The following is a 43,431-nucleotide window of genomic DNA, read 5'->3' on the forward strand; positions in this document are numbered from 1 at the left end:
GCAATGTATCTTGATGGTGAGGCAGTCGCCGACCAGTTCGACAAAGTCGGTATTCTCCCGTGAGCGATACGGAAAGTGGCTGTCATCGACAACGAGCGCCAGCCGATTCTCGCCATATCTGACCGAATTGTAGGTGTCGCCATGCATCATATTCATATGCTCGGCGAGGATCTCGATCGTCGCCATAAGCGAAGTCGCATTCTGCATCTGAGCAATTAGGAATTGCCCCGTCTTGAAAGTCAGCTTCCGGCTGGAGATGACGGCTGTGAGGTCATCGGACGCCAGAGCCAGCGATCTCTGCACACGGAAATAGTCAGCAATGGCGATGGATGGGGTGCCCACCTCCTCGACCTCAACAGGCGTGCTCAGGAAAGGCGCCAGGTCAACGCCGTGCTCCACCGCTGCATCAACAAGCGGCTGAATGTCCCTGATTTTTACGAATGCCCTGGCCATACGCCTGAAATTCTTTGCTCAACTCAGTGGATTGCCCGTCGAAGCGCGCCCGAAAACGTATAGCATAGTTTGCGCCAACCCACGCCATACCGGTAGAGGTTCAACTCGCTGGCTGAAAATCTGAAGCGCAGCGCGTAGCCCATTCCGGCGAAGAAGCGCTTGACCCTCCCATGCGTCAGCCCGCTAGCGCTAAAGCCTGAACGCCGCCGCAAGAGCTGGCGTCTGCCATATTTTAGGGAGAAACCAACATGTCAGAAGCAGAGACCAGCGCTAGCATCCTCTATGAAGTCGAGCGTCATATTGCGACCATCACTCTGAACCGGCCAGATCGGCGAAATGCACTGAATTTTGACGCCTATGACAGGCTGGAGCGCGCCCTGCGCCGCGCGGTGATTGATGACGATGTTCGGTGTGTCATCGTTACAGGTACCGATCCGGCTTTTTGCTCTGGCGACGATGTCCGCGAGATCATGGCGGCGCCGAAGCCAAAAGAGACTGCGCCGAAGTCGCCAACGGTTCGTCACCAGCCGACCCCTGCTGCAATGGCTGCGCTCGAATGTGACAAGCCACTCATCGCGGCGATCAATGGTGCGGCTATTGGCTGGGGCATGGAGCTTGCGCTGTATGCCGACATCCGCCTCGCGTCGGACAAGGCAAAGTTCTCAGAGATGTTCATCAAGCGCGGTCTCGTCTGCGATGTGGGCGGGTTTTACCGCCTGCCTTCGATTGTCGGTCCCGCCAAGGCGGCCGAACTACTATTTACCGGAGATGTCATTGATGCCGGCGAAGCCGAACGCATTGGTTTGGTGTCTCGTACTGTTCCTCATGCGAAGCTGATGGATGAGGCCAGAGACTTAGCCAGCCGCATTGCAGAAAATCCGCCGCTGGCCCTTCGCTACATGAAGGAAGGCATCCGCAAGGGGACCTATGGCGACCCGCGCGAGCTTGGCAGCTGGGCCATCGAGACAATCCGCGCGCTGATGAAAACCGAGGACCACAAGGAAGGCGTGGCGAGCTTTCTCGAGAAACGCCCGCCCGATTTCAGAGGCCGCTAGGCAGGCTTCGCTGCGCGCCGGTCGACCAGTTCGAAGGCTAGCATGCCCACCGCCATCGCAGCCAGGAAACCAAGCGCAGGTCCGCCGCCAATCGTAAGCGCTGCAATAGCTGGCCCCGGGCAAAGACCGACAAGTCCCCAGCCGATGCCGAACAGGACCGCACCGGTTGCGAGCTTTGCGTCCACCTTGCGGTTTCCCGGCACCTGAAAGCTGTCTGCCAGCACTGGGCGTTGGCGCAGCCAGACCAGCCTATAACCAATTGCTGTCACGATCAGCGCTGCGCCCATAACGAAGGCGAGCGAAGGATCCCAGTTTCCGAATAGGTCGAGGAAAGCAATCACCTTTGCCGGATTGACCATCTGCGAGATGACGAGGCCGAGGCCAAAGGTAAGGCCCGCCAGTAGGGCCATGAGATTACGTGCCATGAGCATCAGGCTCCAATCAGGGGTTTGATGAGGGCGACGGTCACCATGCCGGCAGCCATGAAAAGCAGGACCGACACCATGGAACGCGGCGACAGGCGTGAGAGGCCGCAGACGCCATGCCCGCTCGTACAGCCCGAACCGAGCCGCGTGCCGAAGCCGACCAGCAAGCCGCCAGCGATGATGAGCGGCCAGCCTGCCTGTAACTCAAACGCAGGCTTCTCAGCAGCCGCGAGCCAGTAAACGAGCGGCGCCGCCACTAACCCAAGCACAAAGAAGACCCGCCAACTCCGGTCGCCTTTCGCCGCGAAGACTGTGCCGGAGAACAAGCCGCTAATCCCGGCAATCCGACCATGAAATGCCATGAGCAAAACAGCGGAGAGGCCAATGAGGGCTCCACCGATGCTGGCGCTGACAGGTGTAAAGTTTTCCATTCGACCCATTCCTGAGCTATATCAATTGACGTTTTTGTAAATCGTATAATATGTATGGGCAAGTGAATTTGGAAGGACTGATTATGCTGGACACCGCCTCAACCAATCAGGTCGCGCAGATCGGCTCAGCCGCACCGGATTTTGATGCCCGCACGACCGAAGGTCTTGTCCGCCTGTCTGATTATAGAGGCCGGTGGCTCATCTTCTTTTCCCACCCGGCAGATTTCACGCCGGTCTGCACATCAGAATTTATCGCCTTCGAAAAACAGATTGAGGCCTTCAATCGTCGCGAATGCGACCTGCTGGGCCTGTCGGTCGACAGCCTCTATTCGCATCTCGCCTGGGTGAAGGACATCGAGACCAGATTTGACGTGCGGATTTCCTTTCCAATCGTTGAAGACATCTCCATGGCGATTGCTCGCGCCTACGGCATGATCCACGCCGCCTCCGACTCAACGGCATCGGTACGGTCGGTCTATTTCATTGATCCTGAAGGCATTATCCGGGCGCTCATTCATTATCCGCTTGCCGTCGGCCGGTCAGTTGATGAAATTTTCCGGGTCCTGGCGGCCCTGCAAACATCTGAGACCGCTGGCGTTTCGACACCGGAAGGCTGGCGCCCGGGCGAAGATACTGTGCTTCCCGCTCCAACAGATATGCGTCAGGTCGACGAGCGCGCCGCAAGGTCGGGCCAGGCCTGGTACCTGACGTCGAAAGGCGGCCGACAATGACCCAGCCCTTTGAGACCATGGAGCCGCTGGCCGACGAAGCCGCCAGCCTGCTGAAAGCGTTGTCCCATCCGGCGCGGTTGATGATCTGCTGCCAGTTGCGTGACCGCGAAATGTCCGTCAGCGAAATTGAAAACGCGCTGGACATACGCCAGCCGAGACTGTCGCGCGAACTGGCAAAGCTTCGAGAAGAAGGCCTGGTCGAAACCCGACGAGAAGCAAAGTCCATCTTCTATAGCCTCGCTGACAATTCACGGGTTGGCGCGATGGTAGACGCGCTTTGCGTCGTCATGCTGGACAAGGTGGTGCCGGGCTCACGTCCGCTCTCACGCGTCGCGCGCAACGCCTTCCTGCAGAAGAACCTGACCGAGGGTGCCGGACAATTTGCCCGCATTCTCGATTGATTGAACGGAGACGAGACTATGCAAAAGCCAGAAGTGAAAGCCTTCTTTGACGAAGCCACCAATACGATCAGCTATGTCGTCTGGGATAGCACCACGAACCAGGCAGCAATCGTCGACTCGTTGCTGGACTTCGATCAGGCATCGGGCCGTACAATGACGAAATCAGCCGACCTCATGATCGCTTTCGTCAAGGAGGCCGGGCTCAAAATTGACTGGATCATCGACACCCACGTCCATGCCGATCACCTGACGGCTGCCCCCTACATCAAGAGCCAGCTTGGCGGACGCACTGGCATCGGGGAGCATATCGCCACCGTCCAAAAGGTCTTCGGCGAAATCTTCAATGAGGGTCAGGAGTTCCACACGGATGGCAGCCAGTTCGACCACCTCTTCAAGGATGGCGAAACCTACAAGGTCGGCAACATTGATGCCCGTGCTATCCACACCCCCGGACACACGCCGGCCTGTATGAGCCACCTGATCGGTGATGCACTTTTCGTGGGTGACACGATTTTCATGCCTGACTTTGGCACCGCGCGTTGCGACTTCCCGGGCGGTGATGCCGGCACGCTCTACGATTCCATACAGAAGCTATTCGCCCTGCCGGACGACACGCGCGCCTTTCTCTGCCATGACTACAAGGCGCCCGGGCGTGACGAATATGTGTGGGAGACGACCATCGCTGAGGAAAAGGCGCACAACAAGCACGTTCATACCGGCATCTCGAAGGAAGAGTTCGTCAAAATGCGGACGGAGCGCGATGCGACCCTCGACATGCCGAAGCTGATCCTGCCCTCCGTCCAGATCAATATGCGCGCTGGCCAGATGCCACCTGCCGAAGAAAACGGCAAACGCTACATGAAGATCCCGATCAACGCGCTTTAACCCGCAAGGACGCCGAACATGGCATTCCGGCCCGCCCGATACTTTCCCATCCTCGAATGGGGCCGCGAATATCGCCGCGATACACTGGTCAACGACTTGATCGCGGCGGTCATCGTGACGATCATGCTGATCCCTCAATCGCTCGCCTATGCAATGCTGGCGGGCCTGCCGCCTCAGATCGGGCTATATGCGTCCATTCTGCCGCTGATTGCCTACGCTATTTTCGGCACCAGCCGCACACTGGCCGTTGGGCCAGTTGCAATCCTCTCCCTGATGACGGCAGCGGCCGCCAGCAAGATCGCGCCGCAGGGTAGCGAAGCCTACATACAGGCCGCACTGATCCTTGCTTTCCTCTCAGGCGCAATTCTCCTGGTGATGGGCCTTCTGCGCGCAGGGTTCCTTGCCAACTTTCTCAGCCACCCTGTTGTTTCCGGCTTTATCACAGCATCGGGCATCATAATCGCAGCCTCCCAGCTCAAACACATTCTGGGTGTAGATGCGGGCGGCGGTAACTTGCTGGAGATCGCCGTGTCGCTCATCGCCAGCGTTGGCGAAACCAACTGGCCGACCTTTATTATTGGCGCTGCGTCGCTCATCTTCCTGTTTGGGTCGCGCAAATTCCTGAAGCCTACCCTCGTGCAACTCGGCCTTCCCGAAAAGGCCGCGGCGATCCTGACACGCACCGGCCCGGTCTTTGCGGTGGTCGCAAGTATTCTCGCTGTGGCGTTTCTGGCGCTCGACGATGCCGGCGTTCGCATATTGGGAGAGGTGCCGCGCAACTTGCCAGACATTGGCCTGCCGGCATTCGATCGTGAGATCTGGATGCAGCTTCTTGGCTCGGCCGCCCTGATCAGCCTCATCGGCTTCGTTGAATCGGTCTCCGTAGCCCAGACGCTAGCTGCCAAGCGGCGCCAGCGGGTGGACCCGGATCAGGAGCTGGTCGGCCTTGGTGTCTCAAGCCTCGCAGCAGGTATATCGAGCGGCTACCCCGTCACGGGCGGCCTCGCCCGGTCAGCGGTAAACTTTGATGCTGGCGCGGAGACCCCGGCCGCAGGCGCCTTCACGGCTGTCGGAATCGGGCTCGCGACACTGTTTCTGACGCCTTACCTATTCTTCCTGCCACAGGCGGTGCTGGCGGCGACCATCATCGTTGCGGTTCTGTCGCTTGTTGATCTTAAGGCGCTCCGTCAGGTCTGGTCTTATTCCAAGTCAGATTTCAGCGCGATGGCGGCCACCATCCTCGTCACGCTGTTCGCCGGCGTCGAACTGGGAGTAACAACGGGGGTCGGCCTTTCGCTCTTCCTCCACCTCTACAACACCAGCCGCCCGCACTTTGCGCTCGTCGGCCAAGTGCCGGGCACGCATCACTTCCGGAATGTGAATCGCCACCGCGTCGTAATTTCCGATACCGTCCTCACCATCAGGATCGACGAGAGCCTCTACTTTGCCAACGCGCGTTTTCTCGAAGACACGGTCTACTGCGTCGTTAGCAACAGGCCTGACCTCAAACATCTTGTCCTGATGTGCTCAGCGGTAAACCGGATCGATGCGAGCGGGCTGGAAAGCCTTGAGGCAATCAACCTCCGTCTCCGGGATGCCGGCATCAGCCTTCACCTGTCAGAGGTTAAAGGGCCCGTCATGGACAGGCTGAAACGCTCACATTTCCTCGATGAGCTGACCGGGAACGTCTATTTGAACACATACGACGCGATGGAAGACCTCGATCTCGATTGCGTCCAGAACGCCTTCAGCAAGGATGTAAAAACAACAACCCCAGATGCCATCCCCTGCCCTTCTCTAACCCTCGCAGGCCTGGAGCGGGTGTGAGCCAAAATCTAGGAGCGCCAGTTTCAATCATGCGAACCCGACAAACGGCTATTCAGGTGGGTGCCCCAAAAGCGAAGTGTCGCGGAAGCTAAGCCTGTGCAATTTGGACGGAGGGACTAGATCCTCCCAGCCTTCTCGTATCGCAACTTCGGCTACTGGTTCCAGCGTCTTCAGAACGAGTTCGAATGCATCTCCCGGCGCGACTGCAAAAGCATATAGAGCCGCAGTGCTATTTTCTGTCTGCGGTACTAATTCGCCATCCTGCATTGCTTCCGATCCGGTCAGGTTTGCCGATATATGTGGCCAAGGAATACGGATCGTCGCACGTGTTTCGGTGGACGAATAATTTTGCGCCAGAACTCTGATCTCGTTTTTCGTACGGGCCACTGTTTCGACGACAATCGTATCTGAAACTTCAATACCGCGCCTCAAGCGGCCTGTTTCCATAAGCGGATAGACCCCTTCTTTCGCGGCCCGCGCGGACCGGGCAACATCCTCTCCGGTGGACGCAATGATGGCATAGTTGAAAGTACGCTCTGGCATCCCCGAATAGAGTTCGTTTTCTTTTCCGCGATAATGCGGTTGGGCGTTCATGAGGAAGTGATCAACGAAGGTTTCGCCCCATTCGCGGCCAGAAAGCCCTTGGTCGAGAAGCACAATACCGCGGTCGTTTTCGAGGTGATGACTGGACCAAAGCGACGCTGGCGCAATTGTCTCGTTGAGCCCCAGGTAAAGGTGGTCGTGCGAGGCTCGGACATCTTCCATACCGCGGCCAGTTCTCGGGCGATCGCGGTCGTAACCGAAAGGTGTTCCGCGAATCGATTTTTCTATCGGCTCTTCCAGGTCGTGCCTTGCGACCAGCATGCGACCGTACGGGACATTTTTTGAAACTGTCTGAAAGCGTAACTGGTCACCCGTATGCGGTATGAACACAAATCGCTCGAAGTGGCTTCCGTCATCAGCAACGCTGGTAACTTGCACCATCGTGTAGACGTTGCCCCGGTACTGCTTGAATTCGGCTTCGATTTCTGAGGTGCGCCCGATCACTTCACGCCCCGTCCGGGGCGCCAGAAGGTCTGTTGGACTAAAATTCTGCTCCGGCGTCTGATGATCGGCATACCAGACCAGTTCATTCAGGCGCCCTTCTATCAGCTTTACCATTCCATCACTCTGAAGTGAGACAATATCGCCAGAGCGTAGATCGAACTCGACTTTCAGGCTGTCTGTTTCAACGGTACCGTCGAAGGGCTCTTCCATTGGCAGCTCATGCGCCGCGCTTTCCAGTTCGACAGTTCCCATTGCTTCGAGCTTGCCTTGACACCAGACGCCGTCTTCCAGCATCGACGCTTCGCACACCGAATTGGCAGGCCGAGTCTGCGTCGCTGCCCAGAAAAACGGATATTCGCGCCGCCATGCTACAGGATCGAATGCGTAGCCATGTCCAAAATAATCATGCATCTCGTCAAGACGCTCGTTCGCCGATCTGTCTCGGTCCGTATAATTCCAGTCGCCGTCGCCCTGGAAGGCGTCACCGGCGCCCGCGCCCCACTGCAAAGCCCGGTCGGCATTAAGGAGCAGCAGCCACCAAATGTCGTCCAGACGCTGAGCCGGATAGTTATCGGCCCTCTCCAGCGACTGAAGCGAGGCCGCTATTTCAGTCGCCACAAGCCGGGACTCCGTTGCACGGAATCCCTGTTTGACTTGCGGCAGGTTTCCCCAGAACGCATTGTAGGCAAACAGACTTGGGGTCGTGATAGTCTCCAGCTCATCCTGATCGAGATCGCTAGAGAAAACGCTGTCCCAATAGTCATTCAGCGTGCCGAGGCAGGAGGCCCTGCTGGTCTGATCAGTTACCTCTCGGGTCATTTCCTGTAGGCGCTGGGGGTCTTCAGGTTTTGCTGAATAGTCGCCGGCACCAATCGGCCAAACAAACGGTATCTCAGGCTGGTACGGGATCTCGGGATAGAGTTCCCGCATCATGTGTTCTCGCCAATGCTGCGGCAACGGACCCGTTTCGCGATAGCTGATCCGCCATTGCGCATAATTGTTCATCGACGCGACAGTGATCCTCGCACCGCTGATAGCCTGCAGATAATAGAGCTGATCTCTGGTCTCTGCATTTCGCACGTGCATCATCGTGCGGATGTCCAGAAGATCGAGATATTCTGCCATATTGGGCGTGACGCCTAGAACGTCGATAAACCAGGCATTGTCGGGCCTTATGCCGAGCACGTCCTCAAACCACCCGGCCCCGCTACGCCCCATTCTCATGATTGTTGCCGCCTGAACCAAAGACGGCTCAAACTCAAGCATGAAAGCGTTGGCAATAGAGACCTTGCCGGTGCCAAGTGCGGCTCGGAAGCGTTTAAAGTCGGCTGGCGCCAGCTCTTTCATGGCGATGGCCGTTGGAACTTCGGAGAAGCTGAAAGGGTATCCAACATTCTCCTGCGCTTCCAGAAGCGAGCCATAGTTATTGACCATGTAGTTTCGCTCGTGAGCAAACCCCGTCAGCCAGCCGGTCGCAGTGCCGTGCGAGTTTGGAACGATCCAGACAGGGTTTGCCGCCGCCTCGCACGACTGCGTCTCGAACAAATCGATCGCCTGGTCGCTATTGGCCGCTTGTGGCTGAACTTCCGCAGAAACGGCGGCGCTCAAAACACTGATGAATGCGCCTAACCAGCCAATGCAACGTGCGAGCCGTCTATGTTGCATCATACCGAAAAACCTTCAAAGACGGGCAATATACGCACTGTGATTGCGGCAAGTACCCGCGCCGAGGCGTAATATCAACGAACCGCAAGGTTGTGCAAAACCTCATAACAGCGCAAAACTTTTAGAGGCTTATCGCGGTTGTCGGGCAGACGTCGCCGAAATGTGCGTTGGGGGGGGGGCATGCGGATGCCAGAGCAGAAAGACGCACTACGCATTCAGTTTGAACAGGCCCGCCTCTTGCGCGACAATGTCGTGCGGTCCTGTTTGTTCGTCGAGGCAGTGATTATCTATCTGACGATCATGATCGTCGCTTTCGGCAAACCCGAATTTGCGGCGCTCTGGTTCGGCGTTGCCTCAGCCATGGTGGGCGTCACCTATGCGCATGCCAAGCTCAATCCGCGCGGCGCGCTCACGGCGGCGAACTACAAGCAGTATCTTCGTGGTCACATTGTCATTTGCAGTCTGACCGGGCTGATATGGGCGTTCTTTGCCTGCCTGCAGGTCGACGGGAATGACCTTCTGTCCCTGTTCGTCGCCAGCAATATAGTTTTCGCTATTACTGTGGGTGGCATGCTGCCGGGTTCAGAATACCGCCCAGGCTTTATTGCCCTTTCGTCCTGCACAATCCTGCCATTCGCCGCTTACTGGATCTACGCGCTTGATGGCGGCACGCAAATGGCGGCGATCGGCATCATTCTATACTACCTGTTCGGTATAATGGTGAGCGGCCAGACAGACCGGGATACGCGCGACGGCATCATCGCACGCAGGAACCAGGCGCTGACCGACCAGCTTGTCGAACGCAACCGGCAGATTGAAAAGGTCAGCGAGGAACGTACGCGTTTTCTCGCTGCGACTAGCCACGACCTTTCACAACCGCTGCACGCGCAAGGCTTCTTCATCGAAACGCTGCGCAAAGAATTGACGAGCGAACGGCAGAAAGAGCTGCTCGATCAGATTGATTCAACCCGGCAGGGATTGAGCGACCTGCTGCGCGGCATCGTGGACATCACAAGGATCGATAGCGGCGCCGTCGTTCCCGACGTTCAGACGGTGGATCTTGCAACTGTGCTGGCACCGCTGATTCAACAGATTTCAACGCAGGCTGAGATAGGGGGATTAACATTCGAGACCGTGACCGAGTCCGTTTTCGCCAAAACGGACCCTGTGTTGCTCTGCCGGATTATCAGCAATCTTCTCTCGAATGCGCTTCGCTACACGCCGCCCCCAGGGCAGGTTAGCTTGAGGCTGGGATCGTCCGACGGCACGCCAATGATCGAGATCACAGACACCGGACCCGGTATCCCCGAAGATCAGCAGGACAGCGTTTTCGAGGAATATGTTCGGCTCAGCCCTTCCGGACAAGCGGCGAAGCCCGGCCTCGGCCTCGGGCTCTCCATTGTTCGGCGGTTGGCCGATTTACTCGATATTGAACTGACGATGGACTCTGCTCCGGGGCGCGGGACGCGCTGGGCGCTCACTTTGCCTGCCGGACATGAGACGGCTGCCAATACTGTTGACCGGCCTCGGGACACCGCATCTTTCGACGCGGCCCCTTTCTGCATCATTGTCGATGATATGAAACCCGTGCGCGATGGGATGAATGCACTCCTGACCAGTTGGGGCTGCAGAACCTACACCGCCGCCAATGGTATGCAGGCAACCCGTCTATTGAGCGCAAGTGCGCAAACGCCCGATATCCTTCTGATCGACAGGCGCCTCGGTCCAGGCCTGGACGATGGCGTTGAGGTCATTCGACAGTTGCGCGACCTGGCAGGACGGCAGACACCGGCCATTCTGATGACGGGCGACATTGCAAACATCGAGGAGGAGGTAACGGGTCTTGGCATTCAGGTCATGCTCAAGCCTGTCTCACCCGATGATTTGCGGAACACGCTGCACAAACTGCTCGCCGACACAGAAAAACAATTCGCCTGAATGCGGCGCATTTTTCGTCGCTAGATAAGCCCGAGCTGTTGGGCCCGTTGCACACATTCAGTACGCCGGCTTACGCCAAGCTCTACGAAGATGTATTTCAGATGCGTCTTGACCGTGTTCTCGCTGATCGAGAGAGCCCGCGCGATTTCACTGTTCTGGCCGCCAACACACAACAGTTTCAGTACTTCGATCTGGCGGTCACCAAGCTTTGGGAGATCAGGAATTCTGTCGGCATCAGCAACCAGCGTCCCCATGCCGGAGGCTTCCTCGCTGAAATCCTTAAAACCGAACGGGTTATCGCGAACCGCATCGACTGCATTGCTAAGCGCGCGGCTGCCTTGAGATTTGTGAATATATCCATTCGCGCCGACGGCCTGCATTTCGACGATTGGCGGCACGGAATTAATGCCGGACAGCATGAGTACTGGAACACGATGCCCCTGCTTCCGGATGGTATCGACGAAGGCGAGGCCATTCATCTCGCTCATGATGAGATCGCAGATAATCAGATCAAATCGCGTGCCGTTCGCCAGCTTGTCCAGTATGCCGGAGGCCTCGGTTACCGTCACGACCTCGAAGGCCGGAAAATCGCGCTTCACGATGAGCGCGAGCCCCTGCAAAAACAGGTCATGATCATCGATGATCGCAATTGAACCTGCACGCTCTGGCAAAACCTGTTTCCCCTAGCCTTAAAGCGACAGCGCCGCTCAATAACTGTAATCAGTATTACAGGATCTAGTATATTCTATTGGACCGGTCAGCAAGAATTGAGCCAGGTGCGGCAAAACGATCAAACAGGCGTCACTGACACAGCGTTGCGTTCTTTCAGGTTGCGAGTATTCGATCAATACACGCGAAACATTCAACCTATACGCTATCCATAGTCTTGCTGAAGCACTTCAGCAGATGGCACCCGACAGGTCGCAAGGCACCGCATTCCATCGAATTGTTCCGCGCTCGGAACGCTCCGCCCACTACCGGGTTCCTTGCTTGAAATCATGCCAGGAGCCTTGAATGACGCAGCAACCTTTGTGCTTTTTTGTCCACCACCAAGGCCGCGGCCACGCCAAGCGTTGCGAGAGCATCATCAGCCATATCGGCGATCGCCCGATCATTATCATGTCGGCAAGTAGAGATATCTTTGGCGACTTTGACGAAAGGGTTGAGTTCGTCGAACTGCCCGACATGATCGGCGATCCGTCTGCCACGCCTGCCCTGCATAATCAGATCACACCGCGTTCATTTCATTGCGTTCCGCTTGGATCGCCGCGGCTGCGTCAGAATGCTGGAATTATCGCCAATTGTCTGACGAGCAGAAATCCGGGTCTTTTCTTCGTGGACGTATCTGCAGAGTGGGCCCTGCTTTCGAGACTTTGTTCGGTACCAGCGGTCAAAGTCCGTATGCATGGGGATCGCAATGATGTCGGGCATCTGTCAGCCTACGAGGCTTGCGCCGGACTGGTAGCGCCCTTCAGTGAAAGTATCGAGCAGGACGACTTTCCAGATTGGGCCCGCAAAAAAACTTTCTACAGCGGCGGGCTGTGTACGACCAAATCGCCAGTGCCGTCGAAGGAAGAAGCGCGCCGCAAACTTGGTATACCCGACGAACAAAAAGTGGCGCTTGTCCTATCAGGTGGCGGAGGCGCAGGAGCGCCATACGCGCCGCTCACTATGGCAGCACGCGCCCTGCCGGATTGGCACTGGATCACAATCGGGCCGCTCCACAGAGAAGGACATGAAACCGACTTCGGCAACCTGATCACACGCGGCTGGGTCGATGACCCGCTCAGTTTCATTGCAGCTGCCGACCTGGTGGTGGCGTCTGCAGGGGACAACACAGTTCACGAGATCGCTCGAGTACAAAGGCCGTTCCTATGCGTCCCTGAATGGCGATATTTCAACGAGCAGGTCAGAAAGGCCGAGCAGCTTGGCAGGGTCGGCGCCGCACACGTTCTGCCTTTATGGCCTGCCTGCAACGCCAGCTGGCAGGACGCCGTGCAGAAGGCAATGAGTTGCGATCTGTCTGCGCAGGCCGCCCTGTTCTCGCCAGATGCAGCGCAGAACATTGCGGCTTATCTGACCGACCTCGATGAGACCCTCTGGTCAGGAATAGAGGACAGTTCCCGGCTGCCGCGTCTGGCTCAGGTCGCTGGCTGAGGGGCGACGAAGACATTCTAGACGGTCGCCTTCGGGCGACCAGTTGATGAAGCCGGCCGCGGAAAGCTGGTTCAACCAGTAATCCATACACCATTTTCCATGTAATCGTCTGAAGAGCTCGGCATTGCGCAGAATATCATCGAAGTGCTGAAGCGGCGGTATGTGAACAGGGTGCCACTGGTGAACAGCTCTGGCGTCCGGAGAAAAAAAGAGTTCGGCGCCTGCGGCACCTAAGCGGGCTGCGAAGTCGGTATCTTCGCCGCCATAGCCTTCAAACCGCTCATCAAAGCCGGAAATGCGTTCGAATGTTCTTCTGGGTAGCGCGAAGCACAGGCTCCACAATTCTTGCATGTCAAACTTCTGCAAGCCATTGGCCGCCTCTGGATCAGGTCTGGCCGGATGACGTTGTGAATGACGCCATACCTCATCGAACGGACCGGTCTGGTCCACGCCTTCGGGCAGGTAGCGGACGTCCCCCATGACAACGGCGTCCGTCTTTTGAACAGCAACGTCAATTGCAGCTACGAGCCCTGGGTGGGCGACGCAATCGACATCAAGAAAGAGAAGCGTCTCGCCTGTGGCCAGCGCCGCAGCGCGATTGCGGGCTGCCGCCAGGGGCAAAGCGTTGTCGGTAACCTGAACGCTTTTTACTTCCGGGTACATATCCAGCACGTCAGGGCGTTCGGCCTGCATATACGCAACGATCACCTCCTTCGGCGCGCTCGTCTGCGTCGCAAGGGCTGCCAACATATTCTGCAAATGCGTCTCTCGCCCGCGCACGAGCGTGCAGACCGAGACGCTCATTGCATCTGCCCCCGTCGCAGAAGGACATCGCATAGCGCCCCCGCGTAACCCCGATGCGAGAACGTGACATTAGAGGCCGTGCGCAGGTGCTCGAGCTCATGGCTGTGGTTTCCGACAACAATGCCATTGCCGGCCTGCAGCAGAAGATCGACATCATTCCCCGAGTCTCCCGCAGCTATTGTATCGGCAATATCGACACCAAGTCTGTCGCAAAGCCAGCGAAGGGCTTTGCCCTTGGACGCACGATGCGGAAGGACATCCAGAAACCGGTCGTGGGAATGGATGACTGTCGCCGCGAGCCCGTCTTCTTTGAGGCGCGATTTGATCTCACCCACAATCGCCGGATTTTTTGTAAAGAAGCTCAGCTTGAAGGGCCTCTGTTCGGTCGCTTTCTGAGGTATGAGGCCCGGAAGGCCACCGAGCGCAGCCTCAACAGCCTGTCTGTCCCATCCTTCCGAGATGTGGTCCTTCCAGCCAATGTCGGCCTCCAGGTGACGAAGATCCAGATCGTGACTGTAGTAGATTTCTGCTCCCACACTGGTCACGAGAATTTCAGGGAGAGGCGCATTCCATGCCCTCAGTGTCAGCATCGCATCCTGAAGGCTTCGTCCGGTAGCGACGGCGAAATGAAAATCGCGTGGTCCGCTGCAGAGTTGGGAAAACTCCGAAAGGCTACGCGCCTCCCCGACAAGCGTATTGTCGATATCGCTGGCCAGGATGAAATCTCTTGAGACGGTTCTGGCGAGCGCCGGCATGGGTTGGCGAAGTAGTCCCTCGATGTCCAGCACGTACTCTCTACAATGGCGTTCCCAGCTATAGAATGAGATATTTTCCAGGCCGGACGTCGCGCACTGCTCGTAAAACTCATCATCGCGCAGCAGCGTGAGAACAGCATCGGCCACCTCGTCTGGGCGGTTGGGATCAGCAAGTACCCCATTACCGAGTTTGTTCACGATATCGTTCGGACCGCCATTCGAGGTCGCGACGACTGGAAGGCCGCTGGCCGCAGCTTCCAGAAAGGTCAGGCCGAAAGGCTCATTGTAGGCCACATTGACGAAGACACCCTGCAAATCTGCGGCGAGCGCATAAATCCCGGCCACCTGATGGGGTTCGTGCGATTTCGGCAGAGCGACCTTGCCATACAGGTTGTACCTGTCGATCAGGTAAAAGAGCTCCTGAAGCACTTTTCGGTTCTCGCTATCGGCCTCTTCGATGTCGTCGCGGATCCCTGCGAAGATGATAAGGTTTGATAGCTCTTGCAGCGCCGGGCTTTCACCATAGGCGCGTACAATCCCTGCCAGATTCTTCTTCTTGACCGGCCTTGAAAGAGCCAGCAATGGGCGCTTCCCGGGCTCCGTGAGAAACCGTGAAATCTCTGTGATGAGAGATGCATCTGGAAGCGCATCGTTATCGGATTGAAAGCCAGTAAAATCACAGCCTGGCGGGTTAAGAAGAACCTTTTCAGGCCGCGTCGAACGGTAAAGGCTATACTGATACTCGGCCTCGTCGCGTGAGCTGGTGATGATCCGGTCCGCTCCTGCGATGGCATCTTCCTCGATTGCGATACGTGTTCTGAGCGCGGCAGCTGCATCTGCATCCAGACCCGCCAGGGCTTTTACCCTGCCAAGCGAATGTGCCGTGAACATGTATGGAATGCCCAAAGCTTCCTTCACGCGATGGGCGACCCACCCAGCATCCGCATAGTGCGCATGTATGATGTCGGGTCTGCGATCGAGCCGCCTGATATAATCTATGAGATTGGCGGCGAAGACATCGTTTTCGCGATACAGGTCTTCCTTGGCGAGGTAATCGAGGCTCGCGCCTTCGACGCGAACAATGCTGGACCTGGAAGACAGCTTCTCTCTTGGCTGCATGCAATCTGCGAGCGGATTTGGCGACTTGCAGCGGCGCGTAATGATCTCTTGCCGGACCGCGCCAGCACGCTCGGCGCCATCAACAAGTTCGAGAAGATATTTTATATGCCCACCCGTATCTGGGGTGCAGCCATAGTGTACGGGCGGAGCGGTGAGGCAGCCCTGCAGGGCAATGTGCATAATAAACATCATGTCGGAACTTCGCCCGATGAGTCCGGTTCCCACATCAGGAAGTTGCAGCGTCCCAATTCTAGCGTTCAGATAACATCGGTTAAATTGCCATGAAAATCGCCCAGGTTTGCCCCCTCATCTATGCCTGCCCCCCGGCAAATGTTGGAGGGACGGAATGGATGGTGCACACGCTAACGGAAGGCCTTTGCGCACACGGTCACGATGTCACCCTTTTCGCAGCGACCGGGTCCAAGACCTCAGCCCATCTCGTTGAGTTTGGCCCACCTGTCGCGGATATCGATGGCGCACCGCCGGGCTACGCAGCGGCGAGAGAAGCCGTCCTGCTGAGCCAGGTTCGCGCTGCAGCGGCTGAGTTCGACATCATTCACTTCCATACCGAATTTATGCATTCGGTATTCCTGGATGGCCCCGTCCCGACGCTGACCACGGTTCACTGGCGCGTTGATGAGCTGGATCGTCAGACCTATTTTGAGCATTTCGACAAGCTCCCCGTTGCGGCAATTTCCAGATCGCAGGCTGAGCAGTTTCCCGCGACGGCAAATGTAAGATCTATCATTCATCACGGCATCGACCGCGACACCTACAGACCCGGGCCCGGGGCCGGCGGCGTCGCATTCCTGGGCAGGCTGACCGATCAGAAGGGACCGGACAGAGCGATCACGGCTGCAAGAGAGGCAGGAATGAAAATCAAGCTTGCCGGGAATGTGGATATCGGCAATCCGGCCTATTTCGACAGAGAGGTCCGGCCACTACTCGGCGCGGATGCGGAATATGTCGGCAAGGTCAACTTGCAGGAAAAACAGGACTTTCTGGGCTCGGCATCTGTATTTGCGATGCCGATAAACTGGCCGGAGCCTTTCGGGCTAGTCATGATCGAAGCCATGGCGTGTGGCACGCCCGTCGTGGCCACGCCATACGGGGCAGCTCCTGAAATCGTGGAAGACGGGGTAACCGGCTTCATTGCCGAAGACGGACCGGAATTTGCTGCAGCGCTTAAAGCGGCTCAGAACCTCGATCGCGCAGCCATCCGCAAACGGTTTGAAGAACGGTTCACGAGCGACCGCATGGTTGCCGACTATGAGAAAACCTATGCGGCGCTTCTTGCTTGATCGAAAAGCGGACCGAAGCGGGAGCGCGCCTGACAGCGATCAGAATGCCGGGCCGGTCACGAAGGACCGGTTGATCTTTGCTACGGCGTCCTGAAGTTTGAGTGCGCGCATTTCCCCGACAGAGCGGCGTACCGATGGACAGCATGCATTGAGAGCCGCATTTGCGCGGTTGTTCACAACCCAACTCCGAATAGCTTTTGACTTCCCTAAGGATAATCGTCCGTATTGGGGCATACGGTTGCTCGGGAGGAATACATGAAACTGATCAGTGACGACATCGTGGTTGATACCGGCGCAGCGACACCGGTCTATCCTGCCATTTATCCCGAGCTTGAGACGGACTTCGAACTCTCGAATCCCAACTCGTGGAGACGAGGCCACCCCTATGAGCTTTACGCAAGCATGCGCACGCAGGCGCCCGTCATGTGGTCGAAGATGCGCAGCGGCGGGTCGCGCTACTGGTCGGTCTCACGATATGAAGACATCAAGTCCGTAGAACTCCAACCCGAGATCTTTTCCTCCGCGCGTGGTGGCATTAATCTGGCTGTCCCTGAACGCAAGCACTGGAAACCTGAAATCCTGATACGTGCGTCTATGGACAATCTCATCAGCATGGATGAGCCGCAGCATATGCAGATGCGCATCCAGCAGAAAGACTTCTTCATCCCTGCCTATGTGGCAGAGCTGAGAGAGAAGGTCCGCGCGAAGGTCGATCAGCTTTGTGATGATCTTGAGGCCAATGGCCCGACCGTTGATTTTGTAAAAGCGTTCTCGAACGAACTTCCGCTCTACACGCTTTGCGAAATGCTCGGCGTGGATGAGGCTGATCGGCCGAAAATCGTGCACTGGATGCACTATCTGGAAATGGCCAGCCAGTTCATGTCCAATCCACTGAGAACGTTCGTAGGCGAGCCACTCTTTCCGTTCCGCTTCCGGAAAGTCGTTGAAGAGATGTTCGAGTATGGCGCACGCGTCATGGCAGACCGGCGCGTTAACCCGAGAAACGATCTTCTTACGGTGATCGCACACTCAAAGCTCGAGAACGAAGAGCTCCCGCAAGAATACCTAGATGGGTCCTGGCTGCTGATCATCTTCGCTGGCAACGACACCACCCGCAATTCACTCTCCGGCACCATCAAGCTGATGACCGAGTTTCCTGACCAGCGAGCTATGGTGTTGAGCGATCCTTCAATGATCCCACAAATGTCCGAAGAAGCACTTCGCATGGTTTCACCGGTCAAGCACATGCGTCGTACCGCGATGGAAGACACCGAGCTCAACGGTCAGCGGATCGCCAAGGACGAAAAAGTGGTCATGTGGTACGGGGCCGGCAATCGAGACCCGGAAGTGTTCCCGAATCCAGACGTCTTCGACATGACACGCGATAATGTCGGCAAGCATATCGCCTTCGGTCACGGGGTTCATAAGTGCCTCGGCTCACGCGTGGCGCAGATGCAGCTACGTGTCGCCTATGAGCAGCTGTTTGCGCGCTTTCCCAAGATCGAGTTCACCGGTCAGATCAAATACGGACCGAATGCACTGGTGCACGCAATCTCGAAACTCGAGGTCAATCTATACGGCCGGGGGAATTCGAAGCCGACCCAGGTTCAGGTGAAGACACCAGCCACGGCCAGTTGATCGGGCCAAGTGTTAAATTTACTGAGGTCAGACAGGGCTAAACGTTCAAGGCGATATCGAGTTCTGACCTCAAAGAACTCAATCTACTATCTTGGATCGTCTGACAGCGCTGTCAGACTGAAGATAACCTGCCAGCCGAGCCGACGCCGACCGACAACGATACCCGCTCGCTTGCACGCAAAAACTTATGACAGTATACATGCCATAAGTTTTTGCGTGGGTTGGAGGGCGCAGTTTGATTATACGTTGTGCGATCATAATTCTGTTTTCGGCCTGTCTTCTCTGCAGCTATTCAGCTGAGGCCGAGCCTTTTCCGGCATCTGAAAATCGCGATCCGGCGCAACCGCCCAATTTCGTGATCCTGTTGATCGACGACGCTGCCTTCATGGATCTCGGCATCTATGGCGGCGAGGCCTCGACACCAAACATCGATACGCTGGCCCGCAGCGGGGTCATGTTCACGCGCTACTATACCTCACCGCTCTGCGCGCCGTCGCGCGCCATGCTGCTGACCGGGGTCGACAATCATCGCACAGGGGTGGCCACAATCCCGGAAGTGCTACCGCGTGAACATGTCGGTCAGCCCGGCTATACGATGTCACTTGAACCGGGCGTGATGACGGTAGCGGCCCGGCTTCAGTCGCAGGGCTATCGCACGCTGATGACCGGTAAATGGCATCTTGGCAGCGACGAAGGTGAGCTGCCTTCCGATCATGGGTTCGACCGGTCTTTCGCGCTCGACGCCTCTGGCGCGGATAATTGGGGCGACAAGTCCTACATGCCCTATTACCGCGACGCCCCGTGGTATGAAGACGGCCAGCCTGCCGCGCTTCCGGAGGATTTCTATTCCTCGGAATTCATTGTCGACCAGATGATCGACTATCTCTCAGAAGCGCAGGCCTCGAAGCCATTTTTCGCCTTTCTGGGCTTCCAGGCTGTCCACATTCCGGTTCAGGCACCGGCGGAGATCACAGCACACTATCGCGAAACCTATGCGGGCGGCTGGCAGGAACTGCGGCAGTCGCGCTGGCAAAAGGCAAAAGCGCTTGAGCTCATCCCCGCCGCTGCCCCGCTTGCCCCACTGCCTGAAGGCATGCGGCGCTGGGAGGACCTCAGCGACGAAGACAAGGAGGTTTATGCTGCCCGAATGGCGGTCAACGCCGCCATGCTCGAAGCGATGGACCTACATGTTGGCCGGCTGGTCGAACACCTCAAAGCGACTGGCGATTACGACAATACGGTCTTCCTCGTTACCTCGGACAATGGACCGGAGCCGACCCGCGGCGACAATGACTGGCGTCTGAAGCTCTGGATGAGACTCCATGGCTACCATCTTGGTGTCGATGGCATCGGCGAAGAGGGAAGCTGGGGTTTCATCGGGCCGGAATTCGCCATGGCGGCGGCTTCGCCCGGCAATCTGTTCAAGTTCCACGGCGCAGAAGGCGGCATACATGTCCCAATGATCATGTCGGGGCCGAACCTGCCGGAAAACATTCGCCAGGACGCTCTCGTTCAAGTCACGGACATCGCGCCCACCTTTCTCGAAATGGCGGGCGTGGAAAGTGAACCTGCAGACGCTGTTGCCATGACTGGCCGCAGTCTGATGCCGCTCCTCACCGGGGAAACCGAGGCCGTTTATGGGCCCGATGATCCGGTTGCGATCGAAGTGTCCGGCAATTCGGCGCTTATCCGGGGTCGCTACAAGATCACCCGCAATCAGCGCCCATGGGGCGACGCCGAATGGCGGCTTTACGACCTCGAAAAAGATCCGGGCGAGGTAAACGACTTGGCCGCGGAGCGGCCGGAGCTGATGGCAAGCATGTTGGCCGCCTATGACGCCTATAGCTCAGAAGTTGGCGTTCTCGACGTGCCCGAAGGGTACGACAGTCACGCCATTATTACCCGCAAGACGCAAATGCGGCAGCTGCGTACCTACTGGTGGGTGCCTGCCCTGCTCCTCTTTTTCCTGATTGCCGCTTGCTGGGGCGGGGTGCGCTTCATCAAGCGCGCGCGCCGACCCGGCCCCTGACAGACCTGCTCATAGAAAGCCCCAGCCCATGTGGAAGAAGATCGTTCTAGGTGTCGTAATTGTGGTTCTGGGTGGACTTGGACTGGCATGGCTCAATCGTGAAGCCGTCGTCCTGTTCATCGCAGCTCACACTGGAAAGCAGGCGGTCGCTGAGCACCGGCAGATAGATTGGCAGCAAGGCCCCCTCGAAGAGACGACCAGCCCGCTGACGCGCGCGCCCAATGTCATATTCATTCTCGCCGATGATCTTGGCTATAACGACATTTCGACGTTTGGCGGAGGTGTCGCAGACGGCGCAATCCAGACACCCAATATAGACCGGCTGGCCCGTGAAGGCGTTATTTTCACCAACGCCTATTCAGGCACGGCAAGCTGCGCGCCTTCGCGGGCGATGCTAATGACGGGACGCTATCCGACCCGAACCGGTTTCGAGTTCACTCCAACACCGAACGGAATGGGACGTGTCATTTCGCTCGTATCCGGTTCCCATGAAAGCGTCATTCCGCCAATCGAATGGAGTGAAGCCGCAGCCGCTACTTCACCCCCATTCGAGGAACAGGGGCTTCCCGGCTCTGAAGTTACGCTTGCCGAGGTGCTGGGTGATGCCGGTTATCACACAGTTCATATCGGCAAATGGCATCTGGGACGCGGGCCGGAATTCGGACCGAACGCGCAGGGCTTTGATGAAAGCCTTCTCATGGCAAGTGGCCTCTACCTGCCGGAGGACGACCCAGGCGTGGTCAATGCCAGGCTCGATTTCGATCCGGTAGACAAATTCCTTTGGGCCAAAATGCAGTATGCCGTCAGTTATAACGAAAGCGACTGGTTTGAACCGGGCGGCTATCTCACCGACTATTGGACGCAGGAAGCGCAGTCTGTCATCCGTGCCAATCGCGACAGGCCATTCTTTCTCTATCTTGCCCATTGGGGAGTTCACACCCCGCTCCAAGCGACCCGGGAAGATTATGAGGCGGTCGGCGATATCCAGCCACATCGTCTTCGCGTCTATGCCGCCATGATCCGCGCCCTTGATCGCAGTGTCGGAAACATACTCGACACGCTCGACGAAGAAGGGCTCGCCGAAAACACGATCGTGATCTTCTCAAGCGACAATGGTGGCCCCGGCTATATCGGCCTGCCCGATATCAATGAGCCCTATCGCGGCTGGAAACTCACCCTGTTTGAAGGCGGTATACGCGTACCGCTTTTCATGAGGTGGCCTGCCCGGATAGACGCCGGCCAAGAGGTTTCAGCGCCTGCGGCCCATATCGACCTCTTGCCGACGCTTGCATCAGCGTGCGGCGCGCCACTTCCAGAAGGTGTTGAGATTGATGGCAGAGACTTGTTGGGCGTGGCGACAGGCGAAGCAGAGCCAGGCACAGACAAACCCATATTCTGGCAAAGCGCATATTATCAGAGCGTGCGGCGCGGTGACTGGAAACTTCAGATAAGTCAGCGCCCGGACAAGGTCTGGCTATACGACCTATCAGGTGATCCGACAGAGCAAATTAATATCGCCAGTGAACGCCCGGATATTGTAGCGGAACTGACGGCTCTGCTTGACGCCCACCAGCAAGGTGCGCGCGAGTCCCTCTATCCATTTACACTCGAAGGACCTGTCGCGGTAGATCAGACCCTGGCGGAAGACCTGCAACCCGGCGCGGAAGTCATCTATTGGCCCAACTAGTCCTGGTCTTCGATAGCATTCAGCAGCTTGCTCGCTGAATGAATGAGCACGGCCTTCGCCTGAGGCGCTGAAAGCCCCTGGTCCTGACGCAGTCGGCGCCAGGCATGAAAGCCTGTCAGCAATTCCAGCGAGCCAAGCAGAATTTCATCTTCAGCGACGCTCGATGGCAATATCCCTTTCAGGCCTGCTCGCTCCATCACCAGAAAACGGCGATAGGCAGAACCAAGCTGTGGCGAAGCAAATCGCCGAAGGCTTGAAGCGACCTTGAGCGGCATGATCCGTTCGTAAATCTTCGCGCGCCGTTCGATCAGCTCGATAACACGCTCGCGCCATGTTTCAGTTGCCCAGGGCGTCATCACGACAGGGAGAATTTCTGCCTCCAACCGTTCCGCCATTTCACGGTAGAGCCCGTCCATGTCTTCGAAGTGGCGAAAGACAGTCCGAAGACCAACGCCGGCTTCTTCTGCGACCCTGGCCGCACTCGGGTCCATATCTCCGCTTTCGACAAGGGCGAACAGGGCATCGACGATCTGTGCCCGGCTACGTTGACTGCGGGCCTTGCGGCCATCATCGGGTTCAGCTGCCTGCACTACTTTCAAGTCAGGTTTGTTTTGCTCAGCCATTCTCGCAGCTCCGAAGGTCTCAATTGAGCAGATTGCGCCGGACGAACCGGTCACTTTCGGCCGGCAGGCTGATCATCAGCCCATCCTCGCCAATCTCCAACTTTCCATCGAACTTGGCGCCCGCGCCGTCAAGAAATGCTGGATAGAGCATCGGCGTTGGAAGCGGCGGCACAATATGTGTGAGGACAAGCGCTTCGACGTCCGCCGCCTGCGCGGTCTCAGCCGCTTCAGACGGGCTCGCATGATAGTCGAGTATGTCGCTGAAAATCGTGGAAAGTTCAGCATCGCCATTTCTCGCTGCGGCTTCTGACATGACTGCGACCATCTCCCGGTTCAGGGCTTCGTGAATAAGAAGGTCGCTTCCCCTGGCCGCCTGGGTCACGGCGTCGCTCCTGACCGTATCTCCACTGATCGTGACGGCCCTACTCTTATAGTCGATCCGGTAGCCAAAGGCCGGCTCAACAGGCTCATGATTGACGAGGAATGCCTGCACGCGCACGCCACCTTCTGAAAACACCGTCACTGCACCGTCCAATGGTGACGAAATCTCGGTCACTTCAGCGCCGAATCCCGAGGGGTTTGCGACAGCTTCCCCATGATGCGCCGTCCTGTATCCCGCATCGGCCCGATAGGCTGAAATAAATCCATCCGCCACAAGGCCTGTCCCCTCAGGCCCGGAGATCTGGACCGGCGTCGTACGGGACCCGGCGATCCAGGCTTGCAGCATCATCTCGCCAAGACCGTCGATATGGTCCGAATGCAGGTGGGTGAGAAAGACCATATCGGTCTCGCCAACCGGAAAGCCCATACGCATGAGATTGCGCATGCTGCCGGAGCCGGTATCGAAAACGAGCGTTTTATCGCCTGCCAGAACACCGAGACACGGCCCGGCGCGCTCAGGGTCCGGGAGCGGCGAACCCGTACCGCAGAAATAGATATGAAGGCCGTCTTCCAATGTGGCTGTCTGATCAAGACCAACCAGCCTGCCTGCCATTCGCTCAAACACTGAAGCGCCAATTTTCGCCTGAAAAAGCTTGAAGACCGCACCCATGAGAACCAGCAATAAAATCAGGCCAACGACGCTGCGTAGAATCCATTTCATCAGCTTCCCCCCACCTTGGAAATCACGATCGGACCGCAGAAAGCGAGGCCTTCATGGCGTCCTCGATCACCCACAACCGGTCCTGCCCCCATGCGGAAACCTCGCCGAAACGGAAGCTCGGCACACCCCACAGGCCGAGCGACATCATCTCGCGTCGGTTATCTTCCGCCTCCGCTTTCCAATGGTCTTTTCCGATCAGCGTTCTGGCCTCGCCCCAGTCCAGACCTGCGCGCTCAGTTATGGTGCGCAGCCCCTTATCGGTGCCTGCATCAATGCCCTCGGCCCAGACACCGCTCAAAAAGCTTTTGGTGAACGCAAAGCCTTGGCCCTGTTCAATGGCCCAAGGCAAAATTGAATACCCGCGCTCGACCGGCTCTCCAACGGGATCGCAGATTTTTCCGAAAGGCACTGTAAGTCGGCGCGCTTCCCGTGCTGTGTCCTGAATGATGTAACGTCCCTTCGCGCGCGGCACCTGCATGCCCCGCATGACCATGGGCAGGACGAACCGAAGCTTCAAATTCGCCCCATAGGCATCGGCAAGCGCTTTCACTCGGTTCACGGAAATTGCCGTGTAGGGGCTGCGAAAGGACAGATAGAAGTGAAGATCTGGTGCGTTTTTGAAACCTCCGCCAATGGGTTCGTCAACGACTGCCGGCGGCGGAAAAATAAAGCTATCTGGCGCCTGTTCTGACACAGCGCCTTCATCTCTCAGACGCGCCTCCAGATAGTGAAGTCGGTCTATGCCCCAATACCATTCACCCCCATAGTGGAACGTCCCTCCAAGATAGTGACCAAGCTCATCGCGAAGCCGGTCACCTTGCTCAAACAATAAATCGGGGTTCAGCGACGCGTCAGGTTCACGGCCAGATCCAGTCCAGAGCCATTTGCCAATCGGCGCCGCAGCGGCTGCAAACTGGCCATCATTGATGGCAGCGGCAAGCGCGCCGCTGGCTGTTTCGATTGCCTCTTTTGAGGGCTGGTGGCCGGGGTCGGTAAAGGACAGTCCCGCTTTCGACGCGAGACGAGCCGCGTCGATACGGGAATAATCAATCAGCCTCTGGCGGTCCGGCGCGGCCCAGTCTGGCGGGGGCGAAACGAGGTGAGGCTTGACGACAATGTTGTAGCGCTCACACAAGACTTTGAGAATTTGCGACGTCAGATCGGAGTAAGGGTCTGCAGTATCGTGGAAATAGTCGACCGTCCTCATAATACCCTTTCTCTTGCGCCGACTTTCAACGACTACGCGTCGACGGTCGAGCCTGCCCTTGCTGGTCAGATAACCCGTCACGATAGGTGAAATAATACTCTTCAAAGACACGTGACGATTGATCTCCTCTTCGCTCCCAATTATTATTTGGCACGCATAGTGTCAATTTTAATTCAGGATGTCATCAACCGGTATGGACAGGAAAATTGACGCCGCTCCTTTCCTGTCCGGACTTGTCTGCCTCGGACTTACAGCTTGCACTCCGGCGGAAAATGTACCCGCCACATCAGACGGTCGGTGCCCTCATCCTCCAGTCGGCAATTTTGTATCGATTGAAGGCGGCTCCTTTCTCATGGGATCAGACACCGGCTACCGCGAGGAAGCGCCGCAACGCGCTCAAACTGTCAGCAGCTTCGCGATGGGGGTAACCGAGGTCACGAATGCGCAATTCGCAGATTTCGTTGCTGAAACCGGATATGTGACCAGTGCGGAACGCGCACCTGACCCAGCCCTCTTGCCCGCCAACGCGCCTGCCCGTTTCAGAAAACCCGGGGCAGCCGTATTTACTCTGCCGAAGGGGGCGGGGCCCGGCCATTGGAGTTATGTGCCGGGCGCAAGTTGGCGGCGACCTGAGGGGCTGGATAGCACAATCGAGGGCAAGCCGAACGAACCGGTTGTTCAGGTCTCCTATGAAGATGCCGAAGCCTTTGCCAGCTGGAAAGGTGCCCGCCTACCCTCAGAGGCCGAGTGGGAATACGCCGCACGCGCTGGCCGCTCGCCAACGACCTATGAATGGGGCGATGATCCGCCGTCTGCAGAAACGCCGCACGCGAACACCTGGCAGGGTATTTTCCCTATCTCTGATACAGGCGCTGACGGGTTCCGGGGACGCGCGGCGGTGGGGTGCTATGCACCCAACCCCTGGGGGCTTCACGATATGTCGGGCAATGTCTGGGAATGGACCACCAGCCCGTATAGCCAGATCGCGCAAGGCCCGGACTCGGTGATGACCATCAAGGGCGGATCATATCTCTGCGCAGACAATTTCTGCCGCCGCTATCGCCCGCCTGCCCGCCAGGGCCAGGAAGCCAGCCTTCCCTCAAACCATATCGGCTTTCGCATCGTCATGGGTGAGGCGCCCTGAGCGCTTGAGAAGGCTCAGCAAGGAACGCGGGTCCCGGGACGCGCGAGGACTATTCGTCGACGTCCGTACCGTTCGAATTTCCAGGAAACTGGCTGGCGGTGCTGTCAGTCTAATGCGAACCCGTCTCCAGCATCGCTAGCCGCACGCTGCCCTATCCAACCACAAGTTGGCGCCATTCGAGAAGGGCAGCGTCGCGTCGTAATTTGAAAGTCTGGCGGTGGTTGATGTGGCGCTCGAGGTTAAAGTGATTATGGAACGAGGCGTGCGTCGAAGCGAATTTCTGCAGGTTCGACATTCGCCTGAATCTCAACATTGCTCGCTCTCGTCGCCGCAATGGCAAGTGGCTCTTCTCGGCGCGGTTGTTCAAATGGCGACCAACCTCCTGGCGATCGATATTTCCGATTTCCTTCACCGCTGCACCATAGGGTCTCAGCCGGTCTGTCACGACTGTCCGCGGCGCACCGTATCGCTTCATCGTTTTCTTGAAAAACCTCAAAGCCGCTGATTTATCTCTAGTTTTGGTGACGTAGCTTTCTAGAACTTCGCCCTCATGGTCGATGGCTCGCCAGAGGTAATGCGTCTCTCCGTTGTTCTTCACGAACACCTCGTCCAGGTGCCACTGCCATTGCGTGATTTGGCGCAAGTAGCTGGCGCGGCGAATGCGGATCTTGCCGGCAAACATCGGACCGAACCTATCGACCCAGAGCCGCACGCTCTCATGGCAGACGTCAATTCCACGCTCATGAAGGAGGTCTTCTACATTGCGCAGAGAAAGCGGAAATCGGACGTACATCATGACCGCAAGTTGGATGATCTCGGGCGACGTTTTGAAATAGCGAAATGGATTTCGGGGCATGAAGCAATCCTAGCCGCGTCGCCCTACCCACTCAATCGCCCGGTTCTCCTGACAATGCCCGTAATTCAGGAGCGGTAGCAGCAGGCCAGCCGTCCGAATCACGGGCTGGGTCAGATTGAACGTCAGCTAGCCAGGTTTTGTCTAATGACCTGGATCACTGATGACGCTGCCTCAATTTGCTCTTGAGACAGACCGCCAAAGGCATTGTTAGCAACACTTTCGGCGAGGCGCGCGATCTCTTCTGATCTCGCCAACGCAAACTCTGTCGGCACCACTCGCCAAATACGACGATCCTGCGTGTCAGCCTCACGCGTTACGTAGCCCGATTTCTCCAACTGATCGATCAGTGTGCCAACAGATGGACGGGCAACTTCTAATGCCTCGGCAAGTTGGGTTTGAGAAGCTGCCTTCAGCCTGAGTACGTAAATCAAGGCGTGCCACTGTGACCGCGTTAAGTCCAGCCGCTTCATTTCCTGATCAAAGGCCGCTCGCAACAAGCGAGTAACTTCTGCCAGCAAAAAGCTGAGATTCACTCGCTCATCATCCCCCATACGTCCGACAAAGCTATTTTCGGCAGTTGGAATTTTCAAAATATCATTCCGATTTACTTTATTTGTGAGTTACCTTACATTTAGGAGCATAACAATAATATTTTAGGGGATTTATTATGGCTATGAATGACGGTTGCGAGCGAGAAATCCAAGCAAGTGGTCTGACACTGACCTGTTCCGCTTACGGTCAGAACTCTGCGCCAACTGTAATATTTGCTCACGGAGGTGGTCAGACTCGCCATGCGTGGAAAGGCGCAGCCAGATCGCTTGGTCAGCAAGGATTTTATTCTATTGCCCTAGATCTTCGAGGGCACGGCGATAGCGAATGGGCTGAGGATGGCGACTATTCTCTGGAGGCCTTCGGGCGTGATCTGGTCGCTGTCGCGGAGCAGCTAAGCGACGAAGGGCGTGCACCTCACATTGTCGGCGCCTCGCTCGGCGGGCTCGGTGCCATGGTCGGTGCTGGCATGCTGCAACCAAAAGCTTTTGCTTCAATCACTTTGGTGGACATTACGCCAAACATGGAAGCTAGCGGCGTCGCAAAGATAATCGGCTTTATGGCCGAGCATAGCGTGGATGGATTTGCGACGCTGGAGGAGGCCGCAGATGTTATCGCGCAATATTTACCTCACAGGCCCCGACCGACAGATCTTGACGGCTTGCGCAAAAACCTTCGGCAAGGTCAGGACAAACGCTGGCGTTGGCATTGGGACCCGGCCTTCATTCAAGGGGTTATGAAGCGATCAGCCGTTGAGAGAGCTGGGGACCTTGAGCAATCGGTACGCAACATCACTGTTCCTGTTCATTTGGTGCGTGGACGCATGAGTGAGCTTGTCTCGGAGGCCTCAGTGCAAAAATTCCAAGCTTTATTGCCTCAAGCCCACTTCACAGATGTTGCTGGTGCGCGACACATGGTGGCTGGCGACAACAACGATGTATTCACCACGGCTGTCAGTAACTTTCTGCGGCAGCATTCGGAAGTTGTTGAAGCATGAGTGCAACTCTGCCTGATCTCGCTTTCGTTCAGCAGGCATTAGAAGCGGCTCCGTTTCATCGCTGGCTCGGACTCACCGTGACCGAAACAGGCGCGGATGAAATCAAACTGTCTATGCCTTGGCGCGACGAACTCGTATCAAACCCGAAGGTAGAGTCCGCGCATGGCGGTGTGCTCGCCGCGCTGATCGACCTGACGGGGTTTTACGCTTTGATTGCGACTGGAAATATGCCTCTGGCAACGGCAGATTTACGTGTTGACTATCATCAACTTGCAACGCCTGGCCCGCTTACAATTGTCGGAAAGGTGGTTCGCCTCGGAGCTACCCTATCCGTGGCGGAGGCCAGTGTTTACAGCAGTGACGGCGATTTGCTTTCGAGTGGCAGAGGGGCTTATCGGATGCTTAGGCCGTCAGCATGAACCGGCATTTGTCTTTCCGCGCGCTTATCCTAGTTTTTCTTTTTGCGTCTTGCTCAAATGAGCGACCTCCGGAGCAAACGGCTGTTGCGGTAGATGAGAGGCCAAAAACTATTGCCCCGATTAAAGTGAGCACAACTAGCGCTGAACGCATTGACCTTGCTCAGCCTCTAGTCGCGTCAGGAACAATTGCGGCAAAGCAAACGAGCAACATTGGCGTGCTATCGCAAGGCGTAGTCGAAAAAATTCATGTCGGAGTTGGTGACCGTGTGAAAAAAGGCCAGGCATTGTTTCAGACGCGACGTATCGACTATCAACAACGACTTTCTGAAGCTGAAGCCCAACTTGATATTGCAATTGCGGGGTCGGCAAATGCCGAACGTGCGTTTAAAAGATATTCTGTTCTCGTCAATGATGGCTCAGTCTCACGAGCTGCTTACGAAGATGTTCAAACGGCATTTCAGGTTGCGGCATCGCAGGTCACGCTTCGCCGCACTCAAGTAGCTACCGCGCGGCAGGCGCTAGATGATACGATTGTTCGCGCGCCCTTCGATGGTGCGGTGACAGCCCGCTACGTCGACGAAGGCGTTTTCATGGCAAATAGTTTCTCTGGAATGGGCAATTCGGCGGTCCTTCAAATACAAGAGTGCGAGATCGCAGCAGGGATCCTATTTGCGCCGGAATCTGAAGTTGGTCGGTTGCGTCTTGGCTTGCAGGGCAACCTCTATGTCGATGGCCGGAGTGCACCTATCCCATCAGATATCATTATTTTAAATGATCGAGTTGATCCGCAAGCAAGAACCGTCGAATTCAGAATGGCATTTTTGAATGAGGGATGCGCAGTGCGAGCGGGGCAATCAGTGCGGGCGGAAGTGAACGTTGACCCGCGTCCAGCGCTTGTTTTGCCTAGGGCAGTGCTTCAGGGTTCGAGCACTTCTCCCTATGTCTTTAAAGTTGATGGTGATCGAGCCCGACGAGCATCGATTACGTTTCGAGATATTGATCCAGTTCGAATTGAAATTCTATCGGGCGTGAGTGAATCCGACTTAATTGTTGTCGACCCTCTAGATGCGATGCGTGACGGCACGGTAGTGGAGACCGACGTTTCATGATGGGGATCGTCAAGACCTCTATTCGACACCCGGTTTTCGCTGTCATGATCATTGCCGCGCTCGTTGGGCTCGGGTGGATTTCCATTGGTCGACTGGGTGTCGATCTGTTTCCAAATGTCGAATTCCCGTACGTTTCTGTCACGACAACACTTGAGGGTGCTTCGCCTGAAACGATAGAATCTGAAGTGACGGATATTATCGAAGAAAACGTCAACACGATTGATGGGATCGAAAGCCTGCAATCGTTCAGTAACGAAGGCGTTTCGAGTATCTTAGTCGAGTTTGCGTTGACAACCGATATCAACGTAAAGGTACAAGACGTACGCGATAAGGTTCAACTCGCATTGGCTGACCTGCCAAGCGACGTTGACCCACCGGTTGTCGATAAAGTTGATCCCGATGCCGCACCCATAATATCGGTTATGATTGCTGGTGATATCCCGATCCGGGAGATAACTGCTTTCGCCGATGATATCGCCAAAGACGAGATTCAACGCATCAAGGGTGTGGGATCGGTGTCGATTGTTGGTGGACGAGACCGAGCTATCCGCGTTTGGCTTGACAACAACCGGATGCGATCATTCGGAGTGACTGCGGATGATGTTCGCATGGCTGTCCAGAGTGAGCATGCTGAGCTTCCAGGTGGGAGGCTAGAAGTTGCTGGTGGCACTCGCGAGTTCGGCGTCAAAACGTTGGCTGAAGCAACGACGCCAGCAGATTTCGCAGATCTACCCGTGGCGTATCGAGAAAACGGCGTTGTAATTCATGTTGGCGATGTCGCAAGAGTGGAAGATGGTTTGGAAGACGAACGCTCTGCGGCCTTCCTCAACGGTCGGCGCGGTGTTTCGCTTGATGTCCGCAAGCAAGCCGGACGAAACACAGTTGAGGTTTCGCGTGCTGTAAAGTCTGTAGCTGAGCGTTTGCGGACACTCGCCCCGGACGGTGTGGAGATTGTCGTCACACGCGATATTTCGAAATTTGTAGAAAGTTCGATCAAGGACGTCGGACATGACTTGCAGATCGCCATGGGGCTGGTGGTCGGCGTAACATTTATCTTCCTTTTGAATGTTCGCGCGACCCTTATCGTTGCTATTGCGATCCCGACCTCTTTGGTGGCAACCTTTTTCGGCTTCTATCTGATGGGCTTCACGATCAACGTGCTGACCTTACTAGCGCTGACCGTTGCGATTGGACTTCTGGTTGATGATGCCATAGTCGTTGTTGAATCCGTCACCACGGAGATTGAGAACGGCAAGCCACCTATGCAGGCGGCTTATGACGGTACGAAAAAGGTAGGATTAGCGGTCTTGGCCGGTACGGCGGCCACGCTCGCAGTTTTCGTTCCCATCGCTTTTATGGGTGGTATCGTTGGACGATTTTTCTTCCAGTACGGCTTGGCCATCGTCTTCTCTGTAACCGTTTCTCTAATTGTAGCTTTGACTTTGACACCCATGCTGGCGTCGCGAATGCTTAAGCATCGAAAAACTACATTCTGGCTCCGCCCGATAGAATTGCTATGGGACCGTGTTGACGGTGTTTATGGGCACATCGTGTCATGGGCGGTGACCTTTCGATATCCTGTGCTGCTTTTGGCCGCCGGGTCGGTAATTGTCGGCGGATGGTATGCCGCGCGCGTGCCGTCTGGCTTCACCTCAAAAGCAGATAGAAGCGAGTTTCAAGGTACAATAGAGCTTCCATTAGGAATTGGAATTACTGCTTCTAGTGAAGTGGCAAGCAATGTTGCGAGAGCACTGCTAGACGTTGAGCATATTGAAAGTATCTTCATCACGATTGGCGCGGGCGCACAAAGCGATACGAATGTGTTGTCCCTTTATGCCTCTCTCACACCAAAGTCTGACCGCGCGAAATCTCAATTTTTGATTATGGACGAAGCTCGCGCTGTTATTGCCACGGTCGCGCCGGACGCAGTCAAAACATCGGTGCTTGAAGTGCCTTGGGTGAGTGGAACAGGTTCCGGTGGAACGGACATCGATCTAATTCTAAAAGGCCAAAATCTTGAAGAAATATCAGATTACGCAGACGAACTGGTACAGCGAATGCGGGCGCACGGTGCGTTTTCCGACCCACGAACCAGTTATCAATCAGGACGACCCGAAGCACAGATCCTATTCAACCGACAGCGCGCCGGAGATCAAGGTGTTTCAGCGCGCACGCTTGCGTCTACATCCCGCATTGCTCTGGGTGGTCTCAACGTCGCGAGCTTTGAAGATGGCGGGAAGCGTTATGATGTGCGCTTGAGATTGGACGACCTTCAGCGCGAAACCATTAGCGATCTATCGCGTGTTCAAGTGCGCGGAGTCGACGGTCGTCTTGTAGATGTTGCATCAGTTGCAAAGATACAGTTTGCGTCCGGACCTGCGCAGATCGACAGAAAAGATCGCTCTCGGAAAGTGTCCGTATTGGCGATCACGGCAACAGGATCATCCTTGGGTGAAGCTTCTGGAGCACTGCTCCAGATGATTGACGATGTGCCTCCACCGCCGGGCATAACATTCGAAATGGGGGGCATGGCTAAGAACATGGCTGAGACTGCAGATGCAATCGGATTTGCGCTGTTATTTGCCTGTATTGTTCTCTACATGGTTCTGGCAAGCCAATTCAATTCTTTCGTACAGCCTTTAATCATTATGCTGACAGCACCGCTTAGTTTTTCCGGCGCGTTCGCAGGTCTTTACTACTTTGGATTGGAATCGTCTCTGTTTGCCCAGATCGGCCTAATTGGGCTGATGGGTATCGTGATGAAAAATGGCATTCTTCTTGTCGACCGCGCCAATCAGCTCATGGAAGAGGGCGTGCCTAGCGGCGATGCAATCAGACGAGCCTGTCCTGAACGCCTTCGCCCAGTATTAATGACAGCTCTTTCAGCGATCTTCGGGATGGTTCCTGTCGCCTTGGCGACATCGGATGGTGCCGAATGGAGAAACGCCTTGGGAGCATTGCTGATTGGCGGCTTGTCGACTTCAACGATATTGACGTTACTCGTTGTTCCGGCAGCGTACGTGATACCAAGAGATATCGCTAATGTTGCAAAGTGGATTTGGCGACTGTTTTCCCGGACCGTGCTTGGCAAGCGGGGAGCGGGTGTTTCTCCAACTCAGGCGCAGCGCATCGATCAGTGACATGGAGCGATCTGGATTGTGTGTCAGACAAATGTAAACTCGTCTCTGCTAGTCGACGAAAATGCCGGTTTAGGCAGCGAGAGGTGCTGTCAGTCTAATGCAATCCCGTCTCCAGCAACTCTAGCCGCACTCTGCCCTATCCAGCCAGAAGCTGACGCCATTCAAGGAGAGCGGCATCTCGTTTCGTTTTGAAGGTCTGGCGGTGGTTGATGTGGCGATCAAGGTTGAAATGATTGTGAAACGAAGCGTAGGTTGAGGCGAATTTCTGCAGGTTGGACATTCGCCTGAACCTCAGCATCGCTCGCTCTCGTCGGCGGAATGGTAAGTGCGAATTTTCCGCTCGATTATTGAGGTGACGACCGACCTCCTGGCGATCGATGTTCCCGATGTCTTTCATTGCCGCACCATAAGATCTCAGCCTATCGGTCACGACGGTCCTTGGCGCGCCGAATCGCTTCATTGCTTTCTTCAGGAACAGCAAAGCCGCTGATTTATCGCGTGTTTTCGTAACGTAGCTCTCGAGGACTTCGCCCTCATGGTCGACAGCTCGCCAGAGATAGTGGGTCTCGCCATTGATCTTCACGAAGACCTCATCGAGATGCCATTGCCACTGGGTGATCTGTCTCATGTAGCTGGCTCGACGCACCCGGATCTTGCCCGCGAACATGGGCCCGAAACGATCAACCCAGAGCCGTACGCTTTCGTAGCAAACATCGACTCCGCGCTCATGCAGAAGATCTTCGACATTCCGAAGCGAGAGCGGGAAACGCACATACATCATCACCGCAAGCTGGATGATCTCGGGCGATGTTTTGAAATATCGGAACGGATCTCGGGACATCCCGAAACGCTAACCGACCTGCCCTACCCGCTCAATCGCTCGGTTGCGCTGACAATGCCTCGGAATGGATTGCGGGGCATCCGGCGATGCTAGCCAAGACGGCCGACGGGCTCAATCGGCCAGTTCCCCTGACAATACCCTCTCATGGCAGACGTCAATTCCACGCTCGTGAAGGAGGTCTTCGACGTTGCGAAGGGACAGCGGAAAACGAACGTACATCATGACCGCGAGCTGGATAATTTCGCGAGATGTCTTGAAGTAAAGAAACGGGTTTTGGGACATGCAGGCAACGCTAGTCGGGTCGGCTTGCCTGTTCAATTGGCCTGTTCTCCTGACAACACCAGCCGAGGGGCTCAGGTCACTGACAATGCCGGGCCAAGCCGAAATAACACCGGCTTGGCCCCACTTGGTATGCCTGAATGTAATCTACACTACCACGACTTTGAAATCGTCACCCCGTAAAGGGCTGGCTCAGTCAAGAATGCATTGCTGTAGAGTCCGGGACTGTCATCTTGCAGATAGGCCCCTGTAATGACCTCCTCATCAAACAGGTTCTTCGCAAATGCCTCAATTTGCAGACCAGATTCTGTATTCGCTAACACAAGAGAAAGGTTGAAGTTTTCCCAGCTATCGATCTGATCGCGTCCAACGTTCCAGATGCGTGAAAAGCTGTCTGCCTGATAGTAGTAATCTCCTCGCACCGTCAATTTCCAGTCGCTGTTTCCTAGTGCGGACCAAGTATATTCTGCGGCCAAGTTTAATGTGGTATCAGGTGCGCCAGGAAGATTGTTACCACGCAAATCTTTGTTGACGCCGTCAAAGGGCGTGAGAGCACCGACCGCACGGGTCGCCCCATCCCCGTCCATGTAGGATACATTACCTAGACCAAACGCGGCTTCCTGGCCTGCAAAGTTCCCAAGACAAAGACCTGCAGTACTGCCGGGTGCGAGTTGACCGGCCGCGATCGCGCCTAGCACGGTCGCATAACCTTGGGCTGATACAACACAGTTTGAGTAGTTGGCTGCGTTTTTGATAACAACGAAGTCTGGGTTGCTCGCTGTGCGGTCCAGAACGTCAATCGCGAATACATCTACAAGCTCTGTCTCCAGCAAGCCTAAGTTGGCGGTCAGAAGCCAGTTGTCTGCAGGGCTCCAGAGATATTCAACCTCCAAGCCATACAGTTCAGCATCCACGTTAAAGTTGACGGACGCCCGGTTGATTACCTGAGTAATCTGATAGTCGGTATAGTCATAGTAAAAGCCGGTTAGATTGAGTTGCTGCGTGCCTTCGGCGAACAGATTCTTGGTTCCCACCTCGTAAGCATTGATAAATTCAGGTTCGAAGGTGTTCGGAAACGCATTGGCGTTTTCCGCGGGCTGTGGCGGATTAATCCCACCGCCCTTATACCCCCTGGAATAAAACCCATAAAGCAGAGTATCATCTGTAAATGAGAAATTTGGCGACCAATCAACGCCGGCGCGACCAGTCACTTCCTCAAATTCTACTTCGAAGATTCCATCGACGGTTCCATCGAGTTCCGCTTCTGTTGCCGGGCTCGGAACGGGTGCCGTCGGATCCGGCCGCACCGCATCTGGTGTAAACAGATAAGTCGGAATGTTCTTTTGTGATTTCTCGTCTTTGGTATAACGCAATCCCAGTGTGAACGTTAGATCATCGGTGAGGTCGTAATACGTTTCGCCAAACAGAGCCGTAGACTGCAACTCATACGGAGAGACTGTTCTGAAATAATTCCGGCCTAGCCCGTTAAGCGAGTTCAGAATGTTCGTATCACCATCCACGTTCGACGTATCCAAACTTGCTGGAAAGGGTACGCCAGGGATCGCAGGAGGACCACCTTGGGCCAAGGATGCGTTGTGCAGTTGCAAAAGTCCGGTCAGCGCGTTGCTTACGAAGTAGTAACCGTCGATTACATCGCTGTTTCCTGCTTCGTAATCCATATAAATTGCCCCAACATTAAAGTTGAAGGGGCCGTCGAAATCAGATTGCAAGCGCAGTTCTTGCGTAAACGCTTCGCTTGTCGCGCCGGACGGGTCAGCCACAGTATATAGATTGCTTGGACCAATTTGTGGATCATTGACTACGCCGCCAGGGAAAAGTGCATTGTAAAGATCGATAGAGGGGTTGATGCCTGGTGGGATGCTGGAAAAGTCATTGAATGTAATTGTGGGCTCGACTTTGGAAACATCTTCGACGGAAATCACAGATGTTTCGTTCCGACTCGTTAGCGATGTAAACTCAAGTGTGTCGGTGACGTCCCAGCTGAGATTGAGTGTCCAGAGATCCTGTTCGGCCTGGTAGAATGGATCGAACCCAGCCGCGATGGTCCTAAGGTCCCGGATAGCAGGTGCGGTGAACGCATCACCATTTAGCAGTCCAGCCCTTACAGCCAAGCCACCTGCAAGTGTTGCTACCGAATTCACTGTATCGCGAGACTCCGAGAAAGGAGCGCTGAGGCAGCCCTGGGAGGTATATATCTGATCCTCAAATGCGATTGGTATGCCCGCAAAATTAGTGTCTAGCGGGTCTTTCTTGCACAGTTGCTTACCGGACCGCAGGCGAGCATCTTCCTCTTCAAAATGCTCGTAAAGGAGCCAACCCCTAAATGATTCGGTCGGTTCGAATCCTAGTGTCGCGCGCACTGACCAAAGATCCCGGTCATCCACATCATTCCCCGTGACCAAATTTTCAACATATCCATCACGCTGTGTGAGCGATCCGGCAACACGTAGCGCAACCCGGTCGCCAAATGGGATGTTTGCCATGCCTTTGGCTTTGATGGTGTTGTAATTGCCGTAGGTAAGGGCGGCGTCCGCCTGGTATTCGCCAAAGACTGGTTTTGCAGTTATGAGGTTGAAAACCCCACCGGTTGCGTTGCGGCCATACAATGTACCCTGCGGCCCACGCAGAACTTCCACACGTTCTGTGTCAAAGAACTCTGACTCAAAGAGCCGATTGGACTGAAGCGGCACGTCGTTCTGGTGAATACCGACACCAGCGTCGCCAGACGTGGCTACCACATCTACGCCAATGCCTCGAATTTTTAAGTTGAAACCGGTGAATTGACCCTTGGTGAAGGATACGTTGGGGACCGCTTTAGTTAAATCGGGGCCTCCAGTGAGCTGAAGTCTCTCGATCGCCTCGTCATCGAACGCTGAAACTGCAATTGGAACGTCCTGAACGGATTCCTGAGCCTTCTGTGTGGTCACAACCACCGATTGCAGCGTTCTGACGCTGTCGCTGTCTTGGGCTTGGGCAGAAAGTCCAGCCCCCAAGCTTGAAATTGAGACGCTACCAAGCAGGCAAACTGTCAACACTTTTCTGGATAAATTCAAAATGTCCTCCCTCGTTTCGTCCGTCTTATGCGGACTTTATCAGACAAGAACACTTTCCTATTTTATGCAAGCATAACGTTATTATTAGGTAGAGAATGGGCTAATAGCCCCGTCCTCTCTAAGCCAAAGCGCACGCTTTTTGTATTGACACCGATTGTATGCCGCCATACTGTATCTAGATCAATGATTGAGTGCGTTGCTTGATCCTTGATTTGTAAAGAGCGATAGTTAGCCTTGTCCGCTAGACGTTAATTGAAACGGCAAATGGACAGACAGGCCTCTTCTGCACTTTGCGTTTCCCAATACACCTGCTGGCTAAAGTCATTTAGCCAGCCCTTTTTGGTGCGCATGCGATTTAGCGATTGAACCGGAACAACCACTCAGCCATTCTCTGAAAACAAGAAAATGAAGTGGTTGGAATGAATATAAAAAAATCATCGACGATAATGGATATACGTTTTGCTGCTAATGAGCGTGTGGAACTGACCTTTCTTATCGGTCGCGTTTCGCGCGAGCTTCGACGCCGGTTCGACATCGACATGGCTTCTCTCAAGCTTACGCGCGCCCAGTGGAGGGCGATGCTTTATGTATTTAGGCTAAAACAGCCCACTCAAACCGAACTGGCTGAGGTTCTAGAATTAGGACGAGCCTCAGTCGGAAGCTTAATCGATCAACTAGAGCGGCGCGGCTATGTCGCGAGAATTGTTGATGAAAAGGATCGACGCGTCTGGCGAGTCGTACCGACAAGTTTAGCATCCGTCAAATGGGCGGAAATCGATGAGGCGGGCTCCCATGTGGCCACAGAAGTGTTTGCAGGATTTACCGAGGAAGATTTGCTGAATGTCAAAAGCTATATGGAAAAAGTCATTTTGAATCTCAATCGCGCAAACGAAATGAGCGCTCACGCTTCAAATAAGGGCATTGCGAACGACACCGACTGACGGATTGATCGGACGGCATGGCGACTGAACAAGGCTCACCCCTAAATTATCTTGGCATCAGAAACCCAAATTCACAGATAGTCACGGCGGATACCGCCATGACTATCGCGAATATTTCCAATATCAGTAACCTGAGCCCCTCGGCTCCCTCAGTTACTTGAAGAGCAGAGCATTAATGTCTAAGATACTGAGATTAGAACCGCAGACGGGCGGTTGCACCGAAGGTAAGGGGCGGTGCCAGGAAAGCACCAACAGCGGTACCCGGTGACGTTTGGGTAGCCGCGGTACCCTGGAGGGGCGTATCAAAGGCTAGCTCATAATAGTCTTCATCGAACAGGTTCTGCGCCCAAATCTCCAGCTCAAACGGTGAGTTGTCGCTATAAAACCCCATTCTCGCGTTGACCACGACCAAGTCGTCAACTTCCTTGAGCGGATCGAGGTTCGAGCCTGTATTATACCGTGAAGTGTACCGGCTCGAGACATTGAATCTCGTATCCCAGTCGCGGACAAAAGAGGTCTCATATGTAACTGCCAACGTACCTGACCAGCGGGGCGCAAATGAAATCGTGCTTCCTGGCAAACGCGGCGGCGCAAAAAAGTCCACTGCTTCAAAATCGTCGTACTGCGTTTCAGCATAAACGAGCCCCCCCTGAAGTGTCAGCCCTTCAAGCTTTTCAGGCAGATATCGGAAATCGAACTCTGCACCCTTTGAAATCACGGCGGGAACGGATGTCACGATAAAGCTCGTTCCGGTGAAGGTGTTTAACTGAAAATCATTATATTCCTGATAGAAAATGGCACCGTTGAAGAACAAACTATTTGCAGCGTTATTGCTCTTGAAGCCGACCTCGTAGGCATCCACGGTTTCAGGATCAAAGCCGGTGTCAAGGTTAGGCTGGAAGGGCGCGGGATCTGCGGGTCCGAACTGACTGCGATCCAAATTGAAGCCCCCGGCCTTGTAACCACGGGAGTAAGATGCGTAGGACATCAGATTTTCACTGAAGCGGTATGAGCCCTTTACTGTACCGGAAAGATCCTCGTCTGAACGATCTTGAGTGGAACTAACACCGACGAAGTTGTCGTTTACCCAAGGCAGACAAAGAGTTGGGGTTAAACCGTTTGCCGCTCCAAAAACAGCCAGGGCGGTGGAGCAACTGCCTTCATTTCCATCGAAATCAGAGTTCAACGTCTTCTCATCGATCGTATAACGAAGACCAACGGTAAGATCGAACTGGTCAGTGAAGCTAAACGTATTGTTGGTAAAAATGGCATACGTATCAGCTTCCTGCTTAAAAATATCCTCTGTCGCTTTGGTCTCACCTGTGTAGATGGAGCCGGGTAGCGCAGCGAGGTTAAACGCCCCACCGCTCGCACCGAGCAGCAATTGCTGAAAGTAGAAGAAATAACCATTGCCGAAATTGATGAAATCGGTGCGGTCAAGCGTTTCGTTAGCGTAGTAGGCCCCAACTAGCCAGTCCAGTTTGTCCGTCGCGCCTGCGAGACGGATTTCCTGGCTGAACGTAGCAAAAGCATCAGTGGTTTCGTCAGAATCGCGGAACCAGATGTCAGCGGCGCTGAAGTCCATGTCTTGTCCGGAACCATTGTCCCAGTCGCGATATGATGTGATCGAGGTTAGTTCACCGACATCGCTTTGCCACGAAATGTCGGCCGACACGCCCCAATCTTCGGTCGTCTGCGTGGCGTCACGATTTGCAAAGGCAACTCGATCATACGGATCGACAGGGAAGGCGGATGCACCGTCGCCGCCTGCCAGCAGGGTGATTAGCGGACCACGCGCTGGGTCCACCGCTATATAGTCCCCCATGCAACAGTCCTCTTCCCGGTCGGTATAGTCGGCCGAAAGAAGGATTTCGAGGTCACTGGAAGGTTCGAAAAGAAGCTGCCCCCTGAAGGAGTAGAAGTCATATTGACTTGTTTCATCTGCGGTGCGCGGACCATTGCCCGTTTTCACATCAAGAAGCCCGTCGCGCTCCTCGTAGACCCCGTAAAGACGACCGCTCACTGCATCAGACAAAGGACCCGTAACTTCTCCGGACGTGCGGAGAAAGCCTTCATTGCCGATTCCAACTTCCCAGATGGATCCAAACTCATTGGAGGGCTTCTTTGTAACAACGTTGATAACGCCCGCAGAGGTCGATTTACCAAACAAGGTTCCTTGCGGTCCTTTAAGGACTTCGATGCGCTCGATTTCTCCAAGATCCCCAAAGGAAACACCATTCCTGGCACGTGGAACACCGTCGACAACAACGCCCACAGAGCTCTCTAGACCTGGATTGTCACCAACCGTACCAATGCCACGGATCCGAGCGGTGGTATTGGCCTGCTTCGACGAAGACGTCACGAGAAGACCAGGAGTCACTACCGTCAAATCCTTAATGTCCTGAACACCGGCATCATTCAGTAGTTCGCCGGACAAAGCCGTCACGACGATCGGCACATCTTGTAGGCTTTGCTCGCGCTTTTGCGCTGTGACAGTTACAGCACCAAGGCGACGAATGGTCGGTTCGCTGTTTGCTGAGACCGCAACGTTCTGCTCGTTCACTTCCGCTTGGGCATGCGCACCTGCGGCCAGCAGCAATACTGCCCCGGATACAGACGCGGTGATCTTCGACAGTCGATTAAGATATGGCAATTATCTCTCTCCCTTTTGTTTGCGCCATACTATATGCCTTCGTACTTCTTTAGAAAAGAACTTTTGTATTTTCGTTGGGCCCAATGGTCGCAGGTCAAAAAAAAAATTGGGCGCGCGACCAGTAGTTGTGCCGGTGACCCCGACTCCGATTGGTGCCGCATTTGATTTAGAAGTCTGTCGATATGGAGCGAGACAGTGCGCAAGAGCAGAATCGCGGAATAACAAATGACGGCGAACTTAGCCGAACACGAGTGTGGCATGGCAGCTTGTGCGCGCCCCTTAGACGCCGCATTCGACATTTGACAACTCAGAACTGAACACAGTCATAGCTCGGCGATAAGTTCCGATAAAAGATGTTCGAGTGGAACCGGCATAACACCTGCCCGCAATAGTCTTTGTAAAATCAATGAATTTAATTGGCTCTCATCGAATTCAGTCGGGCAGAAAAATGCTTCAAACCCTAAACTCAGAGTACGAAGACAAAGATGAGACACTCCCAAGCTTGAGACGTTGCCCTTTATCAGAATTTGCCTACGGCTCGTCTCCCAAACAGTCTGCTTATCATTCAGAATGCTATCAAGGGTCGGCGCGATGGCGAATTCGCCAGCCTCGTCATGGACTTCAAGATAAGGAATTCCATATGCCGAAAGAGCCGACATAATCAGTCCGTCTTCATATACAGCGTCAACAAATATTACTTGAATGTCCCTACGCCGCATTACGCCTGGCACGGCAGCTTTCTCAAACTCGGTCAGTTTAGACATTCGAGAGCCTCTACAATATTGTATGCCTCCATACATTATGTATGCGGTTGTCGGCAACGCCAAAAGGGGCTCTCGGAAAGCGTCCTCTAGAGGGCCACTTTAATGCGGTGGTCTTTGACCCAGCCCCGTAATTTCCGGCCATGAATTTGCAGAGTCCTCGACACGAAGAGGATGACAGATGCGCAAATCACGATTTTCCGAAGAACAGATCATTGGGATGATCCGGGAGCACGAAGCTGGTGTGAAGACGGCCGATATCTGCCGCAAGTACGGCATCTCGGATGCGACCTTCTACAAGTACAAGGCGAAGTTCGGCGGCATGACGGTGTCGGACGCCCGGCGGTTGAAGACGCTGGAGGAGGAGAACTCGAAGCTGAAGCGCCTCCTGGCCGATGCCATGCTGGACAATGCCGCCCTGAAGGACCTGGCGACAAAAAACTTCTGACGCCCGATGCGAAGCGGAAGGCCGTGCACCACGTGATGGAAACGCATGGCCTGTCGGAGCGTCGGGCCTGCCTGCTGGCCGATCTCGATCGGTCCACCTTCCAGTATGAGAAACGCGATGGCGGTGACGAGAAGCTGCGCCAGAGGCTACGGGAGCTGGCTGGTGAACGCCGCCGGTTCGGCTATCGCAGGCTCGGCATCCTGCTGGACCGCGAGGGCCTCAGTGCCAATCACAAGAAGATCTACCGCATCTATGCCGAGGAGGGGTTGGCCGTGAAACGACGACGCGGGCGAAAGCGGGCGACAGGCACGCGTTCGCCCATGCTCCTGCCGGAACAGGCGAATGAGCGATGGAGCCTGGACTTCGTGTCGGATGCCCTCAGCGATGGCCGCCGGTTCCGCACGCTCTGTGTTGTCGACGACTTCTCCCGGGAAGCCCTGGCTGTGGTCGTCGATGTCTCCTTGTCCGGCGTGCGGGTCGCGAGGGAGCTGTCCCGCCTCATCGCCCAGCGGGGCGCTCCGAAGATGATCGTCTCCGACAATGGCACTGAGCTCACCAGTCATGCGATCCTGAAATGGGTCCGCGAGGTCGGCATCGAGTGGCATTACATCGCGCCGGGAAAGCCGACACAGAATGCCTTCGTCGAAAGCTTCAACGGCCGGCTGCGCGACGAGTGCCTGAACGAGCATCTCTTCGACAGTCTCGGTGACGCCCGGCGCATCATCGAAGCCTGGCGGATCGATTACAACACGACACGGCCGCACACCGCACTCGGCGGACTTGCTCCGTTGACCTATGCCGCTCAGCACCGCAGACACCGGCCCGGCTCGCTTGAGCGTCGCGGTGGCTCCGCTCGCCGGGCCTTGACCTCAAACCAACCAACAGAAAGAAAGGCGAACAGACTCTCCGAATGAACGGCCCGGATCACGGGGCTGGGTCA

Annotated in this window: 35 protein-coding genes and 1 pseudogene (1 of these 36 cut by a window edge); 18 read left to right on the forward strand and 18 right to left on the reverse strand. The window is 55.5% G+C overall.

What is annotated here, in order from left to right; translation table 11 throughout:
- A protein-coding gene (locus D1224_RS12820) for a helix-turn-helix domain-containing protein (RefSeq protein ID WP_119380356.1) crosses the window boundary here: on the reverse strand, positions 1–453 show its 5' portion. Its footprint begins 570 nt before the window's first position; only the first 453 of its 1,023 coding nucleotides appear in the window; its start codon is at positions 451–453; its stop codon lies beyond the left edge, outside the window.
- Between the two features lie 248 nt (positions 454–701).
- On the opposite strand from D1224_RS12820, the gene D1224_RS12825 reads away from it, so the two are divergent.
- Positions 702–1,508: an enoyl-CoA hydratase/isomerase family protein gene (locus tag D1224_RS12825; RefSeq protein WP_119380357.1), complete on the forward strand. Its 807-nt coding sequence runs from the start codon at positions 702–704 to the stop codon at positions 1,506–1,508.
- Here D1224_RS12825 and D1224_RS12830 read toward each other — a convergent pair.
- Together D1224_RS12830 and D1224_RS12835 are read right to left on the reverse strand one after the other, a co-directional pair.
- Complete coding sequence (locus tag D1224_RS12830; protein WP_119380387.1) at positions 1,505–1,933, reverse strand: DUF6691 family protein; 429 nt, start codon at positions 1,931–1,933, stop codon at positions 1,505–1,507. The two genes, D1224_RS12825 and D1224_RS12830, sit on opposite strands and share 4 nt — an antisense overlap.
- A gap of 5 nt (positions 1,934–1,938) precedes the next feature.
- On the reverse strand, positions 1,939–2,364 hold the full coding sequence (locus D1224_RS12835; RefSeq protein WP_119380358.1) for a YeeE/YedE family protein: 426 nt from the start codon (positions 2,362–2,364) through the stop codon (positions 1,939–1,941).
- Positions 2,365–2,447: 83 nt separating this feature from the next.
- On the opposite strand from D1224_RS12835, the gene D1224_RS12840 reads away from it, so the two are divergent.
- From D1224_RS12840 to D1224_RS12855, 4 genes are read left to right on the forward strand one after another with little or no spacing between them, the layout of a single operon-like run.
- Entirely contained in the window at positions 2,448–3,095 is a 648-nt protein-coding gene (locus tag D1224_RS12840; RefSeq protein ID WP_119380359.1) for a peroxiredoxin, read from the forward strand.
- Positions 3,092–3,496 carry an ArsR/SmtB family transcription factor gene (locus D1224_RS12845; RefSeq protein WP_119380360.1) on the forward strand — a complete coding sequence of 135 codons (405 nt, stop codon included), beginning with the start codon at positions 3,092–3,094 and terminating at the stop codon, positions 3,494–3,496. The genes D1224_RS12840 and D1224_RS12845 overlap by 4 nt, the downstream gene beginning before the upstream one ends.
- An 18-nt stretch (positions 3,497–3,514) precedes the next feature.
- Positions 3,515–4,381 (forward strand): MBL fold metallo-hydrolase, encoded by an 867-nt coding sequence (locus D1224_RS12850; protein WP_119380361.1) that lies wholly within the window; start codon positions 3,515–3,517, stop codon positions 4,379–4,381.
- Positions 4,382–4,399: 18 nt separating this feature from the next.
- The gene (locus tag D1224_RS12855; RefSeq protein ID WP_119380362.1) at positions 4,400–6,208 is read left to right on the forward strand and encodes a SulP family inorganic anion transporter; all 1,809 of its coding nucleotides are present in this window, start codon (positions 4,400–4,402) and stop codon (positions 6,206–6,208) included.
- A 48-nt stretch (positions 6,209–6,256) separates the two neighbouring features.
- On the opposite strand, the gene D1224_RS12860 is transcribed toward D1224_RS12855, so the two are convergent.
- On the reverse strand, positions 6,257–8,863 hold the full coding sequence (locus D1224_RS12860) for a glycoside hydrolase family 38 N-terminal domain-containing protein (RefSeq protein WP_182482289.1): 2,607 nt from the start codon (positions 8,861–8,863) through the stop codon (positions 6,257–6,259).
- A 243-nt stretch (positions 8,864–9,106) separates the two neighbouring features.
- Here D1224_RS12860 and D1224_RS12865 point away from each other — a divergent pair, with 243 nt between their 5' ends.
- Positions 9,107–10,858: a hybrid sensor histidine kinase/response regulator gene (locus D1224_RS12865; protein WP_182482290.1), complete on the forward strand. Its 1,752-nt coding sequence runs from the start codon at positions 9,107–9,109 to the stop codon at positions 10,856–10,858.
- A gap of 20 nt (positions 10,859–10,878) precedes the next feature.
- Here the strand turns inward: D1224_RS12865 and D1224_RS12870 are convergent, their stop codons facing one another.
- Positions 10,879–11,529, reverse strand: coding sequence for a response regulator transcription factor (locus D1224_RS12870; RefSeq protein WP_119380365.1), 651 nt, complete (start codon positions 11,527–11,529; stop codon positions 10,879–10,881).
- A gap of 343 nt (positions 11,530–11,872) precedes the next feature.
- Between D1224_RS12870 and D1224_RS12875 the strand changes: the two genes are divergently transcribed.
- Entirely contained in the window at positions 11,873–13,015 is a 1,143-nt protein-coding gene (locus D1224_RS12875) for a glycosyltransferase (protein ID WP_119380366.1), read from the forward strand.
- Here D1224_RS12875 and D1224_RS12880 read toward each other — a convergent pair.
- Both D1224_RS12880 and D1224_RS12885 read right to left on the reverse strand, forming a co-directional pair.
- Positions 12,962–13,819 carry a glycosyltransferase family 2 protein gene (locus tag D1224_RS12880; RefSeq protein ID WP_119380367.1) on the reverse strand — a complete coding sequence of 286 codons (858 nt, stop codon included), beginning with the start codon at positions 13,817–13,819 and terminating at the stop codon, positions 12,962–12,964. The two genes, D1224_RS12875 and D1224_RS12880, sit on opposite strands and share 54 nt — an antisense overlap.
- Complete coding sequence (locus D1224_RS12885) at positions 13,816–15,885, reverse strand: HAD-IIB family hydrolase (RefSeq protein ID WP_119380368.1); 2,070 nt, start codon at positions 15,883–15,885, stop codon at positions 13,816–13,818. The genes D1224_RS12880 and D1224_RS12885 overlap by 4 nt, the downstream gene beginning before the upstream one ends.
- A gap of 89 nt (positions 15,886–15,974) precedes the next feature.
- Between D1224_RS12885 and D1224_RS12890 the strand changes: the two genes are divergently transcribed.
- A complete protein-coding gene (locus D1224_RS12890; RefSeq protein WP_119380369.1) occupies positions 15,975–16,994 on the forward strand; it encodes a glycosyltransferase family 4 protein in 1,020 nt (339 codons plus the stop codon).
- Between the two features lie 39 nt (positions 16,995–17,033).
- Here D1224_RS12890 and D1224_RS16530 read toward each other — a convergent pair whose 3' ends face one another.
- Positions 17,034–17,171 carry a hypothetical protein gene (locus D1224_RS16530; RefSeq protein ID WP_182482291.1) on the reverse strand — a complete coding sequence of 46 codons (138 nt, stop codon included), beginning with the start codon at positions 17,169–17,171 and terminating at the stop codon, positions 17,034–17,036.
- Positions 17,172–17,249: 78 nt separating this feature from the next.
- On the opposite strand from D1224_RS16530, the gene D1224_RS12895 reads away from it, so the two are divergent.
- From D1224_RS12895 to D1224_RS12905, 3 genes are all read left to right on the forward strand, one after another.
- On the forward strand, positions 17,250–18,632 hold the full coding sequence (locus D1224_RS12895) for a cytochrome P450 (protein WP_119380370.1): 1,383 nt from the start codon (positions 17,250–17,252) through the stop codon (positions 18,630–18,632).
- Between the two features lie 355 nt (positions 18,633–18,987).
- A complete protein-coding gene (locus D1224_RS12900; protein ID WP_233350543.1) occupies positions 18,988–20,661 on the forward strand; it encodes an arylsulfatase in 1,674 nt (557 codons plus the stop codon).
- A 28-nt stretch (positions 20,662–20,689) separates the two neighbouring features.
- On the forward strand, positions 20,690–22,348 hold the full coding sequence (locus D1224_RS12905) for a sulfatase (protein WP_119380371.1): 1,659 nt from the start codon (positions 20,690–20,692) through the stop codon (positions 22,346–22,348).
- Here D1224_RS12905 and D1224_RS12910 read toward each other — a convergent pair.
- From D1224_RS12910 to D1224_RS12920, 3 genes are read right to left on the reverse strand one after another with little or no spacing between them, the layout of a single operon-like run.
- Positions 22,345–22,971, reverse strand: a complete 627-nt coding sequence (locus tag D1224_RS12910) for a TetR/AcrR family transcriptional regulator (protein ID WP_119380372.1) — start codon at positions 22,969–22,971, stop codon at positions 22,345–22,347. The two genes, D1224_RS12905 and D1224_RS12910, sit on opposite strands and share 4 nt — an antisense overlap.
- A gap of 19 nt (positions 22,972–22,990) precedes the next feature.
- Entirely contained in the window at positions 22,991–24,073 is a 1,083-nt protein-coding gene (locus D1224_RS12915; protein WP_119380373.1) for an MBL fold metallo-hydrolase, read from the reverse strand.
- Positions 24,074–24,095: 22 nt separating this feature from the next.
- Positions 24,096–25,280: a DsbA family protein gene (locus tag D1224_RS12920; protein WP_119380374.1), complete on the reverse strand. Its 1,185-nt coding sequence runs from the start codon at positions 25,278–25,280 to the stop codon at positions 24,096–24,098.
- Between the two features lie 193 nt (positions 25,281–25,473).
- Between D1224_RS12920 and D1224_RS12925 the strand changes: the two genes are divergently transcribed.
- Positions 25,474–26,424 carry a formylglycine-generating enzyme family protein gene (locus tag D1224_RS12925; protein WP_119380375.1) on the forward strand — a complete coding sequence of 317 codons (951 nt, stop codon included), beginning with the start codon at positions 25,474–25,476 and terminating at the stop codon, positions 26,422–26,424.
- A gap of 151 nt (positions 26,425–26,575) precedes the next feature.
- Here the strand turns inward: D1224_RS12925 and D1224_RS12930 are convergent, their stop codons facing one another.
- Both D1224_RS12930 and D1224_RS12935 read right to left on the reverse strand, forming a co-directional pair.
- On the reverse strand, positions 26,576–27,280 hold the full coding sequence (locus D1224_RS12930; protein WP_026180626.1) for an IS6 family transposase: 705 nt from the start codon (positions 27,278–27,280) through the stop codon (positions 26,576–26,578).
- A gap of 122 nt (positions 27,281–27,402) precedes the next feature.
- Positions 27,403–27,870 carry a MarR family winged helix-turn-helix transcriptional regulator gene (locus D1224_RS12935; protein ID WP_147372394.1) on the reverse strand — a complete coding sequence of 156 codons (468 nt, stop codon included), beginning with the start codon at positions 27,868–27,870 and terminating at the stop codon, positions 27,403–27,405.
- A gap of 77 nt (positions 27,871–27,947) precedes the next feature.
- Here D1224_RS12935 and D1224_RS12940 point away from each other — a divergent pair, with 77 nt between their 5' ends.
- The 4 genes from D1224_RS12940 to D1224_RS12955 are packed head-to-tail and all read left to right on the forward strand — an operon-like array spanning position 27,948 to position 33,494.
- Complete coding sequence (locus D1224_RS12940; protein WP_018147825.1) at positions 27,948–28,826, forward strand: alpha/beta fold hydrolase; 879 nt, start codon at positions 27,948–27,950, stop codon at positions 28,824–28,826.
- Entirely contained in the window at positions 28,823–29,245 is a 423-nt protein-coding gene (locus D1224_RS12945; RefSeq protein WP_018147826.1) for a PaaI family thioesterase, read from the forward strand. The genes D1224_RS12940 and D1224_RS12945 overlap by 4 nt, the downstream gene beginning before the upstream one ends.
- On the forward strand, positions 29,242–30,354 hold the full coding sequence (locus tag D1224_RS12950; protein ID WP_083910934.1) for an efflux RND transporter periplasmic adaptor subunit: 1,113 nt from the start codon (positions 29,242–29,244) through the stop codon (positions 30,352–30,354). Before D1224_RS12945 ends, D1224_RS12950 begins: the two co-directional genes overlap by 4 nt.
- Positions 30,351–33,494, forward strand: coding sequence for an efflux RND transporter permease subunit (locus D1224_RS12955; RefSeq protein ID WP_018147828.1), 3,144 nt, complete (start codon positions 30,351–30,353; stop codon positions 33,492–33,494). The genes D1224_RS12950 and D1224_RS12955 overlap by 4 nt, the downstream gene beginning before the upstream one ends.
- A gap of 136 nt (positions 33,495–33,630) precedes the next feature.
- Here D1224_RS12955 and D1224_RS12960 read toward each other — a convergent pair whose 3' ends face one another.
- The 3 genes and pseudogenes from D1224_RS12960 to D1224_RS12970 form a co-directional block, all read right to left on the reverse strand.
- Positions 33,631–34,335 carry an IS6 family transposase gene (locus D1224_RS12960; RefSeq protein ID WP_018147829.1) on the reverse strand — a complete coding sequence of 235 codons (705 nt, stop codon included), beginning with the start codon at positions 34,333–34,335 and terminating at the stop codon, positions 33,631–33,633.
- 135 nt (positions 34,336–34,470) lie between these two features.
- Positions 34,471–34,617, reverse strand: a pseudogene (locus tag D1224_RS12965) (IS6 family transposase); the annotation flags it as partial.
- Positions 34,618–34,766: 149 nt separating this feature from the next.
- Complete coding sequence (locus D1224_RS12970) at positions 34,767–37,688, reverse strand: TonB-dependent receptor (protein WP_233350545.1); 2,922 nt, start codon at positions 37,686–37,688, stop codon at positions 34,767–34,769.
- A 419-nt stretch (positions 37,689–38,107) separates the two neighbouring features.
- Between D1224_RS12970 and D1224_RS12975 the strand changes: the two genes are divergently transcribed.
- Positions 38,108–38,629 (forward strand): MarR family winged helix-turn-helix transcriptional regulator, encoded by a 522-nt coding sequence (locus D1224_RS12975; protein ID WP_018147832.1) that lies wholly within the window; start codon positions 38,108–38,110, stop codon positions 38,627–38,629.
- 193 nt (positions 38,630–38,822) lie between these two features.
- Here the strand turns inward: D1224_RS12975 and D1224_RS12980 are convergent, their stop codons facing one another.
- A complete protein-coding gene (locus tag D1224_RS12980) occupies positions 38,823–41,282 on the reverse strand; it encodes a TonB-dependent receptor (RefSeq protein WP_233350546.1) in 2,460 nt (819 codons plus the stop codon).
- 323 nt (positions 41,283–41,605) lie between these two features.
- Complete coding sequence (locus tag D1224_RS12985) at positions 41,606–42,046, reverse strand: thioredoxin domain-containing protein (RefSeq protein ID WP_018147834.1); 441 nt, start codon at positions 42,044–42,046, stop codon at positions 41,606–41,608.
- 178 nt (positions 42,047–42,224) lie between these two features.
- On the opposite strand from D1224_RS12985, the gene D1224_RS12990 reads away from it, so the two are divergent.
- Positions 42,225–43,405 (forward strand): IS3 family transposase gene (locus D1224_RS12990; protein WP_119377970.1). Its coding sequence is split into 2 segments (ribosomal slippage): positions 42,225–42,474 and positions 42,474–43,405, totalling 1,182 coding nucleotides; the frame shifts between segments, so codons are not numbered across the junction.
- Positions 43,406–43,431: the final 26 nt, after the last annotated feature.

The organism is Henriciella barbarensis (assembly GCF_003576345.1).
Taxonomy (GTDB): Bacteria; Pseudomonadota; Alphaproteobacteria; order Caulobacterales; family Hyphomonadaceae; genus Henriciella; species Henriciella barbarensis.

What these genes read in the sequence shown, in the direction of transcription:
- D1224_RS12825 (WP_119380357.1), top strand. Translation starts at nt 702, where the DNA reads ATGTCAGAAGCAGAGACCAGCGCTAGCATCCTCTATGAAGTCGAGCGT.
- D1224_RS12830 (WP_119380387.1), bottom strand. Translation starts at nt 1,933, where the DNA reads ATGGCACGTAATCTCATGGCCCTACTGGCGGGCCTTACCTTTGGCCTC.
- D1224_RS12835 (WP_119380358.1), bottom strand. Translation starts at nt 2,364, where the DNA reads ATGGAAAACTTTACACCTGTCAGCGCCAGCATCGGTGGAGCCCTCATT.
- D1224_RS12840 (WP_119380359.1), top strand. Translation starts at nt 2,448, where the DNA reads ATGCTGGACACCGCCTCAACCAATCAGGTCGCGCAGATCGGCTCAGCC.
- D1224_RS12845 (WP_119380360.1), top strand. Translation starts at nt 3,092, where the DNA reads ATGACCCAGCCCTTTGAGACCATGGAGCCGCTGGCCGACGAAGCCGCC.
- D1224_RS12850 (WP_119380361.1), top strand. Translation starts at nt 3,515, where the DNA reads ATGCAAAAGCCAGAAGTGAAAGCCTTCTTTGACGAAGCCACCAATACG.
- D1224_RS12855 (WP_119380362.1), top strand. Translation starts at nt 4,400, where the DNA reads ATGGCATTCCGGCCCGCCCGATACTTTCCCATCCTCGAATGGGGCCGC.
- D1224_RS12865 (WP_182482290.1), top strand. Translation starts at nt 9,107, where the DNA reads ATGCCAGAGCAGAAAGACGCACTACGCATTCAGTTTGAACAGGCCCGC.
- D1224_RS12875 (WP_119380366.1), top strand. Translation starts at nt 11,873, where the DNA reads ATGACGCAGCAACCTTTGTGCTTTTTTGTCCACCACCAAGGCCGCGGC.
- D1224_RS12880 (WP_119380367.1), bottom strand. Translation starts at nt 13,819, where the DNA reads ATGAGCGTCTCGGTCTGCACGCTCGTGCGCGGGCGAGAGACGCATTTG.
- D1224_RS12885 (WP_119380368.1), bottom strand. Translation starts at nt 15,885, where the DNA reads ATGATGTTTATTATGCACATTGCCCTGCAGGGCTGCCTCACCGCTCCG.
- D1224_RS12890 (WP_119380369.1), top strand. Translation starts at nt 15,975, where the DNA reads ATGAAAATCGCCCAGGTTTGCCCCCTCATCTATGCCTGCCCCCCGGCA.
- D1224_RS12895 (WP_119380370.1), top strand. Translation starts at nt 17,250, where the DNA reads ATGAAACTGATCAGTGACGACATCGTGGTTGATACCGGCGCAGCGACA.
- D1224_RS12905 (WP_119380371.1), top strand. Translation starts at nt 20,690, where the DNA reads ATGTGGAAGAAGATCGTTCTAGGTGTCGTAATTGTGGTTCTGGGTGGA.
- D1224_RS12910 (WP_119380372.1), bottom strand. Translation starts at nt 22,971, where the DNA reads ATGGCTGAGCAAAACAAACCTGACTTGAAAGTAGTGCAGGCAGCTGAA.
- D1224_RS12915 (WP_119380373.1), bottom strand. Translation starts at nt 24,073, where the DNA reads ATGAAATGGATTCTACGCAGCGTCGTTGGCCTGATTTTATTGCTGGTT.
- D1224_RS12920 (WP_119380374.1), bottom strand. Translation starts at nt 25,280, where the DNA reads ATGAGGACGGTCGACTATTTCCACGATACTGCAGACCCTTACTCCGAT.
- D1224_RS12925 (WP_119380375.1), top strand. Translation starts at nt 25,474, where the DNA reads ATGGACAGGAAAATTGACGCCGCTCCTTTCCTGTCCGGACTTGTCTGC.
- D1224_RS12930 (WP_026180626.1), bottom strand. Translation starts at nt 27,280, where the DNA reads ATGCCCCGAAATCCATTTCGCTATTTCAAAACGTCGCCCGAGATCATC.
- D1224_RS12940 (WP_018147825.1), top strand. Translation starts at nt 27,948, where the DNA reads ATGGCTATGAATGACGGTTGCGAGCGAGAAATCCAAGCAAGTGGTCTG.
- D1224_RS12945 (WP_018147826.1), top strand. Translation starts at nt 28,823, where the DNA reads ATGAGTGCAACTCTGCCTGATCTCGCTTTCGTTCAGCAGGCATTAGAA.
- D1224_RS12950 (WP_083910934.1), top strand. Translation starts at nt 29,242, where the DNA reads ATGAACCGGCATTTGTCTTTCCGCGCGCTTATCCTAGTTTTTCTTTTT.
- D1224_RS12955 (WP_018147828.1), top strand. Translation starts at nt 30,351, where the DNA reads ATGATGGGGATCGTCAAGACCTCTATTCGACACCCGGTTTTCGCTGTC.
- D1224_RS12960 (WP_018147829.1), bottom strand. Translation starts at nt 34,335, where the DNA reads ATGTCCCGAGATCCGTTCCGATATTTCAAAACATCGCCCGAGATCATC.
- D1224_RS12975 (WP_018147832.1), top strand. Translation starts at nt 38,108, where the DNA reads ATGAATATAAAAAAATCATCGACGATAATGGATATACGTTTTGCTGCT.
- D1224_RS12985 (WP_018147834.1), bottom strand. Translation starts at nt 42,046, where the DNA reads ATGTCTAAACTGACCGAGTTTGAGAAAGCTGCCGTGCCAGGCGTAATG.